General features: G+C 47.0%; 46 protein-coding genes, 3 rRNA genes and 4 pseudogenes (1 of these 53 running past the window's edge). 27 read left to right on the forward strand and 26 right to left on the reverse strand.

Annotation, left to right across the window (positions count from 1 at the left end; all coding sequences use genetic code 11):
- Positions 1-7: 7 nt before the first annotated feature.
- The 4 genes from rrf to ccoG all read right to left on the reverse strand — a co-directional run bounded on the left by rrf (position 8) and on the right by ccoG (position 6,943).
- Positions 8-123: ribosomal RNA gene (rrf, locus tag ACUZ8J_RS00005) — 5S ribosomal RNA — on the reverse strand.
- 131 nt (positions 124-254) lie between these two features.
- Positions 255-3,147, reverse strand: a 23S ribosomal RNA gene (locus ACUZ8J_RS00010).
- Between the two features lie 306 nt (positions 3,148-3,453).
- Positions 3,454-4,996, reverse strand: a 16S ribosomal RNA gene (locus tag ACUZ8J_RS00015).
- The 16S, 23S and 5S rRNA genes sit together here, the layout of an rRNA operon.
- A gap of 519 nt (positions 4,997-5,515) precedes the next feature.
- On the reverse strand, positions 5,516-6,943 hold the full coding sequence (gene ccoG, locus ACUZ8J_RS00020) for a cytochrome c oxidase accessory protein CcoG (RefSeq protein WP_086903501.1): 1,428 nt from the start codon (positions 6,941-6,943) through the stop codon (positions 5,516-5,518).
- Positions 6,944-7,034: 91 nt separating this feature from the next.
- Between ccoG and ACUZ8J_RS00025 the strand changes: the two genes are divergently transcribed.
- The 3 genes from ACUZ8J_RS00025 to ACUZ8J_RS00035 all read left to right on the forward strand — a co-directional run bounded on the left by ACUZ8J_RS00025 (position 7,035) and on the right by ACUZ8J_RS00035 (position 8,775).
- Positions 7,035-7,385 (forward strand): hypothetical protein, encoded by a 351-nt coding sequence (locus ACUZ8J_RS00025; RefSeq protein ID WP_446692752.1) that lies wholly within the window; start codon positions 7,035-7,037, stop codon positions 7,383-7,385.
- Positions 7,386-7,501: 116 nt separating this feature from the next.
- Positions 7,502-8,404: a 1,4-dihydroxy-2-naphthoyl-CoA synthase gene (locus ACUZ8J_RS00030; RefSeq protein WP_446692753.1), complete on the forward strand. Its 903-nt coding sequence runs from the start codon at positions 7,502-7,504 to the stop codon at positions 8,402-8,404.
- A gap of 167 nt (positions 8,405-8,571) precedes the next feature.
- Positions 8,572-8,775 carry a DUF2061 domain-containing protein gene (locus tag ACUZ8J_RS00035; protein WP_011627708.1) on the forward strand — a complete coding sequence of 68 codons (204 nt, stop codon included), beginning with the start codon at positions 8,572-8,574 and terminating at the stop codon, positions 8,773-8,775.
- Between the two features lie 79 nt (positions 8,776-8,854).
- On the opposite strand, the gene glmS is transcribed toward ACUZ8J_RS00035, so the two are convergent.
- The 18 genes and pseudogenes from glmS to mioC all read right to left on the reverse strand — a co-directional run bounded on the left by glmS (position 8,855) and on the right by mioC (position 28,055).
- Positions 8,855-10,684, reverse strand: a complete 1,830-nt coding sequence (gene glmS, locus ACUZ8J_RS00040) for a glutamine--fructose-6-phosphate transaminase (isomerizing) (RefSeq protein ID WP_248968974.1) — start codon at positions 10,682-10,684, stop codon at positions 8,855-8,857.
- A 75-nt stretch (positions 10,685-10,759) separates the two neighbouring features.
- Positions 10,760-11,530, reverse strand: a complete 771-nt coding sequence (locus tag ACUZ8J_RS00045) for a DeoR/GlpR family DNA-binding transcription regulator (protein ID WP_011627710.1) — start codon at positions 11,528-11,530, stop codon at positions 10,760-10,762.
- 203 nt (positions 11,531-11,733) lie between these two features.
- Complete coding sequence (locus ACUZ8J_RS00050) at positions 11,734-13,845, reverse strand: TonB-dependent receptor (protein WP_446692754.1); 2,112 nt, start codon at positions 13,843-13,845, stop codon at positions 11,734-11,736.
- A gap of 261 nt (positions 13,846-14,106) precedes the next feature.
- Complete coding sequence (gene glmU, locus ACUZ8J_RS00055; RefSeq protein ID WP_446692755.1) at positions 14,107-15,471, reverse strand: bifunctional UDP-N-acetylglucosamine diphosphorylase/glucosamine-1-phosphate N-acetyltransferase GlmU; 1,365 nt, start codon at positions 15,469-15,471, stop codon at positions 14,107-14,109.
- A 170-nt stretch (positions 15,472-15,641) separates the two neighbouring features.
- Complete coding sequence (locus ACUZ8J_RS00060; protein WP_011624645.1) at positions 15,642-16,070, reverse strand: F0F1 ATP synthase subunit epsilon; 429 nt, start codon at positions 16,068-16,070, stop codon at positions 15,642-15,644.
- A gap of 36 nt (positions 16,071-16,106) precedes the next feature.
- Positions 16,107-17,497: pseudogene (gene atpD, locus ACUZ8J_RS00065) on the reverse strand (F0F1 ATP synthase subunit beta).
- Positions 17,498-17,532: 35 nt separating this feature from the next.
- Positions 17,533-18,392 (reverse strand): annotated as a pseudogene (gene atpG / locus ACUZ8J_RS00070) (F0F1 ATP synthase subunit gamma).
- 50 nt (positions 18,393-18,442) lie between these two features.
- Entirely contained in the window at positions 18,443-19,984 is a 1,542-nt protein-coding gene (gene atpA, locus ACUZ8J_RS00075; RefSeq protein WP_086903507.1) for a F0F1 ATP synthase subunit alpha, read from the reverse strand.
- Between the two features lie 14 nt (positions 19,985-19,998).
- Positions 19,999-20,532: a F0F1 ATP synthase subunit delta gene (gene atpH / locus ACUZ8J_RS00080; RefSeq protein WP_086903508.1), complete on the reverse strand. Its 534-nt coding sequence runs from the start codon at positions 20,530-20,532 to the stop codon at positions 19,999-20,001.
- Positions 20,533-20,548: 16 nt separating this feature from the next.
- A complete protein-coding gene (gene atpF / locus ACUZ8J_RS00085) occupies positions 20,549-21,019 on the reverse strand; it encodes a F0F1 ATP synthase subunit B (RefSeq protein WP_011624650.1) in 471 nt (156 codons plus the stop codon).
- A gap of 38 nt (positions 21,020-21,057) precedes the next feature.
- Positions 21,058-21,309, reverse strand: a complete 252-nt coding sequence (atpE, locus tag ACUZ8J_RS00090; protein WP_006083840.1) for a F0F1 ATP synthase subunit C — start codon at positions 21,307-21,309, stop codon at positions 21,058-21,060.
- A 70-nt stretch (positions 21,310-21,379) separates the two neighbouring features.
- On the reverse strand, positions 21,380-22,174 hold the full coding sequence (gene atpB / locus ACUZ8J_RS00095; protein ID WP_011718837.1) for a F0F1 ATP synthase subunit A: 795 nt from the start codon (positions 22,172-22,174) through the stop codon (positions 21,380-21,382).
- Positions 22,175-22,186: 12 nt separating this feature from the next.
- Entirely contained in the window at positions 22,187-22,570 is a 384-nt protein-coding gene (locus tag ACUZ8J_RS00100) for an ATP synthase subunit I (protein ID WP_011624652.1), read from the reverse strand.
- A gap of 225 nt (positions 22,571-22,795) precedes the next feature.
- Complete coding sequence (locus tag ACUZ8J_RS00105) at positions 22,796-23,674, reverse strand: ParB/RepB/Spo0J family partition protein (protein ID WP_011718839.1); 879 nt, start codon at positions 23,672-23,674, stop codon at positions 22,796-22,798.
- A 9-nt stretch (positions 23,675-23,683) separates the two neighbouring features.
- Entirely contained in the window at positions 23,684-24,472 is a 789-nt protein-coding gene (locus tag ACUZ8J_RS00110) for a ParA family protein (protein ID WP_011718840.1), read from the reverse strand.
- Positions 24,473-24,546: 74 nt separating this feature from the next.
- Complete coding sequence (rsmG, locus tag ACUZ8J_RS00115) at positions 24,547-25,167, reverse strand: 16S rRNA (guanine(527)-N(7))-methyltransferase RsmG (RefSeq protein WP_374920220.1); 621 nt, start codon at positions 25,165-25,167, stop codon at positions 24,547-24,549.
- 117 nt (positions 25,168-25,284) lie between these two features.
- Entirely contained in the window at positions 25,285-27,174 is a 1,890-nt protein-coding gene (gene mnmG / locus ACUZ8J_RS00120) for a tRNA uridine-5-carboxymethylaminomethyl(34) synthesis enzyme MnmG (protein ID WP_086903509.1), read from the reverse strand.
- Positions 27,175-27,614: 440 nt separating this feature from the next.
- Entirely contained in the window at positions 27,615-28,055 is a 441-nt protein-coding gene (mioC, locus tag ACUZ8J_RS00125) for an FMN-binding protein MioC (RefSeq protein WP_446692756.1), read from the reverse strand.
- A gap of 177 nt (positions 28,056-28,232) precedes the next feature.
- Here mioC and ACUZ8J_RS00130 point away from each other — a divergent pair, with 177 nt between their 5' ends.
- On the forward strand, positions 28,233-29,780 hold the full coding sequence (locus ACUZ8J_RS00130; protein WP_446692757.1) for a POT family MFS transporter: 1,548 nt from the start codon (positions 28,233-28,235) through the stop codon (positions 29,778-29,780).
- A 287-nt stretch (positions 29,781-30,067) separates the two neighbouring features.
- On the opposite strand, the pseudogene ACUZ8J_RS00135 reads toward ACUZ8J_RS00130, so the two are convergent.
- A pseudogene (locus tag ACUZ8J_RS00135) lies at positions 30,068-30,891 on the reverse strand (ISL3 family transposase); the annotation flags it as partial.
- Between the two features lie 249 nt (positions 30,892-31,140).
- Here ACUZ8J_RS00135 and ACUZ8J_RS00140 point away from each other — a divergent pair.
- The 19 genes and pseudogenes from ACUZ8J_RS00140 to ACUZ8J_RS00230 all read left to right on the forward strand — a co-directional run bounded on the left by ACUZ8J_RS00140 (position 31,141) and on the right by ACUZ8J_RS00230 (position 51,607).
- The gene (locus tag ACUZ8J_RS00140; protein WP_446692758.1) at positions 31,141-32,058 is read left to right on the forward strand and encodes an IS5 family transposase; all 918 of its coding nucleotides are present in this window, start codon (positions 31,141-31,143) and stop codon (positions 32,056-32,058) included.
- Positions 32,059-32,206: 148 nt separating this feature from the next.
- Positions 32,207-33,280 carry an efflux RND transporter periplasmic adaptor subunit gene (locus tag ACUZ8J_RS00145; RefSeq protein ID WP_446692759.1) on the forward strand — a complete coding sequence of 358 codons (1,074 nt, stop codon included), beginning with the start codon at positions 32,207-32,209 and terminating at the stop codon, positions 33,278-33,280.
- Complete coding sequence (locus ACUZ8J_RS00150) at positions 33,280-33,882, forward strand: efflux RND transporter permease subunit (RefSeq protein ID WP_446692760.1); 603 nt, start codon at positions 33,280-33,282, stop codon at positions 33,880-33,882. Before ACUZ8J_RS00145 ends, ACUZ8J_RS00150 begins: the two co-directional genes overlap by 1 nt.
- Positions 33,879-36,323 (forward strand): efflux RND transporter permease subunit, encoded by a 2,445-nt coding sequence (locus ACUZ8J_RS00155; protein ID WP_446692761.1) that lies wholly within the window; start codon positions 33,879-33,881, stop codon positions 36,321-36,323. The genes ACUZ8J_RS00150 and ACUZ8J_RS00155 overlap by 4 nt, the downstream gene beginning before the upstream one ends.
- An 86-nt stretch (positions 36,324-36,409) precedes the next feature.
- A complete protein-coding gene (locus ACUZ8J_RS00160) occupies positions 36,410-37,060 on the forward strand; it encodes a MarC family NAAT transporter (protein ID WP_446692762.1) in 651 nt (216 codons plus the stop codon).
- Positions 37,061-37,160: 100 nt separating this feature from the next.
- On the forward strand, positions 37,161-37,328 hold the full coding sequence (locus tag ACUZ8J_RS00165) for a hypothetical protein (RefSeq protein ID WP_446692763.1): 168 nt from the start codon (positions 37,161-37,163) through the stop codon (positions 37,326-37,328).
- A gap of 55 nt (positions 37,329-37,383) precedes the next feature.
- Positions 37,384-38,301: an IS5 family transposase gene (locus ACUZ8J_RS00170; RefSeq protein WP_446692764.1), complete on the forward strand. Its 918-nt coding sequence runs from the start codon at positions 37,384-37,386 to the stop codon at positions 38,299-38,301.
- 47 nt (positions 38,302-38,348) lie between these two features.
- Positions 38,349-38,786 (forward strand): annotated as a pseudogene (locus ACUZ8J_RS00175) (transposase); the annotation flags it as partial.
- 603 nt (positions 38,787-39,389) lie between these two features.
- The gene (locus ACUZ8J_RS00180; protein ID WP_446692765.1) at positions 39,390-40,232 is read left to right on the forward strand and encodes a hypothetical protein; all 843 of its coding nucleotides are present in this window, start codon (positions 39,390-39,392) and stop codon (positions 40,230-40,232) included.
- A complete protein-coding gene (locus tag ACUZ8J_RS00185; RefSeq protein ID WP_446692766.1) occupies positions 40,229-40,660 on the forward strand; it encodes a hypothetical protein in 432 nt (143 codons plus the stop codon). Before ACUZ8J_RS00180 ends, ACUZ8J_RS00185 begins: the two co-directional genes overlap by 4 nt.
- 125 nt (positions 40,661-40,785) lie before the next feature.
- Positions 40,786-41,169 (forward strand): hypothetical protein, encoded by a 384-nt coding sequence (locus ACUZ8J_RS00190; protein ID WP_446692767.1) that lies wholly within the window; start codon positions 40,786-40,788, stop codon positions 41,167-41,169.
- 133 nt (positions 41,170-41,302) lie between these two features.
- Complete coding sequence (locus ACUZ8J_RS00195; RefSeq protein WP_023205112.1) at positions 41,303-41,926, forward strand: recombinase family protein; 624 nt, start codon at positions 41,303-41,305, stop codon at positions 41,924-41,926.
- A gap of 149 nt (positions 41,927-42,075) precedes the next feature.
- A complete protein-coding gene (locus ACUZ8J_RS00200) occupies positions 42,076-42,573 on the forward strand; it encodes a type II toxin-antitoxin system RelB/DinJ family antitoxin (protein WP_023205113.1) in 498 nt (165 codons plus the stop codon).
- Positions 42,574-42,639: 66 nt separating this feature from the next.
- On the forward strand, positions 42,640-44,622 hold the full coding sequence (locus ACUZ8J_RS00205; RefSeq protein ID WP_006811354.1) for a type I restriction-modification system subunit M: 1,983 nt from the start codon (positions 42,640-42,642) through the stop codon (positions 44,620-44,622).
- Entirely contained in the window at positions 44,619-45,905 is a 1,287-nt protein-coding gene (locus ACUZ8J_RS00210) for a restriction endonuclease subunit S (RefSeq protein ID WP_023205114.1), read from the forward strand. Before ACUZ8J_RS00205 ends, ACUZ8J_RS00210 begins: the two co-directional genes overlap by 4 nt.
- Complete coding sequence (locus ACUZ8J_RS00215; protein ID WP_023205115.1) at positions 45,905-49,141, forward strand: type I restriction endonuclease subunit R; 3,237 nt, start codon at positions 45,905-45,907, stop codon at positions 49,139-49,141. Before ACUZ8J_RS00210 ends, ACUZ8J_RS00215 begins: the two co-directional genes overlap by 1 nt.
- Positions 49,141-49,695 (forward strand): hypothetical protein, encoded by a 555-nt coding sequence (locus ACUZ8J_RS00220; protein WP_023205116.1) that lies wholly within the window; start codon positions 49,141-49,143, stop codon positions 49,693-49,695. Before ACUZ8J_RS00215 ends, ACUZ8J_RS00220 begins: the two co-directional genes overlap by 1 nt.
- A 2-nt stretch (positions 49,696-49,697) precedes the next feature.
- Entirely contained in the window at positions 49,698-50,537 is an 840-nt protein-coding gene (locus ACUZ8J_RS00225) for a hypothetical protein (protein ID WP_024146389.1), read from the forward strand.
- Between the two features lie 35 nt (positions 50,538-50,572).
- Positions 50,573-51,607: a virulence RhuM family protein gene (locus ACUZ8J_RS00230; RefSeq protein WP_023205118.1), complete on the forward strand. Its 1,035-nt coding sequence runs from the start codon at positions 50,573-50,575 to the stop codon at positions 51,605-51,607.
- Between the two features lie 57 nt (positions 51,608-51,664).
- Here the strand turns inward: ACUZ8J_RS00230 and mobI are convergent, their stop codons facing one another.
- Positions 51,665-52,249, reverse strand: coding sequence for a conjugative transfer protein MobI(A/C) (mobI, locus tag ACUZ8J_RS00235; protein WP_023205119.1), 585 nt, complete (start codon positions 52,247-52,249; stop codon positions 51,665-51,667).
- 521 nt (positions 52,250-52,770) lie between these two features.
- Here mobI and ACUZ8J_RS00240 point away from each other — a divergent pair.
- The 4 genes from ACUZ8J_RS00240 to ACUZ8J_RS00255 all read left to right on the forward strand — a co-directional run bounded on the left by ACUZ8J_RS00240 (position 52,771) and on the right by ACUZ8J_RS00255 (position 55,377).
- The gene (locus ACUZ8J_RS00240) at positions 52,771-52,968 is read left to right on the forward strand and encodes a helix-turn-helix transcriptional regulator (RefSeq protein ID WP_024146390.1); all 198 of its coding nucleotides are present in this window, start codon (positions 52,771-52,773) and stop codon (positions 52,966-52,968) included.
- A gap of 8 nt (positions 52,969-52,976) precedes the next feature.
- Positions 52,977-54,647: a DUF927 domain-containing protein gene (locus tag ACUZ8J_RS00245; RefSeq protein WP_023205120.1), complete on the forward strand. Its 1,671-nt coding sequence runs from the start codon at positions 52,977-52,979 to the stop codon at positions 54,645-54,647.
- A gap of 57 nt (positions 54,648-54,704) precedes the next feature.
- A complete protein-coding gene (locus tag ACUZ8J_RS00250; protein ID WP_000136520.1) occupies positions 54,705-55,049 on the forward strand; it encodes a helix-turn-helix transcriptional regulator in 345 nt (114 codons plus the stop codon).
- 178 nt (positions 55,050-55,227) lie between these two features.
- A complete protein-coding gene (locus tag ACUZ8J_RS00255; protein ID WP_023205121.1) occupies positions 55,228-55,377 on the forward strand; it encodes a hypothetical protein in 150 nt (49 codons plus the stop codon).
- Positions 55,378-55,461: 84 nt separating this feature from the next.
- Here the strand turns inward: ACUZ8J_RS00255 and ACUZ8J_RS00260 are convergent, their stop codons facing one another.
- Positions 55,462-56,631, reverse strand: a complete 1,170-nt coding sequence (locus ACUZ8J_RS00260) for a site-specific integrase (RefSeq protein ID WP_052939453.1) — start codon at positions 56,629-56,631, stop codon at positions 55,462-55,464.
- A gap of 163 nt (positions 56,632-56,794) precedes the next feature.
- Positions 56,795-57,671, reverse strand: the 3' portion of a protein-coding gene (mnmE, locus tag ACUZ8J_RS00265; RefSeq protein WP_086903536.1) for a tRNA uridine-5-carboxymethylaminomethyl(34) synthesis GTPase MnmE. The gene runs 485 nt beyond the window's last position; the window shows 877 of its 1,362 coding nt (coding positions 486-1,362); its start codon lies off the right edge, out of view; the stop codon is at positions 56,795-56,797.

Genomic DNA, 57,671 nt, shown 5'->3' on the forward strand with positions numbered 1-57,671 from the left:
ATTAGGCGCTTGGCGATGACCTACTCTCACATGGGGAGACCCCACACTACCATCGGCGCGATTGCGTTTCACTTCTGAGTTCGGGATGGGATCAGGTGGGACCACAATGCTATTGTCACCAAGCAAATTTGGTATTTACTTACCCGTCTTATCTCATGCAGGCAGTAAATTAAATTCGGAAAGCTGGATTGAGTGCCACTTCTTAAGTGTTTGTATTCGTCTAAGGATTACTGAGTAAAACCCATCTGGGTTGTATGGTTAAGCCTCTCGAGTCATTAGTATCAGTTAGCTCAACGCCTCACAACGCTTACACACCTGACCTATCAACGTCCTAGTCTCGAACGGCTCTTTAGTGGACTTATAGTCCAAGGGATGACTCATCTTGGGGCTCGCTTCCCGCTTAGATGCTTTCAGCGGTTATCGATTCCGAACATAGCTACCGGGCAATGCCATTGGCATGACAACCCGAACACCAGCGGTTCGTTCACTCCGGTCCTCTCGTACTAGGAGCAACTCCCCTCAATCATCCAACGCCCACGGCAGATAGGGACCGAACTGTCTCACGACGTTCTGAACCCAGCTCGCGTACCACTTTAAATGGCGAACAGCCATACCCTTGGGACCGACTTCAGCCCCAGGATGTGATGAGCCGACATCGAGGTGCCAAACACCGCCGTCGATATGAACTCTTGGGCGGTATCAGCCTGTTATCCCCGGAGTACCTTTTATCCGTTGAGCGATGGCCCTTCCATTCAGAACCACCGGATCACTATGACCTACTTTCGTACCTGCTCGACGTGTCTGTCTCGCAGTTAAGCTGGCTTATGCCATTGCACTAACCGTACGATGTCCGACCGTACTTAGCCAACCTTCGTGCTCCTCCGTTACTCTTTGGGAGGAGACCGCCCCAGTCAAACTACCCACCAGGCACTGTCCTTAACCCCGATTAGGGGCCCAAGTTAGAACATCAACACTACAAGGGTGGTATTTCAAGGACGACTCCACGAGAACTAGCGTTCCCGCTTCAAAGTCTCCCACCTATCCTACACATGTAGGGTCAATGTTCAGTGCCAAGCTATAGTAAAGGTTCACGGGGTCTTTCCGTCTAGCCGCGGGTATACGGCATCTTCACCGCAATTTCAACTTCACTGAGTCTCGGCTGGAGACAGCGTGGCCATCATTACGCCATTCGTGCAGGTCGGAACTTACCCGACAAGGAATTTCGCTACCTTAGGACCGTTATAGTTACGGCCGCCGTTTACCGGGGCTTCGATCATGAGCTTCTCTTGCGATAACCCAATCAATTAACCTTCCGGCACCGGGCAGGCGTCACACCGTATACGTCATCTTGCGATTTTGCACAGTGCTGTGTTTTTGATAAACAGTTGCAGCCACCTGGTATCTGCGACTGCCGTCAGCTTAGGGAGCAAGTCCCATCACCAACAGCAGCGTACCTTCTCCCGAAGTTACGGTACCATTTTGCCTAGTTCCTTCAGCCGATTCTCTCAAGCGCCTTGGTATTCTCTACCCGACCACCTGTGTCGGTTTGGGGTACGATTCCCGCTAACCTGAAGCTTAGAAGATTTTCCTGGAAGCATGGCATCAACTACTTCATCCCCTTGGGGACTCGTCATCAGCTCTCAGTGTTAAGAACGCCCGGATTTGCCTAAGCATTCCACCTACCACCTTAAACGCGGACTACCAACGCCGCGCTAGCCTAGCCTTCTCCGTCTCTCCATCGCAGTTAGCGGAAGTACAGAAATATTAATCTGTTTCCCATCGACTACGCCTTTCGGCCTCGCCTTAGGGGTCGACTCACCCTGCCCCGATTAACGTTGGACAGGAACCCTTGGTCTTTCGGCGAGGGGGTTTTTCACCCCCTTTATCGTTACTCATGTCAGCATTCGCACTTCTGATACCTCCAGCGTGGGTTACCCCTTCACCTTCAACGGCTTACAGAACGCTCCTCTACCGCGCAACCCTAATGGATTGCACCCGTAGCTTCGGTGGTATGTTTAGCCCCGTTACATCTTCCGCGCAGGCCGACTCGACTAGTGAGCTATTACGCTTTCTTTAAATGATGGCTGCTTCTAAGCCAACATCCTAGCTGTCTAAGCCTTCCCACATCGTTTCCCACTTAACATACACTTTGGGACCTTAGCTGACGGTCTGGGTTGTTTCCCTTTTGACGACGGACGTTAGCACCCGCCGTCTGTCTCCCGGATAGCACTCTTTGGTATTCGGAGTTTGCAAAGGGTTGGTAAGTCGGGATGACCCCCTAGCCTTAACAGTGCTCTACCCCCAAAGGTGTTCGTCCGAGGCGCTACCTAAATAGCTTTCGAGGAGAACCAGATATCTCCCGGTTTGATTGGCCTTTCACCCCCAGCCACAAGTCATCCGCTAATTTTTCAACATTAGTCGGTTCGGTCCTCCAGTTGATGTTACTCAACCTTCAACCTGCCCATGGCTAGATCACCGGGTTTCGGGTCTACGCCTTGCAACTAAACGCGCAGTTAACACTCGGTTTCCCTACGGCTCCGCTATTCGCTTAACCTCGCTACAAAACGTAAGTCGCTGACCCATTATACAAAAGGTACGCAGTCACGGTCTCAAGAACCGCTCCCACTGCTTGTACGTATACGGTTTCAGGTTCTATTTCACTCCCCTCACAGGGGTTCTTTTCGCCTTTCCCTCACGGTACTGGTTCACTATCGGTCAGTCAGGAGTATTTAGCCTTGGAGGATGGTCCCCCCATATTCAAACAGGATATCACGTGTCCCGCCTTACTCGTTTTCATCAAAGGTTAGTTTTCGTGTACGGGGCTATCACCCTGTGCCGCTGGACTTTCCAGACCATTCCACTAACACCCCTCTGACTTAAGGGCTAATCCCCGTTCGCTCGCCGCTACTAGGGGAATCTCGGTTGATTTCTTTTCCTAAGGGTACTTAGATGTTTCAGTTCCCCTCGTTTGCCTCATGTAGCTATGTATTCACTACATGATGACCGCTTATGCGGCCGGGTTCCCCCATTCGGACATCGTTAGCTCAAATGCTTGTTACTAGCTCGCCAACGCTTTTCGCAAGTTACTACGTCCTTCATCGCCTCTGACTGCCAAGGCATCCACCGTATACGCTTAGTCGCTTAACCATACAACCCAAATGAGTTTCACTTGAATTGTTGCGACCAGCTGGTTTTACTTGTCTCATCTTCGACCAAGAAGATGGACTCGCCTTAGACTTGAATATTCAAGACACTTAAAAAGTGTTTTAAGAACTCAATTTTTTTCGTATTAACACAACGACAGACATCATTGTATTAATTACTATCAGCTTTCCAAATTGTTAAAGAACAATGCTTACCGGCATGCGGTGCATTTCGCTCTCCCTCCTCTTTCGAGAAGTTCAACAAGCCATCTGTGTGAACACTCAACAAACATCGAGTTAGTCGTATAGGTAAGGAGGTGATCCAGCCCCAGGTTCCCCTAGGGCTACCTTGTTACGACTTCACCCCAGTCATGAACCACAAAGTGGTGAGCGCCCTCCCGAAGGTTAAGCTACCCACTTCTTTTGCAGCCCACTCCCATGGTGTGACGGGCGGTGTGTACAAGGCCCGGGAACGTATTCACCGTGGCATTCTGATCCACGATTACTAGCGATTCCGACTTCATGGAGTCGAGTTGCAGACTCCAATCCGGACTACGACGAGCTTTGTGAGATTAGCTCCACCTCGCGGCTTTGCAACCCTCTGTACTCGCCATTGTAGCACGTGTGTAGCCCTACTCGTAAGGGCCATGATGACTTGACGTCGTCCCCACCTTCCTCCGGTTTATCACCGGCAGTCTCCCTAGAGTTCCCGCCATTACGCGCTGGCAAATAAGGATAGGGGTTGCGCTCGTTGCGGGACTTAACCCAACATTTCACAACACGAGCTGACGACAGCCATGCAGCACCTGTCTCAGAGTTCCCGAAGGCACTAAGCTATCTCTAGCGAATTCTCTGGATGTCAAGAGTAGGTAAGGTTCTTCGCGTTGCATCGAATTAAACCACATGCTCCACCGCTTGTGCGGGCCCCCGTCAATTCATTTGAGTTTTAACCTTGCGGCCGTACTCCCCAGGCGGTCTACTTAATGCGTTAGCTTGAGAGCCCAGTGTTCAAGACACCAAACTCCGAGTAGACATCGTTTACGGCGTGGACTACCAGGGTATCTAATCCTGTTTGCTCCCCACGCTTTCGTGCCTGAGCGTCAGTCTTTGTCCAGGGGGCCGCCTTCGCCACCGGTATTCCTCCAGATCTCTACGCATTTCACCGCTACACCTGGAATTCTACCCCCCTCTACAAGACTCTAGTTTGCCAGTTCTAAATGCAATTCCCAGGTTGAGCCCGGGGCTTTCACATCTCGCTTAACAAACCGCCTGCGCACGCTTTACGCCCAGTAATTCCGATTAACGCTTGGACCCTCCGTATTACCGCGGCTGCTGGCACGGAGTTAGCCGGTCCTTCTTCTGTAGGTAACGTCACAGCTGCAAGGTATTAACTTACAACCTTTCCTCCCTACTGAAAGTGCTTTACAACCCGAAGGCCTTCTTCACACACGCGGCATGGCTGCATCAGGGTTTCCCCCATTGTGCAATATTCCCCACTGCTGCCTCCCGTAGGAGTCTGGGCCGTGTCTCAGTCCCAGTGTGGCTGATCATCCTCTCAGAACAGCTAGGGATCGTCGCCTTGGTGAGCCATTACCTCACCAACTAGCTAATCCCACCTAGGTTCATCCAATCGCGAGAGGCCCGAAAGTCCCCCTCTTTCCCCCGTAGGGCGTATGCGGTATTAGCAGTCGTTTCCAACTGTTATCCCCCTCGACTGGGCAGATCCCTAGGCATTACTCACCCGTCCGCCGCTCGCCACCTCAGGAGTAAACTCCCTTGTGCTGCCGCTCGACTTGCATGTGTTAGGCCTGCCGCCAGCGTTCAATCTGAGCCATGATCAAACTCTTCAATTAAAAGTTTTGTGAATCCGAAGATTCGACTCAATGAATTCTGAATCGACTTAACTTAATAAGTCGTTGTACATATTGCTATGAACACTCATTCATTGATTTAAATTTTGATTACTCGCCAAACGGCAGAGTAATTTCGATTAACTCAACATCTGTGAGTGTCCACACAGATTTCTTGTTTAGATTGTTAAAGAGCATTTGACCACTCACTTCGCGTTACCGCTCAGCGGGTCAGGGCTGCGTATTCTACGCATTTCCCTTGTCGCGTCAAGGCGTTTTTGCAAACTTCTTGAGGCTTTCGAATCAACTGCACATTTTGCATTCGATTCGCACTGATACTGCGGTTGCTTTCGCTGTCTGCCGTGTCAGTGGATGCGCATTATAGGCAGCAGAACTTTTTACGCAAGGGCTTTTTGACAGAAAGTTTCGATTAATCATCTAGACGCCTAGATATCCAGCAACATGAATAAAAAAGGGGCTAAACAGCCCCTTTTTGAATGCATTTACTTAACAAAAAACTTACTACGGACTGAAGAAACGCGATTCTTGCTCGACTTCGACTTCTTCGCCATCGATATGGGTTTTCACTTTTATCTCGATGTTAGTGACTGAACGCGAAAGTTCGACCGGATCGACCCCGACACTGATAGGTAGAGTTAACACCTCTCCACCCGCAATCGTCACTGAGGTTGGTCCATACCATTTATAGTTGTTGAGGCCTTCAACACTCATGGTGTATTCATGGGCTTGTTCTGTCTTGTTGAGAATTTTTAGGGTGAAGGTGTTTTCAATCAGCCCTTGGTTGTTTTCTCTGTAGAGTTGGTTACGGTCGCGGATGATATCCATACGCACAGGTGCAATCGTCGCGCTCGCATAGATAAAGATCAGGATCATGGCGGCCAACACCACGCCATAGCCCACCAGCTTAGGACGTAATACCTTCTCTTTAATACCTTCGAGTTTATTCTCTGTGGTATAGCTAATCAGCCCCAGAGGATATCCCATCCGCTCCATGGTTTGATCACAAGCGTCGATACAGGCACCGCAGTTAATACATTCATATTGCAAGCCGTTACGAATGTCGATACCTGTTGGGCAAACCTGGACACAGAGGTCGCAGTCGATGCAGTCGCCTAATCCCATTTCTTTCGGGTCGGCTTTGCGTGAGCGCGGGCCGCGGGTCTCACCGCGTTTAGCATCGTAACCTACGATATAAGTGTTTTTATCAAACATCGCCGATTGGAAACGGGCATAGGGGCACATATGGATACACATAATTTCACGCATCCAACCCGCATTGCCGTATGTTGCGAAGGTAAAAAACACCACCCAGAAGTAGATTGCGCCTGATGCGTTAAGGGTAAAGACATCGACATACACTTCGCGGCTCGGCACAAAATAAGACACGAAGGTCATGGCAGTGAGCAGCGACAATAAAATCCACGCAGTGTGTTTTGCCGTCTTGCGCCAAAGTTTGTCAAAGTTCCATGGCATTTGATCTAGCTTGATGCGTTTATTACGTGCACCTTCGAGTTTTTCCTCGAACCAGATGAACATAAACGTCCACACGGTTTGCGGGCAGGTATAACCACACCAAACGCGGCCAAGATAGGTTGTGACGAAAAACAGCGCAAAGGCAGCTATCATAAAGAGAGCCGCGAGTAAGGTGAGATCCTGAGGCCAAATGGTGAGACCAAAGACGTGAAACTTCTGTTCGCCCAGATTGAACCAAACGGCTTGACGGTCTCCCCAAGGGATCCACGGCAGAATAAGGAAGAAGAGCATTGCGACCCAACCCATACGGCGGCGTACGCTACTCCATAATCCATCGATTGCCCGGACATAAATCCGGTTGCGGGGGTTAAAGCGATCAGCCTTATTTTCATCTGGCTGGTGAATCTTAATTCGATTGGTTTTCGAATAGTCCTTGTTATTAGATTCTGCGTTCATCGTGACAGCCTTTTACTGCTTTAATATTGGACGAAAACTGGCTTATTATACCCATATTATTAATGGTTATTCACTTATGTTGGACTAAAAGATGAAAGGTTGGATCATATTAGCGCTCCTGTGTGGTGCATTATATTACTTATACACCGAAACAGACAAATTAGATGCACCTATAGCTAAAACAGAGGAAATGGTTCAGAAGATAGAAAATAAAATGGGTTCGATGACAGGCACCCAAATTATTAAGATCGATCAGAAACGCACTAAGGCTCGAAAAGAGATTTTGGAGCGACTATCGGCTCCTGAAGTCGAAGAATTTAATAAAATCCCACTTACCGAAGACGGCATTGCCGATTTTAAAAACAGCTACTGCGGCACTAAAGCGCCCGAGCACCCCATTTTTAGCCGAGATAACCTGTTTTTTATCTGCGATAACCTCTAATCCCACTTACAGGCAAACGGAATTTTGCAGCCCATCACTAAGCATGACGCTTAGGCGATTGACCAAAGACATGATTCCGCCTAGCCTTTGAACTTCAATTACATAGGCCTTGTATCATGACTAAACCAGTATCAGATATTTTTGATCCCGCACTGTGGGATGACGTCAGCGGATTTAATTTCGACGATATCACTTACCATAGAGCCAAAGCCCACGGCACAGTGCGTATCGCCATCAACCGTCCAGATTGCCTCAATGCCTTCCGCCCAAAGACGGTCGACGAGTTGTATATCGCCCTTGATCACGCTCGCCAATGGTCCGATGTAGGTTGTGTGTTACTCACAGGCAATGGCCCCTCTGCCAAAGGACAATATTCGTTTTCCTCTGGTGGCGATCAACGTATTCGCGGCAAAGATGGTTATAAATATGAAGGCGCAGAAGAAGGCAAAGCCGATTTAGCCAGAATGGGGCGTTTACATATCCTCGAAGTCCAACGATTGATCCGCTTTATGCCTAAAGTGGTGATCGCCGTCGTGCCGGGTTGGGCGGTGGGTGGCGGCCATAGTTTACACGTTGTCTGCGACTTAACCTTAGCCTCGAAGGAACACGCCGTCTTCAAACAAACCGATCCCGATGTCGCGAGTTTCGATTCTGGCTATGGTAGTGCTTATCTTGCCAAGATGATTGGCCAAAAGCGCGCGCGAGAAATTTTCTTCTGCGGCTTTAACTACAGTGCCGATGAAGCCTTTGCCATGGGAATGGTCAATAAATCGGTTCCCCATGCAGAACTCGAAGTCGAAGCATTAAGATGGGCCAAAGAGATTAACTCCAAATCGCCAACAGCGATGCGTATGTTGAAGTACGGCTTTAACATGACAGACGATGGCATGGTCGGTCAGCAACTGTTTGCGGGTGAAGCGACACGCTTAGCCTATGCCAGCGCAGAAGCTCAAGAAGGGCGCGATGCTTTCCTCGAAAAACGTGATCAGGACTTTTCAGCGTTTCCTTGGCATTATTAATCGAAGCTGATTGTCATATAAAGCCCTCATTTGAGGGCTTTATATTTTTTAGCGCTTATAGATAGAAAAAACCGTTTAAACTAATCTCAAAATACGGGTTTAAATTTTAATGAGAATTGTTATCATCTAACCATTCCCAATTGGGGCTAACATTAGAGGATAAGATCATGACCAAAACATTTACTTTTGCCGTATTACATTTCAGCGTCGCCTTCACCGTTACCTATTTATTAACCGGTAGTGTTTTGGTCGGTGGTGCCGTAGCCTTAGTTGAACCCGCGATAAACACTGTAGTGTTTTATTTCCACGATAAAGTGTGGAAGCGTTTCGAAGAAAAAAAGCAAAACGCACTTAATGCAATAACGGCTTAACACACTCAACCACCAGCATATACTCTAATAAAGCCCCAATAAAAAACCGCCATTTAGGCGGTTTTTTATTGCTTCCGATTTATTCCACCGTCACCGATTTAGCGAGGTTTCGTGGTTGATCCACATCGGTGCCCTTAATTAAGGCAACGTGATACGACAACAACTGTAATGGGATAGTGTAAATCAGCGGTGCCATAAAGATATCGCAGTGTGGAACCGGGATAACCTTCATGGTCTCGTCAGATTCAAACTCAGCATCCACATCGGCAAAGACATACATTAAACCACCACGGGCACGCACTTCTTCAACGTTAGATTTCAGCTTTTCTAACAGTTCGTTGTTTGGCGCAACCACGATGACGGGCATGTCGGCATCAATCAACGCCAGTGGACCATGTTTCAGCTCACCAGAGGCATACGCCTCAGCATGGATATAAGAGATCTCTTTAAGTTTCAGCGCACCTTCCATCGCAATCGGGTACTGATCGCCACGGCCAAGGAATAAAGCATGGTGTTTGTCGGCAAAATCTTCCGCCAATTCAGCAATCGCATCATCTAAGCCCAATGCTTGTTCCACTTTGGCAGGCATAGACTGTAGGCTTTGAGTGATCTCCGCCTGCATTTGCTCCGACATGCCATTATGGCGACCGATCACCGCCGTCAACATTAACAAACCTGCCAGCTGCACAGTAAAGGCTTTGGTAGAGGCAACGCCAATCTCAGCACCCGCTTTCATCATGTATGCCATGTCAGACTCACGGACTAAAGAAGAGCCTGGGGCGTTACAGATAGTTAGCGTCGCCTTGTAACCCATCTCTTTGGCTAGGCGCATCGCTGCCAGCGTATCGGCGGTCTCGCCGGATTGAGAAATGGTCACCAACAAGCTGTTAGGAAACAAATGCGACTTGCGGTAGCGGAACTCAGAGGCGATTTCGACATTACATGAAACGCCAGCCCAATCCTCTAACCAATAACGCGCCGCCATACCTGCATGATAACTAGTACCACAGGCAATGATTTGCACGTGTTTAATATCTTTTAAAAACTCTGCGGCATTATCACCAAAAGCCGTGTCGAGCACTTGCTTGTTAGCGATGCGACCTTCGATAGTGCGCGTCAGTGCCAATGGCTGCTCATAAATCTCTTTGAGCATATAGTGGCGATATTCACCTTTGTCACCGGCATCGTGGGTGATTTCTGATTCTTTAACTTCGCGCTCAACTTTATTGCCATGCACATCGAAAATGCTCACGGTGCGACGAGTCACTTCAGCCACGTCACCTTCTTCTAAAAACGCGAAAGAACGGGTTACAGGCAACAGCGCCAATTGGTCAGATGCAACGAAGTTTTCACCTAAACCAAAACCAATCACTAATGGGCTGCCTGAGCGCGCGACGACCATACGCTCGCTATCACGGCGGTCAATCACCACAGTGCCATAAGCGCCTTCGAGTTGTTTAACTGTGGCTTGCACAGCGGCCAGTAAGGTGTCGTGCGTTTTTAATTCGTGATGAACTAAATGACAAATCACTTCGGTGTCGGTATCAGAACTGAAATGATAGCCCAGCTCTTTTAGCATTTCGCGCAGTTTATGATGGTTTTCGATAATGCCATTGTGCACCACGGCAATATCGCCTTCAGATAAATGTGGGTGAGCATTGCGCTCGCTTGGTTCACCATGGGTAGCCCAACGAGTATGTGCAATACCAGTGCCGCCCGCTAACGGGTCGGTTTCGAGTGCGGCAGAAAGCTCCTGCACTTTACCCACACGGCGAGTACGATTAAGTTCGCCATTGTGGATAACGGCAACACCAGCGGAGTCATATCCACGATATTCTAAACGACGTAAACCTTCGACCAGAATTTCGGCCACATCCCTTTGCGCCACGGCGCCAACGATTCCGCACATAGTTTTTACCTATAAAATGAAAAATAAAAATGAAGTTGTTTGAGACATTTGCTTTGGCTTATCACGGGCAAATGCCTAAGGCGAGTAGGGCGCTAAGATGACTTTCACGCCTTGCTCGGTAATTTGGTTAAGGGCGCTCTCTTCGATGCGAGCATCGGTAACTAGCACACTGATTTGCGACCAAGGTAGTTCTAAGTTAGGGATCCGCTTACCTATTTTGTCCGAATCCACCATAACGATCACTTCGCGGGAAACCTCTGCCATCACCTTACTTAAGCCCGTTAGCTCATTAAAGGTGGTGGTGCCGCGCGCTAAATCGATACCGTCGGCACCGATAAAGAGTTGGTCGAAGTTATAGGAGCGTAATACTTGCTCGGCCACTTGCCCCTGAAACGACTCGGAATGCGGATCCCAGGTTCCACCGGTCATCAATAGAGTGGGCTCATTTTCAAGCTCATGAATCGCATTGGCCAAATGCAGGGCATTGGTCATGACCACCAGCCCACGCTTGTGATTCAGCTCGGCGATCAGGCCTGAAGTGGTGGTGCCACTGTCGATGATGATGCGATTGTGATCTTTAATCAGCTGCGCCGCTGCTTTAGCAATGGATAACTTATTAGGGGCAATCTTGGCAGAAAACTGTTGCGTGACTTCATCGGGAATAGCCACAGCACCACCATAGCGGCGCAGCAATAGTCCGGTTTTTTCAAGTTCTGCCAAGTCTTTACGAATAGTCACTTCTGAGGTTTCGAAACGTAATGACAACTCATCGACACTCACTTCACCCTGTTCATTCAGAATGCTGATAATACTGTGACGTCGTTGCTGTGTGTTTCGTTTATTCATAAAACCTTTCAGTTAACTTTCGATTCGAAAGTTACATTATAGAGAAACGAAACATTTTTGCCAGTATTCGAAAGGTGTTTTTGGAATGAAAGTGATGAAATAGTGGAGTTTGTAAAATTAACCTAATGAAAAGAAATAAAAAAGCAGTTCACCTATCGATGAACTGCTTTAAGGGATCTAAAACTTAAGCGTGGAAAGTAAAGTTAGAACTTAGCTTCAAGTGCCACGCTGAAGTTACGGTCTTGGCCTAGAGTCACCATATTGTATTGGCCGCCATCAATATAATCGGTATCAAACAGGTTTCTCACGTTCGCGCGGAGGCTTACGTCTTTACCCATAATATCCATAGTGTAGGCAGCACCAATATCGAAGCGAACATAACCGTCTTTACTGATAGTGTTATCCACGTTTGCAAAACGCTCGCCAACATAGATAGCACCGAAGTTCATTGCAAAGTTATCGGTCACTTCATAACGAGTCCAGATATTGGCCGACCATTCAGGGGCGTCGATAGGGGTTTTACCTTCGCGCTCATCACCCGTTTGATACTCAGCATCGAGGTACATCATAGATGAAGTCACAAACCAGCTATCGCCTAGCTTACCTTGGGCACCCACTTCAAAGCCGCGGTGCTTTTGCTCTCCGCCTTGGGTGGTGATATCAGTGAAATCACCGATAGGTGTAGGCAATTTTTCTGAAATAGTAATGTTTTCAAGTGTGATATCAAATATCGCTGCCGTTAATAGCAAGCTGTCGTCAAACAGTTCCCACTTTGTACCCACTTCATATTGAATGCCGTATTCAGGCTTTAGGTTAAGTTTATTATTGATATCGTATTCGTTATTCACCGCACCTTGCGGGGTGAAGCTTTTTGAGTAGTTAACATAAACACTGCCGTTATCTGTAGGTGAGTAGATCACCCCAAATTTAGGCGATACGGCATAACTGTTTTCACCTTCGCCATCTTTTTTCTGTTCGTCATAACGAACCCCTGCGAGCAATTTCCATTGTTCATTGATGGTCATTAAATCTTGCAGATAGAAGCCGTAGTATTTGTATTCACTTTCAGATTTTGTGCTATCACGATGATAGTCTAAATCTGGTTTTGCTACGGGTTGACCAGGAATAACGGTAATCATCCCTTTGGTTGCTTGATTAACATATCTCTCAATATATTGACCATAATAGTAGTCTAAGTAGTTAGCACCTATAAGGAGTTGGTGCTCCATACCCGCCAATGCAAACTCACCCGTAAAATCGACATAAGCGGTTTTATGTTGCCAATCATCGTAACGATCGAATGGCCTAATACTGTATCCCGAGGTGAATGGATCTTCATTATATTGCGGTGCAGAATCGAAACGCTGGCGATTAAACTGTTGATCGTTATAACCCAGTTTAACTTTCCAATCGTCATTCATATGCCAAGTTAAATCGGCACCTAAATTTGAAACCGTGTTATCGGTAAAGGCCCAAGGCGCATCCCAGATGGTTTTACGCTGGCCGACAACATTGCCTTGCTTATCTAACCAACTGCCAGCATCGATAGCGGTTTTATCTTGGGTATGGTCGTATTTGAGTGACAATAACAAGTCATCACTGATATCAAATTCTAAGTTCAAATAACCTAACCAACGATCACGCTCTTGGTTTTCATCGGTCGTTGAATATTCACGCCAGTATTTAGTGTCTTGTTTGACTAACACACCGCGGTAACGAATGCTCTGCGCCTCGTTTAAGCTGCCACCAGCGTCTAACTGTGCGCGGGTAGAGCCGTAACCGTCGGTATCAAACCCTAAGTTGAGCATAGAATCGTAGGTGGGCTTCTTGGTGACCATATTCACCAAACCGCCAGGTCCAGATTGGCCATACAACATGCTCGAAGGACCTTTCAGTACTTCGACTTGTTGCAGAGTTTCGATAGGTTGAACGTAGTGAGACCATTGCTGGTGGCCGTTGATCAGATAACCGTTGCCTGAATCTAATTCAAAACCACGAATACTAAAGACTTGGCGGTTCCAGCGAGTGGTTCCCGCCGTTACGCTCGAGTCATTAGCTAAGACTTCCGCAAGGTTAGTCGCTAATTGCTCATCGGTCACAAAGTCGGGGATAACATTTACAGATTGTGGTGTATCCATTAAATCAATATCACCACGCATAGCACCGGATGCACTGCCGACTTTATAGTCGTTAAACGTACGGCCAGTCACATTAATGCGCTCAATGTTTTCATCATTTGGCGCTTCAGCCATAACAGGCATCGCCATTAATGCAGACCCTACGGCCAAACCAACCACTGAATATTTAAATACCATTGCCAACACCTCAAGTAGACCTTTCGTCTTAGAATTGCAGGCAATATAAATAAGAATTGTTTTTATTTAACCATCTTTACACGAATTTACAATCTAGCGTGACTTGGATCAACTTTGAATAAAAACAATGAATTAGCCATAACACTACAGCCTTAATTGAACATTAATTTAGCTGATTTTTACTTGGTGGGGATTTTTAGCTTTGACAAAAAAGTCATAAAGCGGCAATAAGCCGCTTTATGTTTACTGGGTACAGCGCCGTTATTTCTTAATCTTTACCGGACGTTGCCAGCCAGTCAGATGTTTTTGCTTAACACGGGTGATCACTAGCTCATCCTCACCCACGTCACGGGTAATGGTTGATCCCGCACCGAGCGTCGCGCCTTTACCAATGGTCACTGGCGCCACCAGCTGAGTATCACTCCCCACAAACACATTATCTTCAATCACGGTTAGGTGTTTATTGGCACCATCGTAATTACAGGTAATAGTACCAGCACCAATATTCACACCCGCACCGATTTGCGCATCACCTAAATAGGCTAAATGACCCGCCTTAGAACCCACACCTAAGACGGCTTTTTTCATTTCAACAAAGTTGCCGATATGGGCATCTTGCATTAACTCGGCACCAGGGCGTAAACGGGCAAAAGGCCCCGCACTGGCGGCAACGCCCAGCTTAGCGCCTTCGATAATAGAGTAAGGTTTGATCTCAGCGTTATCGGCAATTTCACAATCGATAAGAATCGCGCCAGCGCCAATGCTGACGTTATTACCAATCACCACTTTACCTTCGAAAATCACGTTAACGTCGACCATCACATCCATACCCACGGTCACTTCACCACGGATATCGATACGGCTTGGGTCACGTAGATTAGCCCCAGCAATCATCAGCTTATCCGCTTCACGGGCCTGATAAGCGCGCTCAAGTTGTGCAAGCTGCACGCGGTTATTGGCACCTTCCACCTCAATGGCTGATTGTGGCTGAGCGGTATTAATCTCAACACCATCGGCGTGAGCCATGGCGATAATATCAGTCAGGTAGTATTCGCCCTGAGCATTGTTATTCGATAGGCGGCCAAGCCAGGTTTTTAATGCCTTACCAGGCACCGCCATAATGCCGGTATTGATTTCATTGATGGCTAACTGCTCAGCATTGGCATCCTTTTGCTCGACGATACCGACAACCTTGCCCTGCTCGCGCACGATGCGGCCATAGCCAGTTGGATTGGTTAGATTGACGGTTAAAATCGCCACGCCCTGATCAGGACGCGCAGCAAGCAGAGCTTCGAGAGTTGAGGCTTGGATTAACGGCACATCACCGTAAAGGATCAACACAGTGTCATTATCATCAATATTGGGAATCGCCTGAGCGACCGCATGGCCTGTGCCCAACTGCTCGGCTTGCAACATCCAATTTAATTGCTGCTCACCCAGTGCGGATTTTAATTTGTCGGCGCCATAGCCGTACACTAGTTGAATGGCATCGCTGCCGATGCAGTGGGCGGTATCGATAACATGCTGCACCATGCTCTTGTGGGCGATAGGATGTAATACCTTGGGAAGATCCGAGCGCATGCGAGTTCCTTTTCCTGCCGCTAAGATCACTACATTTAATGCCATTGCCATATCCTTGATTAACATCCCAAAGGGATAAACTAAGCTCGATTTAATGGCGCAATTTTAACGGAAAGGCGCAGCAAAGCGAAAGGCTGAACTCAAAACGCAGCGGAAAAAACAACAAAAAAGGCGGGTATCTTTCGATAACCGCCTTTTATCACAAACAATAACCTTTATCTGGCAATGTTTTTCTTGATGGTTTCAACAACACGTAATTGAGCCATTGCTTTCGCTAACTCAACCATAGCGGCATCATAATTGAAGTCCGCACCCGCAGTCGCCATATGGGCTTCTGCACGACGCTTGGCTTCTAATGCTGCCTGCTCATCAATATCTTTGGCACGCATAACCACATCAGCCAACACAGAAACAGAAGAAGGTTGTACTTCCAGTAAACCACCAGAAAGATAAAACACTTCTTCGCTGCCGTCTTGTTTGACGATGCGCGCCATGCCAGGTTTGATATAGCTTAACAGTGGAGCGTGGCCATGCATGATGCCCAACTCACCTTCAGAACCGGTCACTTGTAGGCTAGCTACGCGACCTGAGAAGATGCTGCTCTCTGCGCTTACTATATCAAGCTGTACTGTCATGGCTGCCATCCCGTTCTCCTTAAAAAACTAAGTATGACTACTTAGTTATTTCTTTTTGTTAGCTTTCTCGACAGCTTCGTCGATAGAACCAACCATGTAGAACGCTTGTTCTGGAATGTGGTCGAACTCACCACTCAGAATTCCCTTGAAGCCACGGATAGTGTCTTTCAGAGATACGTACTTACCAGGAGAACCAGTAAAGACTTCTGCTACGTGGAAAGGCTGAGACAAGAAACGCTCAATCTTACGTGCACGGGAAACGGTCATCTTATCTTCGTCTGACAGTTCGTCCATACCGAGAATCGCAATGATGTCTTTCAGCTCTTTGTAGCGTTGCAGAACAGTTTGTACACCGTTAGCTACGTCATAATGCTCTTGACCAACTACTAATGGATCTAATTGACGAGAAGTAGAATCCAGTGGGTCAACCGCTGGGTAAATACCCAGAGAAGCGATTTGACGTGACAATACAACAGTCGCATCTAAGTGAGCGAAGGTTGTTGCTGGTGACGGGTCAGTCAAGTCGTCCGCAGGTACGTATACCGCTTGTACAGAGGTAATAGAACCAGTCTTAGTTGAAGTAATACGCTCTTGCAGAACGCCCATTTCTTCAGCCAGAGTTGGTTGGTAACCTACTGCAGAAGGCATACGACCTAACAGTGCTGATACTTCAGTACCGGCTAGGGTGTAACGGTAGATGTTGTCAACGAACAACAGAACGTCACGACCTTCGTCACGGAATTTTTCAGCCATAGTCAGACCGGTCAGTGCTACACGCAGACGGTTTCCTGGTGGCTCGTTCATTTGACCATAAACCATGGCTACTTTGTCGAGAACGCCAGAATCCTTCATCTCGTAGTAGAAGTCGTTACCCTCACGAGTACGCTCACCTACACCGGCGAATACAGAAAGACCTGAGTGAGCTTTAGCGATGTTGTTATCAGTTCCATCATGTTAACTGTCTTACCAACACCCGCACCACCGAACAGACCTACTTTACCACCCTTAGCGAATGGACATACAAGGTCGATAACCTTGATACCAGTCTCTAACAGTTCAGTCGTGTTTGATTGCTCTTCGTATGAAGGAGCGCTGCGGTGAATCACATAACGTTCTTCTTCGCCAATTGCGCCAGCTTCATCAATAGGGTCGCCTAATACGTTCATGATACGGCCAAGAGTGGCGGTACCAACAGGAACAGAAATAGGTGAACCTGAGTTTACTACCTCAAGACCACGACGCAGACCATCAGAAGTACCCATAGCGATGGTACGAACTACACCACCACCTAGTTGTTGCTGAACTTCCAGCACCAAACCATTACAGGAGCCTTCACCTGTGATCTTCAGAGCGTCATATACCTGAGGTACGGCATCTTGTGGAAACTCTACGTCCACAACCGCGCCAATCACTTGGACAACAGTACCTGTGCTCATGATTAATCCTCTAAAACTTGTATTCGTTACCTAACCTAAACCGCAGAGGCACCAGAAACAATTTCCGACAGTTCCTGCGTAATCGCAGCCTGACGAGCCTTGTTATAGACCAATTGCAAATCGTCAATCAGTGTACCCGCGTTGTCTGTTGCCGCCTTCATCGCCACCATACGGGCAGCCTGTTCAGAAGCAATGTTTTCAACAACACCTTGGTAAACCTGAGATTCTACATAACGAACCAATAAGGTATCCAAAAGGGCTTTTGGATCTGGCTCGTAGATATAGTCCCAACGATGAGCAACCTCATCTTCTTCCGATTTAGGCAAAGGTAGCAGCTGCTCGATCACAGGAGTCTGCGTCATAGTGTTTACAAACTTGTTGAACACTACGTACAGACGATCCAGTTTGCCTTCGTTGTAAGCATCTAGCATTACACGTACTGTCCCTATCAGGTCAGCGAGCTTTGGCGCATCGCCTAAACCTGAAGCATGGGCAGATACATGACCGCCAAAGCTTTTGAAAAACTGAACACTACGAGCACCAATTGGGCAAAATTCAAATTCTGCACCTTGCTCTTTCCAGCTTTTCACGTCTGCGACAACCTTTTTAAAGAGGTTGACGTTCAGACCACCACAAAGGCCACGGTCGGTTGCTACAACAATGTAACCAACCCGCTTAGCCTCTCTCACCTCTAAGTAGGGGTGTTTATACTGAGAGAACCTTGCGCTACGTGACCGATCACCTTACGCATGCTTTCCGCGTATGGACGGCTTGCAGCCATGCGGTCCTGCGCTCTGCGCATTTTGCTAGCTGCCACCATTTCCATGGCGGACGTGATCTTCTGAGTGTTTTTAACACTCGCGATCTTGGTTTTAATCTCTTTAGCGCCGGCCATCTCTACTCTCCAATCTGGACCTGAGGTGCCTTAAGACACCTCTATCATTGTTACCAGGTTTGGGTTGCTACGAACTTGTCGAGGCCAGCTTTTAATTCAGCTTCGATATCGGCGTTATAATCGCCAGTCTCGTTGATAAGCTTGATTAAAGCAGCATGCTCGCTGTTCATGTACGAGAGCAGAGCGGCTTCGAAATCACCGACTTTGTTCAGCTCAACGCCCTTCAGGTAACCTTTTTCAGCTGCGAAAATTGACACAGCTTGAGCGGCTACGCTCATAGGAGCATATTGTTTTTGCTTCATCAGTTCGGTAACACGCACACCATGCTCAAGTTGAGCACGAGTTGCATCGTCTAAGTCAGATGCAAACTGTGAGAACGCAGCAAGTTCACGATACTGTGCTAGAGCGGTACGGATACCACCAGACAGTTTCTTGATGATCTTAGTCTGAGCCGCACCACCAACACGAGAAACAGAAATACCTGGGTTAACCGCTGGACGTAAGCCAGAGTTAAACAGATCGGTCTCAAGGAAGATCTGACCGTCAGTAATAGAAATTACGTTGGTCGGTACGAATGCAGATACGTCACCCGCCTGAGTTTCAATAATAGGCAGCGCGGTTAAAGAACCGGTTTGACCTGTTACAGCACCCTTAGTGAACTTCTCAACATAATCTTCGTTTACGCGTGAAGCACGCTCTAATAAACGAGAGTGTAGATAGAATACGTCACCAGGATAAGCTTCACGGCCAGGTGGACGCTTCAGCAGTAACGAGATCTGACGGTAAGCAACTGCTTGCTTAGACAGGTCATCGTATACGATCAGAGCATCTTCACCGCGGTCGCGGAAGTATTCACCCATAGCACAACCAGAGTATGGTGCTAAGTATTGCAGTGCTGCAGCTTCAGAAGCTGTTGCAACTACAACGATAGTGTTAGCTAATGCACCGTGCTCTTCTAGCTTGCGTACTACGTTAGCGATGGTAGAAGCCTTTTGGCCTACCGCTACGTACACACACTTGATGCTAGAGTCGCGCTGGTTGATGATTGCGTCGATCGCCATAGCTGTTTTACCAGTTTGACGGTCGCCAATGATCAATTCACGTTGGCCACGACCGATTGGGATCATAGCGTCAACGGCTTTATAACCAGTTTGAACTGGTTGATCTACTGACTTACGGTCGATAACGCCAGGAGCGATAACTTCAACAGGAGAGAAACCATCGTTATCGATAGCGCCTTTTCCGTCAATTGGCTCACCCAGAGTGTTAACTACACGGCCTAACAGGCCACGACCGACTGGAACTTCCAGAATACGGCCAGTAGTTTTAACTTTTACGCCCTCTGCTAAATCAGCATAAGGACCCATTACTACGGCACCGACAGAATCACGTTCAAGGTTCAACGCGATTGCAAAACGGCTACCAGGCAGTTCGATCATTTCACCTTGCATCACATCGGCCAGGCCGTGGATGCGGATAATGCCGTCACTTACCGCAACGATAGTACCTTCGTTACGAGATTCGCTAACGACTTCGAACTGCTCGATCCGCTGCTTAATCAGATCGCTGATTTCAGTGGAATTCAGTTGCATGCTCAAACTCCCAATTACGACTGCAGCTTTTCAGACAGACGCGATAACTTACCGCGGACAGAGCCATCAATGACTAAGTCACCTGCCTTAATAATTACACCGGCGATGAGCGCGGCGTCAGTGCTGCAATTCAGCTTAACTTTGCGTGCGAGACGTTTCTCTAAAGAATTACTGATCTGCTGCTGTTGTTCAGAGCTGAGCTCAGCTGCAGAAACCACATCGGCTTCCACTTCTTTTGCCCACTCATTACGGTATTGAGCAAAAAGCTCAGATACAGCAGGTAGTACCTTTAAGCGACCGTTTTCAGCCATTACCTTTATCAAGTTCTGACCTTGCTCATTGATTTGCTCACCACAAACACTAATGAAGAGTGCGGCAAGTTTAGTACTGGCTAAAGAGCCAGTTAGCAGTGGCTGCATGGTTTCGTTTTCACTAACCAGTGCGGCAAACGTGAGCATTTCTGCCCAGGTATCCACTGCATTGTGTTCAACAGCAATGTCAAAAGCTGCCTTTGCGTAAGGGCGAGCGATGGTGGTTAATTCAGCCATAACTCAAACTCCCTTATCAAATTTCAGCGACTAGTTTATTAACTATGTCACTGTGGGCGGCTGGATCAATAGAACGCTCAAGGATCTTCTCAGCACCCATGATGGCAAGAGTAGCAACCTGCTTACGCAGATCCTCTTTCACGCGATTACGTTCAGCTTCAATTTCTGCTTTACCCTGAGCGATGATTTTTGCACGCTCAGCGTCTGCTTCGGCTTTAGCTTCTTCAACTATTTGAGCTTTACGCTTGTTAGCTTGCTCAATAATTTCGTTAGCAGTCACCTTGGCTTCTTTTAGTTGGTCAGTCGCTTTCGCTTGAGCCAACTCTAGGTCTTTTACCGCACGATCAGCATCAGCTAGACCGTCAGCAATCCTTTTTTGGCGCGCTTCGATGGCATTCATCAAAGGGGGCCATACAAACTTCATGCAGAACCACACGAAGATGATAAAGGCGACCGTCTGACCGATTAGGGTAGCGTTGAAATTCACAACAGCCTCCTATTTAGAGTTAAGACAGAAGCGTTTTCTTACAGCATTGCACCCAGTGGGTTGGTGAACAGCATGAATAATGCGATACCAACACCGATCATTGTTACGGCGTCTAACAGACCCGCTACGATGAACATTTTAACTTGCAGCATAGGAGCCATTTCTGGTTGACGCGCAGCGCCTTCCAGGAACTTGCCACCTAATAAGCCGAAACCGATTGCAGTACCAAGAGCACCCATACCAATCAGCAGAGCAACAGCGATAGCTGTCATGCCTAAAATCGTTTCCATCTGTATCTCCAGTATCTAAAATCTAAATCTAATTAGTTGATGATTTAGTTTAAAATTTCTTCAGCAATCCTTAATGATCTTCATGCGCCATGCTTAAGTAAACAATGGTCAACATCATGAAGATAAACGCCTGCAGCGTGATAACCAAAATGTGGAAAATTAACCAACCTAGTTGCAGAGTCACACCCAGGGAAGATAATAACAAGTTGGTACCATACATCAGCGCAATAAGGATGAAGATCAACTCACCTGCGTACAAGTTACCGAATAGACGCAATGCCAATGAAATTGGCTTAGCAACTAAAGTAACAGTCTCTAATAGGAGGTTGACGGGTATCATTGCCTTATGGTTAAAGGGCTGTAGCGTCAGTTCTTTAACAAAACCAGACACGCCTTTGACCTTAATGCTGTAGTAAATAATCAGCACAAACACACCGATAGCTAAGCTGAAGGTGATGTTTACGTCAGTTGTCGGAACCACTTTCAAGTATGGAACGCCCGCTAAACTTGCTAACCAAGGCAGCCAGTCAACAGGAAGCATATCCATGAAGTTCATCATGAATACCCATACAAAAATGGTCAGAGCTAAAGGCGCGATCAGGGCATTGCGGCCATGAAAACTTTCTTTCACGCTGTTATCAACGAACTCAACGATCATCTCGATAAAGCATTGCAGCTTACCGGGAACCCCTGAAGTCGCTTTTTTACCAACACTACGGAAAATCCACAGGAACAGAACACCAAGACCAACCGAAAAGAACAACGAATCAATGTGCCATGTCCAGAAACCTTCACCAACATGTAAGTTGGTAAGGTGATGCTGGATATAGCCCTGCGGTGTTAACGCTTCACCAGGTGCAGCCATGATTCATCCCACTTAACTTTGCTTGAAGTATAAAGGAGCTGTCCAATGCACTATTAACGTCAGCACATAACAAACAAAAAGCGGCATAAATGCCACCTCAAGCTTGCTAAACACCAATGAAAACATTGCGATGGTTAACAGCAACTTTACCGCTTCCCCCCAGTAAAAAGTTTTAATCACTTTTGCTGCTGAACTTGCTCCCGTATGAGAGAAAGCGAGGGTTGCGAATACAAAATTAGGGAGCACAGCAATTGAACCACCTGCTAACGCAGAATAGCCAAACTGAACTCCCCACACGACGAAAAAGAGAATTGAAGCACCCCCAGCCACCGCCGCCTGCATCATCACCAATTTATAGGCTGACCACCGGCCACGACGCGCTAAAACCTTACTCAACTCATCCTCTCCGCATTCATACTTTTTGTTTCGATGACCGGATGACAAATATCCGTATTTTTGTCGATGCACAAAAAGCTTGCGAAAGTATACCTTTTCACGCCTTCATTGCAACTTTGAGATAAGGAAAAACAGCACTTTTAACGTGATATAGCGCCAAAACAGTCAAAATCCAAAATTAACATATGTCACAAATTTACATTAAAAACTGTTAATCTACAGACATTAACGAATTTTGCTAAGAATTCCGTCTAATTCAGCCAGATTCTGATAGTTAATTACAATTTTACCCTTACCCTTACTGCTATGAGCGATCGAAACCTTAGCACCTAATCTTTCAATTAACTGCTGCTCTAAACGACAAACATCTTGATCTTTAGTCGTAGTTTCGACGGGTTTGGGCGGATTTAAGGTTTGATTAATCAATCGTTCAGTTTCGCGAACGGTTAATTCCTTGGCAGCCACTAATCTCGCCAGATTTGTTTGTTCTTCACCCTCAATTGCGAGCAAAGCGCGTGCATGGCCCATATCAATGTCGCCATACTCGAGTAAACGCTTAACCGGTTCATTTAACCCGTTTAACCGTAACAAGTTAGATACACTCGCGCGAGATTTTCCCACAACATCGGCAACCTGTTGGTGAGTCAGCTCAAATTCTTGCATCAAACGTTGTAATGCAATGGCTTCTTCCATGGCATTTAAGTCTTCACGTTGAATGTTTTCAATCAACGCAATAGCAACCGCCGCTTCATCGGGAACCGGTTTAACGATACAAGGGATTTTTTCGACACCCGCCAATTGGGACGCTCGCCAACGGCGCTCACCGGCGATGATTTCATACTGGCTATCGCTAACAGGACGCACCACAATCGGCTGAATAATGCCTTGATTGCGGATGGAATGGGCGAGTTCTTCTAACGCCTCGGGAGACATGTCCTTACGAGGTTGGTATTTACCCGGTTGTAGCAGGTCGAGATCCAGATGAATAAGTTCTTCTTTTTTATCGACAACAACCACTTCTTCCGTGTGCTTTTTACTCGCGGCGTGGCTGTTACTCAGTAAAGCATCTAAGCCCTTACCTAACCCTCTTTTCTTTAACGTCATGGTTATCCTTTACGCTCGCTTAGCCTGAGTTTTCTGTTCGGAACGGCGGATCATCTCACCCGCTAACGCCAAATACGCCTTAGCCCCTGCACTCGATTTGTCGTAGTACATGGCGGGTGCGCCAAAGCTCGGCGCCTCGGCCAAACGCACATTACGTGGGATCACAGTGCGATAAACCTTATCACCAAAATGCTGTTTTAGCTGATCGGACACATCATTTGACAGGCGATTACGCGGGTCATACATGGTCCGCAAAATCCCTTCAATCCCCAAACCAGGATTCACCACCGCCGCTAATTTGGTGATGGTATCAATCAAGGCGGTTAAACCTTCCAGTGCAAAATACTCACACTGCATTGGCACCAACACAGAATCCGCCGCCGACATGGCATTAACCGTCAACATGTTGAGCGAAGGCGGGCAATCGATAAAGATATAATCGTATTGATCTTTTATCGGTGCGAGCGCATTACGTAACCGCACTTCACGGGCAAAGAACTCCATGAGTTTAATTTCTGCCGCGGTCACATCGCCGTTACTGGCAATCAGATCGTATTTCCCCGTGGTGTCTTTGACCACGATCTCATCGAAGGGCTTTTCTTCAACCAGCAGTTCGTAAGCCGTGTTTTCGACTTCGTATTTATCGACACCGCTGCCCATGGTGGCATTGCCCTGGGGATCGAGATCGATCAGCAGCACTTTACGCTTAGTCGCGGCTAAAGAGGCGGCTAAGTTGACACAAGTTGTTGTTTTCCCTACGCCACCTTTCTGGTTGGCCACGGCAATTACTTTACCCACAATGTCACCCTGTATGTAAATTCTGGTTTATTGCCTACTTAAAAATCCATGCGAAATGAGGAGCTTTAAGCCTGTTATTCTTTGATTATTTTGAGTAAATGTCTTTGCTCATCGAGTCTAGGCACTTGGAGTTCGATGGTTTCGGTCACCACAAATCCAGCGGGGATCTGTTGCATCTCTTCATCACTCAGTTGTCCCTTGAGCGCATAAAATTGTCCATGCTCGGCAGGCAAGTGATGGCACCATGTCAACATATCATGGATTGAGGCAAAGGCGCGGCTGAGCACTCCATCGAACTTTTGCTCGGGTTGATAGGCCTCGACTCGGCTCTCTATCGAACTAATATTGTGGATCCCGAGTTCAAAGGCCACTTGCTTTTGAAAGCGGATACGCTTGCCTAAGCTATCGAGCAGCACAAAGGTTTTATCTGGATTAATAATCGCTAAGGGAATGCCGGGAAGCCCAGGACCAGTACCCACATCGATAAAGCGCTCGCCCTGCAAATGGGGCGACACCACTAAGCTGTCCATGATATGGCGGACAAGCATAGCCTCAGGATCCCTGACCGAGGTTAAGTTATAGGCTTTATTCCATTTGTTGAGCATGCCAACAAAATCAAGCAGTTGTTTTTTCTGCTCAGCCGTGGCGGGCAGATTAATTTCGGCTAAATAGGCCTCTAACTGGGCAGATAACACTGAACAACCTCAATAAAGATACGATTATAAACTCGCTGGCTATTATGAAGCCCTGAAACGTCGAAGGGAAGCCTGAATGCTTCCCTTCTGCGACCAAACTGGCGATTAAGCTAGCTTTTACGCGCTCTTGCGTAATAAACCGCGTTTTTTCAGATGCACCAGCAGAATTGAAATCGCTGCCGGAGTAATACCTGAGATACGCGATGCTTGGCCAATGGTTTCGGGCTTATGGCTATTTAACTTAGCAATAACCTCATTTGAAAGCCCCGGAACCTCTTTGTAATCAAGGTTCAATGGCAGACCAGTGTTCTCATTGCGTACCGCTTTGTTGATCTCTTCCTGCTGACGTTGGATATAGCCAGAGTACTTCACTTGGATCTGTACTTGCTCGGCAGCAAGTGGATCGGCAAGTCCAGGACCAAAACCTTCAATCTGCATCAACTTGCTGTAATCCATTTCTGGACGACGCAGCAACTCTTCAAACGACGCTTCACGGGAGATCGGCGTGTTTAAATGCGGATTTAACACTGGCACCAATGGAGAATTTGGATGGATCCATTGGCTACGTAGACGCTGCAGTTCTAACTCGATCGATTCCATTTTTTCGCTGAAAGAGGCCCAGCGCGCATCATCCACCAGACCCAGTTCACGACCTTTTGCCGTTAAACGCAGATCGGCGTTGTCTTCACGCAGCAAGAGGCGGTATTCGGCGCGGCTGGTAAACATACGGTAGGGTTCTTTAGTCCCTAAGGTTGATAAATCGTCAACCAATACACCGATGTAGGCTTCATCACGGCGAGGACACCAAGCCTCTTTGCCCTGAACCTGCAATGCAGCATTCATCCCCGCGAGTAAACCTTGGGCACCAGCTTCTTCGTAACCCGTGGTACCGTTGATTTGGCCAGCGAAGAACAAACCATTGATAGTTTTGGTTTCTAACGAGTTTTTAAGATCCCTTGGATCGAAATAGTCGTACTCAATCGCATAACCTGGGCGAACAATTTCAGCATTTTCCATACCTTGGATCGAACGAACCAAATTTAACTGCACATCGAAAGGCAAGCTAGTGGAAATACCGTTAGGGTAGATCTCGTTTGTGTTTAAGCCTTCGGGTTCGATAAAGATCTGGTGCGATGATTTATCTGAAAAACGATGGATCTTGTCTTCGATAGAAGGGCAGTAACGTGGACCAATTCCCTCGATCACGCCTGAATACATAGGGCTGCGATCTAAGCCTCCACGAATAATATCGTGTGTCTTTTCATTGGTATGGGTGATCCAACAAGAAATTTGTTTCGGGTGATGGCTCACATCGCCCATAAACGACATCACAGGTAATGGCGTATCGCCTTTCTGCTCTGTCATCTGGGTAAAATCGATGGTGTTTGCATCGATACGCGGTGGCGTACCGGTTTTTAAGCGGCCAACACGGATTGGTAACTCGCGTAAACGGTGGGCGAGTGCGATAGATGGTGGATCGCCAGCACGACCACCACTGTAGTTTTCTAAACCAATGTGAATTTTACCACTGAGGAAAGTACCCGCGGTTAAGACCACTGCAGGCGCTTCGAAAGCTAAGCCCATTTGGGTTACTACGCCGACTACACGATCGTTCTCAACAACCAGATCATCAACAGCTTGTTGGAAAATACGTAAGTTGGCTTGGTTTTGCAGAATATTTTGGATCTTCTGACGATACAAAGCGCGATCAGCCTGAGCACGAGTCGCTCTTACTGCTGGGCCTTTGCTCGAGTTTAGGGTTCTAAATTGGATCCCTGCATAGTCGGTTGCGATCGCCATTGCACCGCCTAACGCATCGATTTCTTTTACCAGATGACCTTTGCCAATACCGCCGATCGCAGGGTTGCATGACATTTGGCCTAAAGTATCAAGATTATGCGTCAGCAATAATGTCTTAGAGCCCATTCTTGCTGCAGCCAATGCGGCTTCAGTTCCGGCATGACCACCACCTACAACAATAACATCAAACCGTTCATGAAAATGCATGACCCTACCTTTAGTAACTTAAGAGACCCAACGTGAGCCGATCATTTTAGCATTTGCTTTGAATGAGGTGAATGATCATTTTTAGAAAATGGATCCATAGGATCGGGACTAATAGATCTTAAGATCTTTATATAGATCTTCTTACTATGTTTACTATTAGGATCGCACTTTCCTGTGGGTAATCTTATTTTCTTATTTATATCAAATAGTAACGAACTTTTATTCTTGTGATCTAGCCGAGATCTACTGCCAGAAAAGGTGGGGATAGATCGGCTATTTATCCACAAGGGGGATCTTTAAGCAGATCAGGTTGTGAATAGCACAGAGGTTGATCAGATCTAAATAATAGTTTATCCACAAAAATATACATCTGAGTAGCTTTTTGTGGATAAATAAGATCTAAACTGTGGGTGGTTTGGTATGTTTTCCAAGAGAGGATCTTAAATTTGATCTTGCCATTGTGCCAACCACGCTAAAGCTGGGTCTTCTGGCACTGGATCCTGTTGTACATCGATCTGGATCTTATCCACAATGACTTTTGCACCACTATATTCCAGCACTTCAACTAACTTTTCTGGACCTTGGCAAAAGGTGTCATAACTCGAATCGCCAATCGCGCATAAGGCGAACTGAACTTGGATCAGATCCTGTGTGTTTAGCAGCAGTTCTTTACAAAATGGTTGTAAATTGTCGGGCAGATCGCCGGCGCCATGGGTCGACGAAACGATGATCCAAAGGGGATATGATTGCAATTCATCCAAAGTTGGGCTCAAAAAGGTATCGACTTCATGGCCTAATGGAGTGAGCTGGGCCTGCATTTCATCCGCTATATATTCACTGCTGCCGAGGGTGGTTCCGACTAATATCGCGATCTTGGTCATTGTTACTGCTCTCTGTGGTCGTTAATTTCTATCATTTTTGGGGCTTACATCTACTTACAGTGTTTTGCTGTATAAATTTACTCACTATTGATTTGCAGTCTGCTAGTATCCTTGGCTGCAATCCTTGTTTTATACATAGGCCGTAAGGTTTTTATAACAATTATAATAGGATAACTGATGACTACTCCTGCTGATGCGCCAAAGTGGCCACGCCAAATACCCTATATTATTGCCAGTGAAGCGTGTGAGCGTTTCAGTTTTTATGGCATGCGTAACATTCTAACACCATTCTTGATGACGGCACTTTTGCTCTCTATTCCCGAAGATCTTCGTGGAGCTGTGGCTAAGGATGTGTTCCACTCGTTCGTGATTGGGGTGTATTTTTTCCCCTTACTCGGTGGTTGGATTGCAGATAGATTCTTTGGTAAGTACAACACTATTCTGTGGTTAAGCTTACTTTACTGTGTGGGCCATGCATTTTTGGCTATTTTTGAACACAGCGTGCAAGGTTTTTACACCGGCTTATTTTTAATTGCCTTAGGTTCGGGCGGGATTAAGCCTTTAGTTTCTTCGTTTATGGGCGATCAGTTTGATCAGAGCAACAAGTCTTTGGCACAAAAAGCCTTCGATATGTTCTATTTTACGATCAACTTTGGTTCCTTCTTCGCATCCTTATCTATGCCATTGTTACTCAAGAATTTTGGCGCTGCAGTGGCTTTCGGGATCCCCGGTGTGTTGATGTTTATCGCCACGGTATTTTTCTGGTTAGGCCGCAAACGTTATGTGCATATGCCACCAGAGCCAAAGGATCCCCATGGATTTTTACCCGTGATCCGCAGTGCCTTGCTTACTAAGGTCGAAGGCAAGGCCAATATCGGTTTAGTGTTAGCCTTAATTGGTGGTGTTTCAGCGGCTTATGCGCTGGTGAATATTCCGACGCTCGGGATTGTGGCAGGTTTATGTAGCGCTATGGTGCTGCTGATGGGATTTGTTGGCCTTGGAGCTTCATTACAGCTTGAGCGCGCGCGAGGGATTCATCCTGATGCGGCCGTGGATGGTGTACGTTCTGTGCTGCGTATTTTAGTGTTGTTCGCCTTAGTGACGCCATTTTGGTCTTTGTTCGATCAAAAGGCGTCGACCTGGATTTTGCAGGCTAACGATATGGTTAAACCTTCGTGGTTTGAACCTGCGATGATGCAGGCATTAAACCCGCTGTTAGTGATGCTGTTGATCCCATTCAATAACTTCGTTTTATATCCAGCGATTGAGCGTATGGGCGTGAAATTAACCGCGCTGCGTAAAATGGGGGCGGGGATCGCGATAACTGGCTTAAGCTGGATTGTGGTTGGGACGATTCAGTTGATGATGGACGGCGGCTCGGCGCTGTCTATCTTCTGGCAGATTTTACCCTATGCCTTACTGACATTTGGCGAAGTATTAGTTTCGGCGACTGGTTTAGAATTTGCCTACAGCCAAGCTCCTAAGGCAATGAAGGGCACTATTATGAGCTTTTGGACCTTATCGGTTACCGTCGGTAACCTTTGGGTATTACTGGCTAATGTGAGCGTAAAAAGCCCTGCAGTGACGGAACAAATTGTTCAAACTGGGATGAGTGTGACGGCATTCCAAATGTTCTTCTTTGCGGGATTTGCGATCTTGGCAGCTTTTATCTTCGCGCTCTATGCTAGGTCCTATCAAATGCAGGACCATTATCGCCAAGTCTAGGTTAACCATTTAAGACAAAGCGCCTTTAAATAAAAAATCAGCCCCTAAGCGAACTTAGTGGGCTGATTTTTTATGGTTAGTTTAGCTAACCGCTAAAGCGAAATTATTTGCCGATACAGAAACTAAAAATGTAAAACCACTCAAAGTGTTAGAAAGCTATTGGCGCACATATGGAGTGCAACCTTTTGTTAGGTTTTGCCATTGAATCGCTTACTCTAGAGGAGTTTTGGAATTTTTTAAAGTGGGATAATAGGGAAAGTGGGAAATATAAATTGAGCTCTTCGTTGTTATTGGTGGAACCCCATATCCAGCTTTCCTAAATGAAAGAGGATAGCACTTTGAAATCGCTCTGAATTTCGATACCCCATAGCCTTTACTCTGAGCAGTCTAACTTGGCTATTTATTGCTTCTGCCAAACCGTTTGATAGACCAAACGCATGGCATTAAGTATGCCCCAGAGTTTGTTCTCGATTGTATCTGCCATCGCCATTAAGGGTTTGAGACTGCTGGCTTTAGCTTAAAGCTATCCAATCTTTTCATCGCTGCTTTGTTCCTCGAACACTATTGCCATGCCAGATGTTCCGAGCCTGCTCTTTAAAATACTATGCAAGAGCGGTATTCATCATTGCAGGGATGAGCCTATCGACCCTCTCTCGGTCGGGGTCGCTGAGATTATCTCGTCGCTTTAACCAGTAAAAACGTGTTCGATGTGCCTCTTGCCGCATTGACGGTGCCAACCTGAAAAACTCGTCTTTGCGGATCCGGTTAACCGCCTCCGTTAGCATCTTGGCTACATGGAAGTGATCAAATGCGATTTTCCTCTATGCATTTGGCAGCGCTTTCTTTGCTGCTTTAATGTAAGCAGGGCTCATATCCATACAGATAGACAGAGTTTGGCGTAGTGAGTTTGCATGCTGTTGGTTAGACGGGTATCAAAACTTGCAGCTGAACATCCCTCTGAAACCGCTAAAACTTGTCCTTCATGATTAGAGAGCAGCGTGACATATTCATGCCCCTTTTTAAGTGCGGTTTCATCGACCAATAAATAGTCGGTATTAATCTGTTTGCGTTTTGCCAGTCCACGATAAACAGTGCGCGCCATGATCCTATGGCTCCAGTGTATTGGAAATCTCATCAATGTCATGGTCTTAATTTTGGGGAAAGGTCAGGCTGAACCCAAACAGCTAAGAGTCTGTATTCATTAAGTGCGAACAATGGAATTTGTTTTTATTTTTATAATCTTAATCTATACTGGGCTTAACTGCTTTCTGGTAAATAACGGCGTTGTTGACTAAATCCTTTTGAACCATTTCAGCCCGCGGTGATCAGATCTTTCAGCACAGACTGACAGAGCGACATCATGGGCAAAGCTAAGCACAAAATCATCAACTGGCCTGAGTACAACCAGAGTATACGCAATCGCGGCTCATTGACCTTTTGGATGGATGACGCAGCCATTAAAGGCTGGTTATATCATCAGCATCATGGTGGTCGGGGGCGCGGTTTTCAGTTTACTGACCAGGCGATTGAAGTCGCTCTGATGCTGAAAAGCGTCTTTGGCTTATCGTTGCGCGCCACGGAAGGATTCATTAATTCCTTGTTTAAGCTGATGGATGTTCCCTTAGCCTCACCGGACTATAGCTGTCTCAGCAAGCGGGCTAAAACCGTGGAAATTGCCTACCGAGCGCCGAGTCATGGCCCGATTGCCCATGTCGTTATCGATGCCACTGGCTTGAAAATCTTTGGCGAAGGCGAATGGAAAATCCGTAAGCATGGCAAAGAAAAGCGCCGCGTCTGGCGTAAGCTGCATTTGGCAGTCGATGCCCAAACTCATGCGATTATTGCGGCTGAGGTCAGTCTTGAAAGTGTCGGCGACAACGAAGTGATGGGCACCTTACTCAATCCGCTGCGTCGTCGCATCGAGCAAGTCTCTGCCGATGGCGCCTATGACACCAAAGCCTGCCATAAGCTGCTTAAAAATAAAGGGATAAAAGCAGTGATACCGCCGAGGTCGAATGCGGGTTACTGGTCCCAAGGGCATATACGCAATGAGGCTGTGGATGCGCTCAAAGCAGGCAGTCTATCAGACTGGAAGCAGCAACATGACTACGGTAAAAGGTCGCTAGCGGAAACCGCGATGTACCGATACAAACAACTGATAAGCCCGACCCTGACGCTGCGAGACTACAATGCTCAGGTTGGCGAAGCCTTAGCCGGAGTTAAGGCCATGAATAAAATGCTGAGCTTGGGCATGCCTTCAAGGGGCGCTGGTCGTTAAACCGAGCAAGACCTTGGGGCAGTTGCTATCCGCGCAATGATTTGATCAACAACGCCGTAAATAACGACAATGTATGCCACTGGCTATAGTAGTTGTATCCATTGCGCTTTGACCACAATCAATCGTCACTATATATGAGGAACATCGAATGATATTGCGACAAAGTTGTCAGTTTGCCATCTTTTTTAGCGCCATCATCTTAGCTCTATTTGGCTGCGAACAGGCGCCAGTTGAAGTCAAAGCAACCGGCGACATCTCGCGGCCAGCCATGATAGTGACATTGCAGCCGCAGGGCATATCGCAAACCCAGTTTACCGGCGTTGTCCGCAGCGCCGAGCGGGCGGAGCTGGCCTTTAAACAGTCGGGCAAGCTTGCCAGCATGACGGTGCAGGAAGGTGATAAGGTCAGCCGGGGGCAAACACTGGCCACTCTGGATGATGCGGAGCTGAAAACCGCGCTCAATTCTGCCAATGTTGAATTTAAGCAGGCGCAAACCGATTTTGAGCGTGGCAATAAAATTTTCTCGACCAGTCAGGCTATCTCGCGTAGCGATTTGGATCAGCTTAAGGTTAAGCGCGATCTAGCTGCCAATAAGGTTGCCAAGGCACAGCAGGATTTGGCCAACGCTAGTCTCAACGCCCCCTTTGATGGCACTGTGGCACAAAAGCTGGTGAATAACTTTGCCACGGTGCAGCCCAATCAGCCGGTTTACGTTGTGCACAATCCTGCCAATCTGGAAGTGATGATCAATGTGCCCGGGAAACTGTTTCTTGAGCCCAATGCCGGTCAGCGGGCGGTGGCAGAAATCGAAGGCCTGGCTGGGCAGCGTTTTGGCCTGACCTATCGCTACTACGCCGCCGATGCCGACCCGGTATCGCAAACCTATCAGGTGGTGCTGGGCTTTGATGACCCAAGTGCCGCCAATCTGTTGCCGGGCATGAATGCCAAGGTGTATCCGGTGATGGACAGCGCCGCGCAAAACCAGCATCTGTTGGTGCCTGTGGATGCGGTGGTGCCTTCCAATACCGGCAGCCAGTTTGTCTGGTTGGTGAATGCCGACAGCCGTGTTGCCAAGCGCAGCATCAGTGTTGGCAATATTTTGGGTAACCAAATTCAGGTGACCGAGGGTTTAAGCCCGGGCGATAAAATTGTGGTGGCAGGCGTTCACGCCCTGGCAGAAGGAATAAAGGTTCACCCAATGCAGTCGGGGGAGTCTAACTGATGGATATCGCCCGTTATTCGATTGCCAAACGCACCAGCGTTTGGGTGATCATCTGTTTGCTGCTGCTCGGGGGCTACCTTAGCTACCAACAACTGGGGCGCTTTGAAGACCCTGAATTTGTCATCCGTCAGGCGGTGGTGATCACCCCTTATCCCGGCGCCAACGCCAAAGAGGTGGCCGACGAAGTCACCGATGTGATTGAGTCGGCGGTGCAGGCGCTGCAGGAAGTGAAAGAAGTTAAGTCGGTCTCCAAGCAGGGCATGTCGGAAGTGACGGTTGAGATCGACCTGCAGTTTGCCCGCTCCAAGGGGGAGCTCGATCAGGTGTGGGATAAGCTTAGGCGAAAAATCGGCGATGCCCAACGGCAACTGCCCAAGGGGGCGGGGCCTGCGATAGTTAACGACGACTTTTCTGACGTTTACGCCCTGTTTTATGCCGTCACCGGCCCCGGCTACAGCGATAAGCAGCTGTATGACTATGTCGACTTTCTGAGTAAAGAGCTGGCTTTGGTGGACGGGGTGGCCAAAACCGCCATCATGGCCAACCGCCAGGAAGAAATTTATCTGAGTTCTCGGCTGAGCGCCTCGCCGCCCTTGGCATGAATGCCCAGCAAATCTTCTCGGTACTGCAAAAGCAGAATCTGGTGACGGTGGCGGGTGAGCTGCCTGCCGGCAATATGCGCTTGCCGGTGATCCCTCAGTCGGCGGTTAGCAGCCTGGATGCACTCAAAAACCTGCCCCTTGGTCTTGGCAATCAGGGCCAGGTTCTGCGCCTCAGTGATGTGGCCAATGTGGTGCGCGGCTATAAAGAGCCCATGAGCCTGATGATGACCTACAACGGCGAACGCGCCATCGGGCTGGGTATTTCCAACATCAGCGGCGGCAACGTGGTCAACATGGGCGATGCGGTCAAGGCACGGCTGGCCGAGCTTGAAAATCAACGCCCTATCGGCATGGAGCTGAATGTCGTCTCCATGCAATCCGATTCGGTCAAAGCCTCGGTGGCCAACTTTGTCGACAATCTCATCGCCGCCGTGGTGATAGTGTTTGTGGTACTGCTGCTGTTTATGGGGGTGCGCTCCGGGGTGATTATCGGCTTTGTGCTGCTGCTTACCGTGGCCGGCACGTTGATTATCATGCTGATGGACGACATTGCCATGCAGCGCATTTCCCTTGGCGCGCTCATCATCGCTCTGGGGATGCTGGTGGATAACGCCATCGTGGTGACCGACGGCGTGCTGGTAAAACTGCAGCAGGGTGAAGAGCGTGAAAAAGCCATCAGCGAGGTGGTTAATGCCACCGTATGGCCGCTGCTTGGCGGCACTTTGGTGGGCATTCTGGCGTTCAGCGCCATTGGCCTGTCGCCCAGCGACATGGGTGAATATGCCGGTTCGCTGTTTTGGGTCATCCTCTATTCGATGCTGCTGAGCTGGGTGTTTTCGGTCACCATTACTCCGCTGCTGTGCCATCAGTTTTTGCAGGTTAAACAACAAGCTGCCGGTCAGAGCGAGGGCAAGGTGCTCGGCGCCTATCGCGCCATGCTGATGTGGGTGCTTGGCAACCGTATCCTGACCGGACTGGGGTTGATTGGCCTGCTGGCGCTGGCACTGTTTGGCATGCGTCTGGTTCCGCCGGGCTTTATGCCCGAATCACAGCGGCCGCAGTTTGTGGTGGATGTGTATTTACCTCAGGGTACCGACATCAACTACACCCATACCGTGGTTGGCCGTATCAGCGATGAGGTGGCCAAAGAGGCGGCTGTTACCGGCATTACCAGCTTTACCGGCGGCGGCGGTCTTCGATTTATGCTGACTTACTCCCCCGAGTCGCGTAACCCGGCCTATGGCCAGCTGCTGATAGATGTGGATGATTATCAGAACATTGCGGCATTGGTGGTAAAGCTGCAGCAGCAACTCTCTGAAAACTATCCCGATGCCTCCATCAAGGTGTGGAAGTTTATGCTTGGCCGCGGCGGCGGTAAGAAAATCGAGGCGGGTTTCAGTGGCCCAGACCCAAGGGTACTGCGTGAACTGGCCGAGCAGGCCAAGGCGCTGATGTTGCAAAATCCTCAGCTGATTGCGGTGCAGGATGACTGGCGCCAGCAGGTGCCTGTGCTGGTGCCCAAATACGATCAGGCGGTGGTGCAGCAACTGGGGCTGACCAGTGTGGAGCTGAATCAGGCGCTGGCACAAATGCTCAGTGGTACTACGATTGGCTCCTACCGCGAAGGGGATGACCTCATTCCGCTGGTGGTGCGCGCGCCCGAGAGTGAACGCCGGTTTGAGCGTGCCATTGAAAGCCTGCAGGTTTACAGCCCGGTTGCCGGTCGTCAGGTACCGCTCAGTGAAATGACCAGCGACATCGCCGTAGAGTGGCAGGATGCCATTGTTCGCCGCATCGATCGCCAGCCCACCATTCTGGTGCAGGCCGATCCCGCGCCGGGCGTGCTCACTAACGAAGCGTTTAACAGAGTTCGCCCTGAGATTGAAGCCATTGCGCTGCCACCGGGTTATCGGCTTACCTGGTATGGTGAGTACAAGGCCTCCAACGATGCCAACGAAGGCTTGGCCTCGTCAGCACCGTTTGGCTTTGCCGCGATGATCTTGGCCGTGGTGTTTATGTTCAATGCGCTCAGGCAGCCGCTGGTTATCTGGCTCACTGTGCCCTTGGCGGTGATAGGCGTGGTGGTGGGGCTGGTGCTGTTTAACACCGCGTTTGAGTTTATGGCCATTCTCGGTTTTTTAAGCCTGATTGGCATGATGGTGAAAAACGCGATTGTGTTGGTGGATCAGGCCGACAGCGATATCCGTGCTGGCGCTGCGCCACTGGACGGGTTAGTGCAGGCCTCGGTCAGCCGCGCCCGCCCTGTGGTGCTCGGTGCCCTGACCACCATACTCGGGGTTGCGCCGCTGATTATGGATCCCTTCTTCAAGAGCATGGCAGTGACCATTATGTTTGGTCTGCTGTTTGCCACAGCCCTGACATTGATTGTGATCCCGCTGCTGTATGCTGCCCTACTGCGGGTGCCGGCGCCCACGCGCTGAAGCAAGCCAGCCGTGTGCTGGCTATCGCTGTATGACAAAGAGGGTGATTAAGCCCTCTTTTTTGTCTTAACTTGGAGCTTTTTGCAATGTTTTTACAAGTCACAATACTAGCATTTACTGCATTGCTGCCAATGGTTAATCCTCCAACAACGGCCACTTTACTGCTTGGCTTAACCAATGGTCGGGATCCGGCCTATGTTAGGCAACAGGTCAATATGGCGTCTATTTGGCTATTTGTAACGCTATGCGTCACCTTTTTTATTGGATCATCAATTTTGGACACCTTTGGGATTTCTATCCCGGGCCTGAGGTTAGCAGGTGGACTAATTATCGGGGTGATAGGGTTTCGTATGCTATTTCCATCGCCAACGGCCGATACTGGCCAGCAAGCACATGACAATATTGCATTTGTTCCGTTAACCATACCCAGCATGTGTGGGCCTGGTACCATGGCATTGGTCATTAGTGGTGCCGCGCAGATTTCTGATATTCCAAATGATTACGACAGAACACCGATTTATGCCGGTATGGTGGCGGCCTTTGCTTTGGTAAGCATTACTAGCTGGGTTGTGTTACGAATGGCACAACCTGTTTGCCGGTTTATGGGGAAAGCAGGGATAGATGCTCTCACACGCATAATGGGCTTTTTGCTTATCAGTATGGGAATGCAATTTATGATTAATGGCGTGAAAGAGTTGCTGACAGATCCTGCATTCCTGACGTTATGCGCGCAGTGATGATAGCGAGCTGTCGTAATATTCTTTATTGTGCACATTTTGCTCAGTGCTATGCTTAAATCCGGGTTAAATCGGACCTTTAGAAAGAGATGGAGCTGGTATGGCGCAAAGAATGATAAAAGCAGCAACTTTGGTAATGGCGATGTTTCTGCCGCTTACATATGCCGAAGAAACCGCTGTCGATCCGCTACAAGCGGAAGCTGAAGTTGACGATGGACTGAAGAAATTCGGCTATATGACAGGGGCGTTGTTGACTAAATCCTTTTGAACCATTTCAGCCCGCGGTGATCAGATCTTTCAGCACAGACTGACAGAGCGACATCATGGGCAAAGCTAAGCACAAAATCATCAACTGGCCTGAGTACAACCAGAGTATACGCAATCGCGGCTCATTGACCTTTTGGATGGATGACGCAGCCATTAAAGGCTGGTTATATCATCAGCATCATGGTGGTCGGGGGCGCGGTTTTCAGTTTACTGACCAGGCGATTGAAGTCGCTCTGATGCTGAAAAGCGTCTTTGGCTTATCGTTGCGCGCCACGGAAGGATTCATTAATTCCTTGTTTAAGCTGATGGATGTTCCCTTAGCCTCACCGGACTATAGCTGTCTCAGCAAGCGGGCTAAAACCGTGGAAATTGCCTACCGAGCGCCGAGTCATGGCCCGATTGCCCATGTCGTTATCGATGCCACTAGCTTGAAAATCTTTGGCGAAGGCGAATGGAAAATCCGTAAGCATGGCAAAGAAAAGCGCCGCGTCTGGCGTAAGCTGCATTTGGCAGTCGATGCCCAAACTCATGCGATTATTGCGGCTGAGGTCAGTCTTGAAAGTGTCGGCGACAACGAAGTGATGGGCACCTTACTCAATCCGCTGCGTCGTCGCATCGAGCAAGTCTCTGCCGATGGCGCCTATGACACCAAAGCCTGCCATAAGCTGCTTAAAAATAAAGGGATAAAAGCAGTGATACCGCCGAGGTCGAATGCGGGTTACTGGTCCCAAGGGCATATTCGCAATGAGGCTGTGGATGCGCTCAAAGCAGGCAGTCTATCAGACTGGAAGCAGCTACATGACTACGGAAAAAGGTCGCTAGCGGAAACCGCGATGTACCGATACAAACAACTGATAAGCCCGACCCTGACGCTGCGAGACTACAATGCTCAGGTTGGCGAAGCCTTAGCCGGAGTTAAGGCCATGAATAAAATGCTGAGCTTGGGCATGCCTTCAAGGGGCGCTGGTCGTTAAACCGAGCAAGACCTTGGGGCAGTTGCTATCCGCGCAATGATTTGATCAACAACGCCGATGGTAAACGCCAAGTGTGGCGTAAACTACTCATTGCCGTTGATACACATACTCACGAGATTATTGGTGCAGAACTCGCATATCTCTGGTGATGGTGCTTACGACACGAGGGCCTGTCATGATGCCGTTCGTCGAAAACGCGCTTTTGTGCTCATCCTACCTCGGGAAGGGGCAGTGCTCTGGGAACAAAGACATCCACGTAACTTAGCGGTCTGTTGGCAACAACTTTATGGTTCAAATAAACAGTGGAAGAAGCGCTATGGGTATCATCATCGTCCGTCAATCTCAGAAACGGCCATGTACAGGGTGAAGCAATTACTAGGTGGCAGATTAAGCCTGCGAAATTATAACGGTCAGGTAGGCGATGATAAGGGCGTTGAACAAGCTCACAGAGCTAGCTAATGCCTGAAACTCATTATGTATTTTAATAATGGAACAATCTTAGGGCGCTTCGTTCGCTGAGTCGATATAGAAAACAAAGCTGTAAGGATAATCAATAACTAACAGAGGAAGGTGTATGGATCACTTTCGGAATATTTGGTTAGGTATGAGAAAATTAGATGTACTAGCTCAGACCTGATCTGACACTTGGCCATTGTTAGTGTGGCCTCCTTCTGGGAGTAGCCTTGGTCAACCACCAGTTGAGCCGTTTCCAGACGGAATTCAGGGCTAAAATTCGGTCCTTTTTTCTTTGCCATTTCGTCACCTACTGCTGCAATGGGGGCAATCATAACAGCTCTAATCAGGTGGCCAAATTCACTATGCCACTACAGTTAGCATTTATTTTGGCATGCTATTGGAATATTCTTTTACTTCAAGTGATGCAAATTATGACGCTTTAGCATACAGCTTAAAAACTAGTCTCGAAGGATCAACTGCCCCAAAGAGAGTGGGACAAAATTATTATCTGTATTGTTACTCATTTTGAAATTTGCTTTATCAGTACAAACTATTGATTTTAAATAATAAATTAACTAATTATCTTGCATTTTTCTGCCTCCATGCGAATCTTTATAAAGCAGGAGGTAATCATGAAAAAATACCCATCTTTATCATTAATCGCTTTATGTGTGTCCTTGTCTGGTTGCGTAACCGGACCCCGTCATTATGCTCAAGATGAATCTCGGGCTTTAAATCTAGCGCGAGCCGGGGGCATCTACGATTTGGATTTGAGAGATTCCCACGATGGTACCCACTCTTATAGTAAGGGGATGTTGGTTCCATTGCTTGATCTCGCCAGGCTAACGACTTCATTTGATTATCCGCTTCGGCGTCTTTCTGGTACGCAGACGTTCGCGTTTAACGCTACCGATATAATGATGACACCAGACAATCCCTCGGCTAGACCAAGTCTAATGGGATGGATGCCCGCATCTGCTGCTACCTCAGAATCTCAGGCTTATGAGAAATATGTGCATCTTGTCGAGCAGGCTATCCAGCATGTGGCCGATGATATGGCATTGAATGTCACTAAACTGAGTAATGTAGAAACGCCAGAAATTGATGGTCATCCCATGATTCTTTGGTCTGTTGAAAGCGCTGAGCATGGATGCGGTATTGGTCAATGTGTGGTTGCTTACAACATTACGACTCCTTATCTCTGGAAGAGCCCGCTCTACATTAAAGATGGTGAGTCAGAAAGCTATAACATCGCTGCTAATCACCTGAAGAACTATTCTCGCTTTGTTTTCCGCCAGTCAGGCCCAAAAGACTTTCCAATTGATGAGTTTTATAGAGCCGTCAGTGCTGCATTGCCATCGTGGATGGTGATCTATTACCCACCAAACCATGTTGTTCAGGATGGCAAATCTCTCCCATATCCAGTGCTGTATGAGCAAGGGAAGCAACTGCTGTTTAAGGAGCCAGCCTTATGAAGAGTGAATATCAGGAGCTAGACAATATTGTTTTGGCGATGGATGAAGTCCAAACGGACCCCGTAATTCTTACTTACCTGATCAGTCATCTATTGAAGAGAAATTCGGTGTTTCATCAGCCTAGAGTGGGATGTGTCAAATGCAAGAGCACGGGAGAACTAGTCTATCCCCATAGCTGGATTGAGCTTCCAGGCGGTTGGACTGTTGATCTTAGACTTAATCAGGCTTTCAACACGTTCGACCGCTACCCGCAAGGCATTTTCGAGCCATCATCCTACCGGAACCTTCAGTATTTCGGTATGCCTCTTACTGTGCCTGAATTCGAACCATCTGAACTCGATGAAATGACTGATTTTATGTTTTCCAAGTTATTCAGTGTGCAAGGACTGGATATTCGAGTGAGCGGAGGTTGCTATGACTGCATTTGAGTGGGGAATGCTTGGGCTATTCCTATTTTTTAGTTTGGTCACCTTCTGGTGTCTTTACAGCTATAGAGCCAACCAGAAATTGTCAGGCCAAGGCAAACCTCAAGCCGAAAAGTGGGAGGGAAAACATGATTCAAAATCTCAAAAATGATTTAGTAAATATAATGTTGCTTGGTGTTCTGCTACTCGGATTGATGCTGGCTCAAGACTCTGGATGGGGATTCTTGCTCGCTGCTTTGCCATTGTCCATTTGGTGCTTTAAAGCTTTCAGATTTATCCAACGCAGATGGTGGTTAGCCGTACCATTTTGGTGTGCACTTACTTATTTGTGTTGGCAAATGTCCTTGGCACTTTGGGCTGGCTATCTATTCGTTGCGTTTGTCAGAAATATGATGGAGTTGAATAGAACTTACCCTATGCCAAGTCGTCATAAGCGAATGAAACCTGATCTTTCCGTTTTCCCGGATAGCTTTGATTACGACTACCGAAACCATATTGGGTTTGGTGACTGATTTTTGGCCCTTAGCTGGTTCCTTTTGAGTACACATCAACGGAACTAGCCATCAGACTGGTTTTACTACCAACAGAACCACCTAAACCAGACCAGAGATAAAGCACCACCTATAACAGACTGTGGAGACCTAGATGTTCATTCGAGCTTACCTTCGCGCATCAACCAAAGAACAAAATGCTGAACGGGCTCGAGAGTCCTTGATTCAGTTTGCTACTCAGCATGGCCAGCGAATCGCTGCCTTTTATATAGAGAATGTTTCTGGCGCCACTTTGCACCGACCTGAGTTGATGCGTTTGATTGCTGAGTCAGGCGAGGGTGACATTGTGCTGGTTGAACAAATCGACCGTCTGGCGCGGCTCAAACAAAGTGATTGGGATACGTTGAAACAAAAGCTGGCCAGCAAACGTCTAGCCATTGTTTCACCAGAACTTCCTACCAGTTGGCTGGCTTTACAACAACATAGCGAAACTGACTTTACCGGTGCGATTTTACAAGCGGTTAATGCCATGATGTTGGACATGCTCGCTGCCGTTGCTCGCAAAGATTATGATGACCGGCGACGTCGTCAATCACAGGGAATCGCAAAGGCTAAATCCGATGGTAAATACAATGGGCGTCAGCCTGACCTTAAACGGCATCAGCACATAGCCAGCCTATTGAAGACTGGCCATAGCTATAGTGACATTCAGGACATGTTGGGGTGTTCGCGGCACCTGATTGCATCAATATCGAAAGTGATAAGATCCTCTCACTAGCAGGGCATGACAAGTGTAACTGCTGATTTGTTAGCCTGTTTTAAGTCTTTTAAGATCAATTATTTCTCATTTTTTGACTTTATTGCTAGCCGTGAAAATGCAAAGCCTATAGGATACAAAAATTACAATTTGTAGGTTTTGTGAGTCATATGAAGGCAACCAATATAGACCCTCAACTGCTTGAAAAAGCCACGAGTATCTTTGCTGAGTTGGGCTTACCTATTGAGCAGGCTATTAACGTCTTTTTAGCTAAATCCGTTCAAGCCAAAGGTTTTCCGTTTTCTGTTGCTCTTGAAAATGAAGTAGAGACACGGGAAGTTGCACAAACGCAACACAATATCAGAAATGCAGAGATAACCGAAGCTATCCAAGACTTGGTTGAACATGCTCTACCACTGAGTGAAATAGAAAACCTCACGCAGCTAACCTATTGTCGCAACATTTTTGGGTTGTCATTCCCCGTGCTCAAACTGGCTAAATCATCACGGCCAGAAGACATTCGCAGTGCAGCCAAAGATGCCAAAGAGCGAAACCGCTACTCCACCACTAAAGTGGCCCAGCGAGATGAAAAAACCTATGTTATTTGCACCCAATGGACCGACAGACATCGTTCTGCATTTTGCCGTTGGCAAGCCATCTTTAGCTAGAACGCAAAATAATAACCAAACAATACACTGATTTTTTAACGATTTAACTTCATTTAGGTAGTATCAATGAACTTACAAGACAAAGAACAAAGCGCCAAACTCTCCAGTGCTATTTGGCGTATGGCAGATGATTTATGGGGTGATTTCAAACACACCGATTTTGCGCGGATTATCCTGCCATTTTTGCTACTGCGTCGTATTGAATGCGTGTTAGAACCCACCCGTGAGGAAGTTCGTAAGTTCTATCTGGCCGAAAAACAATCCGGCATAGACCTTGGTTTAGTGTTGCCAGAAATTGCGGGATTCGCCTTTTACAACACCAGTGAATATAGCCTAGAAACCTTAGGCGCGTCAGACACCGGCGACAACCTAGAACACTACATCAGCCAGTTCAGCAAAAACGTTCGTACCATCTTTGATGAGTTTAAATTTGGTCAAACCATAGAAGATCTGGAAAAAGCCAAGTTGCTGTATCGCATGGTAAACCATTTTGCCAACCTCGACTTGCATCCTGATGTAGTGTCTGACCGCGTATTATCAGATGCTTATGAAGAGCTGATTCTAAAGTTCGCCAGTTCGGTTAATGAAAAGGCCGGGGAATTTATGACCCCGCGTGATGCCGTGCGTCTTGCCACCAAACTGGTGCTGGCGGCGGATGAAGATATCTTTAGTGAAAAGGGTGTGATCCGCACCATCTATGACCCAACCTGTGGCACGGGCGGTTTCCTTTCCGATGCCATTAGCCAAATTGAAGAAATGGGCAGCAGCGCTAAAGTCGTGCCTTTTGGTCAAGAGCTCGACCCCGCGACCCATGCCATGGCGCTGACCAATATGATGATCCGCGGTTTTGATGCCAATAACATCAAGCAAGGCAACACCTTATCAGACGATCAGTTACGTGCCGACAAGTTTCACTACGGCCTTGCCAACCCGCCATTTGGCATTAAGTGGGAAAAAGCCAAGAAAGAAGTAGAACGTGAGCACAAACAGCTCAAATACGCCGGGCGCTTTGGGCCAGGCCTGCCGAGTATTTCTGATGGTTCAATGCTGTTTTTACTGCACTTGGTATCAAAAATGGAAACGCCGGAAAATGGTGGTGGCCGAGTGGGTATAGTCCTTTCTGGCTCGCCACTGTTTAATGGCGATGCAGGCTCAGGCCCATCAGAAATCCGCCGTTGGCTGCTAGAACAAGACTTAGTCGAAGCGATTGTTGCCCTGCCAACCGATATGTTCTTCAACACCGGCATTGGCACCTACATCTGGATTTTGACTAACCATAAAGAGCCAAGACGCAAGAATCAGGTGCAACTGATTAACTTGGCAGATATTTGGACTCCCATGCGTAAATCGCAAGGCGATAAGCGTAAGTACCTGAGTGATGAACAGATTGACGATATTGTCCGTGCGTACGATGGCTTTGAAGCCAGTGACAACTGTAAGATCTTCCAGACTACTGATTTTGCCTACCGTAAAGTCACCATTCAGCGTCCACTGCGTGCCAAACTAGATATTACCGCTGCGGGCATTGCTGCATTTGTGCAGCAAGATACGTTTAAAAAACTCAAACCAGAGCAACAAGCGGCATGGGTACAATACCTCACCGATAACCTTGGCCTTCAGCCTTATGAATGGGCACGTTTGGCGGTTAAGAAGAATAACAATAAGGGTGACTTTGGTAAGTGCTCAAAAGCACTGGCTACGGCCTTAACTGCGCACTTTGTAAAAATTGATCCGCAATTTGAGCCTGCACTGGATGAAAAAGGCCAAGTGATCGCCGACCCTAAACTCAAAGACACCGAAAGCATTCCTTTTGACCGCGACGTTGAAGATTACTTCGCACAAGAGGTGCTGCCACATGTACCGGATGCCTTTATTGATCACTCAGTGCGTGATGAAAAAGACGGCGAAGTGGGCATTGTCGGTTATGAAATTAACTTTAACCGCTATTTCTACCAATACGTGCCACCACGCGAGTTGAGTGTGATTGATCGTGAGCTAAAAGCATGTGAAGCGCGCATTCAGGCTCTGCTGAATGAGGTGGCGGAATGAATGCTGGCAACATAGTAGATGCTTTCGTATCTGACTCGAAATGGAACTCAGTACCAGCTAAACGTTTATTTACGAGTAGCAAAGAAATCAATCAAGGAATGAAAGAATCTAATCGTCTTGCACTAACAATGAAAGGTGTCATAAACCGCTCGTTAGACGATTTACAAGGACTTCAATCTTCTGATTACTCTGTTTATCAGATTTTTGAAAAAGATGACTTAGTTTTTAAGCTCATAGATCTTGAAAATATAAAGACTAGCCGAGTGGGGATTGTGCATGAACGAGGAATAATGAGCCCTGCATACATCCGTGTTTCAGCGAGTTCAAATAGCATCTACCCAAGGTTCTATTACTGGTACTTTTTTGCTCTATACCTAACCAATATTTATAACAAACTGGGTGGAGGAGTTCGTCAGAACCTAACAGCTGGTGATCTTTTAGAAATACCTGTTCCACTGATTGATATTTCATTACAGAAGCAGGTTAGCACATTCCTTGATCGCGAAACCCAGCGCATCGACAGTCTGATCGAGGAAAAGCAGACCTTTATTAAGCTGCTCAAAGAAAAACGCCAAGCACTGATCAGCCATGTGGTCACAAAGGGGCTCAATCCCAATGTGGAGATGCAGGACTCTGGCATCGAGTGGATTGGGCAAGTGCCGAAGCATTGGGAAGTCAAAAAGATAAAGCATATTTGCTCCAACTTTATGTATGGAACCTCTCAAGACTGTAACCAGTCTGATGTTGGCTATCCTGTTCTCAGGATACCAAACATCAAGAGTACCAATGTTGATTTTGAAGATCTCAAATATGCAAATATCAGTGATGTTGATGCTTTAACTTATCTTTTATCAAGAGGCGACATTTTAGTCATCAGAACTAACGGTAACCCTAATCTGGTCGGCCAAAGCGCGCTTTTTGATTCAAATGGGCAGTATTTATTTGCGTCGTACCTAATAAAGTTAACACCAAAGCGAGGAGTGGATACTAGCTTCTTAGTAGAAGCGATGAACTCACTATCTGTTCGTCAAGCATTAACATTTCAGTCAAGAACATCGGTAGGTAACTACAACCTGAGCATTCCTTCACTAGCTAATACAAGTATTGCTATCCCACCAATTGATGAGCAAAAGACAATAACGAATTACTTGAGTGCAGCAACGATAAACATTGATTTACTGATTCAAGAGACTGATAAATCGATTGATCTTCTAAAAGAACACCGCACATCGCTGATCAACGCGGCTGTCACAGGAAAAATAGACGTCAGGGAGGCGGTGTAATGGCTGCACATCATGAAGTGCATTTTGAACAATATATTACCGAGCAGTTGGTGAACAATGGCTGGAAAGAAGGCCATTCCTGCCACTATGACCAGCAACGCGCCCTTTACCCGCAAGATGTCATGGATTGGGTAAAGGCCACCCAGCCAGATGCCTGGCACAAACTGAATAAACTGCATGGTGTGAATGCCGAGCAGGTGCTGTTGGAGCGTTTGGAAAAAGCCCTCTCTTCCCACAAAGCTGGCAGTAAAACAGGTGGCACCATTAATGTGCTGCGTAAAGGCTTTACCATTGCAGGTTGCGGCACGATTGCCATGGGCCAACGCAAACCCGAAGATGCGCGCAATGAAGAGCGTATAGCCCGTTATGAGCACAACATTTTGCGCGTGGTGCGCCAACTGAAATATTGCCCGACTCGCGAGTGGGAAATTGACTTGGTGTTCTTTATCAACGGTCTACCCGTTGCCACCGCCGAGCTAAAAACCGATTTTACCCAGTCGCTAGAATCGGCGATTGCGCAGTACAAAGAGGATCGTCTGCCCGTTGACCCAAAAACCAAGCGTAAAGAGCCGCTGTTAACCTTTAAACGCGGTGCAGTGGTACATTTTGCCATGTCTGATACAGAAATCGCCATGGCGACCAAACTGGCGGGAGAAAATACCTATTTTCTGCCCTTCAATAAAGGCCATGATGGTTCTACCTCTGATTTGCCCGTACACATCAACTTGCCGGGTGAAGATGGAGAGTATCCGGTCAGCTATTTTTGGCAAGAAATTGCCCAAAAAGATAATTGGCTACGCATTTTCTACAGCTTTGTGTATGTCGAAACCAAAGAGGTTGCCGATAGCAATGGCAAGGTTGAGCGTAAAGAGACGCAGATTTTCCCCCGTTACCATCAGCTTGATGCGGTAAACAAGATGATTGACGATGCCCGCCAAAACGGTGCAGGCATGCAGTATCTTTGCGAGCACAGCGCAGGCTCAGGCAAAACCTCGACTATAGCCTGGACGGCCCATGATTTGATTCGCTTGCGTAGCACCGATGGTAAAGCGGTCTTTAAATCCGTAATCATTGTGACCGACCGCACCGTGCTGGATTCGCAGTTGCAAGATGCGGTGCAGCAGCTGGATCATCAATATGGGGTGATTAAGGCGATTGACCGCGAAAAGAGTAGCGAGTCGAAATCAAAACAGCTGACAGAAGCACTGCTAACAGGCACGCCGATCATTGTTGTTACCATCCAAACCTTCCCGTATGCGTTAGAAGCAATTCTGACCAATCAATCTTTGGCACAAAGTAACTTTGCAGTGATCATTGATGAGGCTCATACCTCACAAACTGGCTCTACAGCCAAAGGTTTACGCGCAGCGCTCACGCTAAACCTGAGCCCTCAAGAGTTGGAGCAAATGAGTATTGAGGACATTCTTACTAAGGTGCAAGAAGCGCGTGCCATGCCCAAGAACGTCTCGCACTTTGCTTTTACAGCAACACCCAAGCACAGCACCAAGATGTTGTTTGGCCGCCCGAAAGACCCTAACCAACCAGTGTCAGATGACAATCTTCCTGAATCGTTCCACCTCTACACCCAACGTCAGGCCATTGATGAGGGTTTTATTCTTGATGTGCTGGAGAATTACACCCACTACGATACAGCCTACAAAATTGGTGAGAACAATCTGGATGAGAAGCGCGTAGACAGCAAACAAGCTCGCCGCGCGTTGGCGCGCTGGATGTCACTGCACCCAACCACGGTCAGCCAAAAAGTCGAATTTATTATTAAGCACTTCAAGGCCAATATCGCTCACCTACTGGAAGGTGAAGCCAAAGCCATGGTGGTCACATCGGGCAGGCCACAGGCGGTGAAATACAAGCTTGCTTTTGATAAATACATTAAAAAGCATGGTATTGAAGGTATCCAAGCCTTGGTTGCCTTCTCGGGCAAAGTCCCCGGCAAAGATTTGGGTGATGAAGACAGCCAAGACCCGCTAGAAATTGATTTCGATAAAGAGTACACCGAGTACAACTTAAACCCAGACACGCACGGGGCTGACCTGCGCCATGAGTTTGAGAAAACCGAATATCGCGTCATGTTAGTCGCCAACAAGTTCCAAACGGGCTTTAATCAACCAAAACTGGTTGCCATGTATTTGGATAAGAAAATATCCGATGTAGAAGCGGTGCAAACGCTGTCTCGCCTAAACCGCACCTATCCAGGCAAAGACACAACCTTCGTGATTGATTTTGTTAACGATCCACAAACCATTCTCAATGCGTTCAAAAAGTACGACAAAGGCGCGCAGCTTAATGAAGTGCAAGATGTGAACGTCATCTATGACATCAAAGATATTTTGGATGAACAGAACATATACAACCATCAAGATTTAGAGTTGTTTAAGCAAGCGCGTGGTAAATCGATTCTCGGCCAATCACCTGACAAAAAGTCACACGCGCACAAGAAACTGCTAGCTGCCACACAACGCCCTACCGATGTGTTCAACGTTAAGCTCAAAGAGCTGGTTGATGCTGCAAACCATTGGGATCAGCAATACAACAAAGCGCACCTTGCGGGTGATGAAAAAGCGGCGAACTACGCAGAATCTCAGCGCAGTGATTTCACCAAGCAGCGCGAAGCACTAATGCGTTTTAAGTCAGATTTAGCTCGATTTGTGAAGCACTATAGCTATATGGCGCAATTGATTGAGTTTGGTGATCCTGAACTGGAAAACTTTGCCGCGTTTGCTCATTTGCTATCACGTCGATTGAAAGGGGTAACACCAGAAAACATCGATCTCAGTGCACTGGTACTAGAAAAATTCAAAATCAAATACGACAAAGAGCCGCTTCCAGAAGCGTTTAATCAGGTACTTGAACCTATCCGCCCCAACTATAACGACCCTGCGGATCGTGAACAGGCATTTCTTGCCGATATCATTCGCCGCCTAAACGAACTGTTTGGCGATGTCGGCGACGAACCCGGTCGCCGAAACTTTGCCAACGGTACTATTACGCGTGTCACCCAAAATCCAATTGTGGTTGAGCAGATAGAAAAGCACGACAAGTCGATTGCCCTCAAAGGCGACTTGCCGCAAGCGGTGAAGCAAGCCGTTGTGCAGGCTCTGCTGAAAGAAGGTGATATAGCCCGAACGCTACTCAAAGACCCACAAGTTATGGCAAGTTATGTTGAGTTGATTTTTGACATGATGAAGCAAGGTGCAGAACAGGCGGCGGTGAAATAATGAATACTGCGTTTCGGGTTTTACTTACGTTCAATGCAACATCACTACTAGTGATTATCTTTGCGGTACAAAAAGGGTACTCACTCGGATATTTCTTTGGTGGTTTCGCTTACTTCGATTGGATAGCAGCACTTCCGAACGCAGTATCATATTTACTCTATTTTCTTATCCCTGTTTTATCGACTGGATTGAGTATTTGGCTGAGTAAGTATTTGGGTAAAGACGATTTTAAGGCGGGTGAAGTAGCGAGTATTGAGCATGCCAATAACAGCTTCCTACCAAGTTATTTGGGTTACTTTTTCGTGGCGTTGAGCATTGGTAACTGGGAGACATTGTGGTTTGTTTATGGCGTTTTGTTTGTTTTTACTCTCTTATCGCAAGCACTCTACTTTAACCCATTGTTTTTACTGTTTGGTTATGAGTTTTATAACATTACAACCAAAAACGGAACTGCCATTTTCCTTATTAGCCGAGAGCGCTACAAGAAGCCAGATGACATCGAAATACCATTGGCTTATCGAATCAATAATTACACATTTATCGAGCGAGGATAATGATGGACCATGTACTGGCACATATAAAAACTAGAGCAAAAAAACGCATTTTCAAATTGGTTTCTGATCAATCTCTTTTTGATACCGTCACAATCGACTTAAATGCCTGTATTCCATACAATCCAGACCATAACCTTGACGAAGACTCATGGTTTAAAATTGAAGGCTTTAGTCAAAAAGAGTTTTGTATTGAACTGCTAAAAAAAGACTATGATTCAAAAGACTACGATGACTTAACCAAAGATAACTTCGCCAAGATCGCCTACTTATTTGCAATTCAAGGTAATGATTTTTACTTTCAAAAAATCACTCCAAGCCTATTCGTAAAACGCAAAACGCTTGTTTTTGGTGAAGCCGCAGAAATTGAGAAGAGCCAAACACGTTTAGTAATAAACGCCTTACCTGATGCAGTGTACTTCAAAGTGGCCGATACCTTGATATTCAAAAATCTGGCAACGATCTCGAGCATTTTTAAAGGTATCGATGAGTTGTACAAGGAAGCAACAAAAGAAGAAGTTGAGCAGTTTTTAGATGCACAGTTTATAGAGTTGGGTAATGACTACAACGTAGATAGCGTCTCAAAACCTAATAGAAAACGTATTGGCCTTGCTATGGCAACACTTGATGCGATGTCTGCTGACGATAAAGCTAACATGCTTGATTATATCGACGGTTACTGCGGTGAACAGAAGCTGAAATTCGATAAAGAAAATCAGAAGTTTGAAATATCTAATGACGATGAGTTGAAGTTACTGCTTTATGGCATTGAACAACGCTTCTATACGACCCCGTTTGGCAAAGAAAAAAGGCTCGCTAACTCTGTAACCGCTATGGATAAATAATAGCCCATTATCAGTAACATATGAAGGTTGATTCAATGGCCGATAACATCCCACAAGCTCCTCAAGGTGAGTTTGTTCTTTTCACCAGTGCTGATGGTCAAACCCGCGTTGAGTGTCGTTTTGAGTCTGACACGTTGTGGCTTTCTCAGGCTGCAATGGCTGAGCTTTATGATAAGGACGTTCGCACAATCAATGAGCATCTAATCAATATCTACAACGAAGGTGAGCTTGTACAAAACGCAACCATCCGGAAATTCCGGATAGTTCGATTGGAAGGAACTCGCCAAGTATCTCGTGAGATCGACCACTACAATCTCGATGCAATTTTGTCTGTAGGCTACAGAGTTCGTTCGCAACGTGGAACACAGTTCCGCCAATGGGCAACGCAAATTCTGAAAGAATATCTGATCAAGGGATTTGCCATGGATGACGAGCGGTTAAAAAATCCGCCCGTTGGTCACTCTGCGGTGCCTGACTATTTTGACGAGATGCTGGAACGCATTCGCGATATCCGAGCTAGTGAGCGTCGCGTTTATCTGCGGGTGAAAGAAATCTTTACCATGGCTGCTGATTACGAGCCATCTAACCAAGAGACCAACCGCTTCTTCCAAACCATTCAGAACAAACTGCATTATGCTTGTACGCATATGACGGCTGCTGAGCTTATCGCCAGCCGTGTGGATGCCAGTAAGCCGGATATGGGCTTAACCAGCTATAAAGGCGATGAAGTGCGTAAGACAGACGTTACTGTTGCCAAGAACTATTTGCGTGAAGACGAAATTAAAGAGCTTAATCGCATCGTCAATATGTGGCTCGACTTTGCCGAAGACCAAGCACTGCGTCGCAAGCAGGTATTTTTACAGGACTGGGCCGATAAGCTTGACCAGTTCTTGAGTTTTAACGATAGAGATGTATTAAACGGTGCAGGAAAAATCTCCAAGAAAGACGCTGATGACAAAGCGAAATTGGAGTTTGACCGCTTTGCCCAGCAGCGCCGCCGTTTAAAAGAATCCGAAGGCGCACTTGCTAATATTGCAGCCCTCAAGGCAATACTCAAAAAAGATAAATAGGCGCTATACCACAGCCCTGCTCTCGAATGAGTTGAGGGCTGTGTTGTAAGATCATAATTATAAAGGATTATCCATCTTAAAATCATCGATATCGCCTGCCATTTTGAATAGATTGGTGTCATTCCAACGGCACAGTTGTCTAACCCGCATTAGATTTGAGTTGGCTCTGCGGATGATGGCAAAAGCGTCCTCAACTGCCTCAATTACAGGTTTTTCCCAGTCTTGAGCTAGCGAAAAGGTTGATCGTAGATAGCGATATTGATCGCCACGAGACAAATAATGGCTGATGATGTTATAGCCCTCAGTTCCCTTTTTGCGCGTGAATTCGTTATAGAACCAATACATTTCAAATTTTCGATCGCGAAGTCGCACTCTACAGCCGTAATGTCCGGGGTAGCCGGGAGTATTTTTGCCGCGGTGAGCCTTGTTGTGCTGCCAATACAACTCAGCAACCCGTTGTGCAATGTAGTAATAGCGCAATTGTTCTAGCTCAACAGACTTATGTATGTAATTCAGATATTGCTGCGATGTTGAACGGGTGAAAAGCATTGCCTCGTCGTGATCTATCTTCTTGTCATCGCTTGAGACAAAAGTATTCCAAGCAGCAATTTGTTTATTCAAAACTGTAAATGGGTCTGTCATTGGATGATCCTCTGTGTTGTTGATACAGAGTCAGTCTATTGTCGTGTGACCTAATCCATCGCCTGCCTTCATGCCCTTTTTGGGCACCTAGGTCTTTTGTTATGGCGACTTAGCCAGAAGACCTAGCCAATTCCTATCCAGATAATTATCTAATGGGGGACCTGGACAGGTTTATTCCATACAACTGCTATCTTCCTCAAAAGACCTAATCCAAACGATTCCACTTTTTATGGGGGACCTAGCTTTGTTTAGTGTAAATCGTCAGGTCTCTAAGCTTTCACATGTGAAAGTTTTTTCACTGGCGCACAAATTGATACGGTAATGTCGAGCAACTCATTGGTGGCTTAGCTTTTTGCTGCTCAGAGGCTGTTTTTTATCTATATATTGAATAAATGTCATTAAATATCAGCGTGTTGAAATTTATTATTGAAGTTCCCAAAAAGGGCAGTTCCAGCGGTCTGCTTAGTAACTGATTTTTAGGATGATGCTGCATGAAGGTTCAATAATTTTCAGGAGGCATTATGAATCAAGTTATACCCACCACTGACGAAAGACTACTCACATATCGAGAGGTGTGTTCTCTCACTCAAATATCACCAGCAACACTGCGACGTTATGTTCAAAGTGGAAAATTTCCTTCACCAATCAAACTCAATGATCATGGCCGATCAGTCCGTTTCCGACACAGCGAGGTATTGGCTTGGATGCAATGTTTGTAGGAGGAAAAATGCAGCTTGAACTACGTAATAATGGTTTATTCCGCATACAGGATGGTGAAGAACGGAAAATTTCCGATCCAATTTGCGTTCTTTTTAGAGTGCGTAGTGATGACCGAATTCGGAGTAGTGGCGTGTTGTGCGAGTGGCTCAATCTGGATGGCTGTTCTGTCCAGGAGGTATTTTTGATGAAGATATTGAATGGTAGCCAGTCTATGTTAATTCGAGAGCGGTTATTAGACAGCGGTTTTTGGATAGAAACTGGCATCGATACGTGGAAACTGATTCAACAATATTTAGTTCAAGAATCGCGCAAAGCGAGTACTGCAACCATAGTGGAAAGGACTGGTTGGCATCGTGAGGTATTTGTTACGCCCAGTTGGATTTCTGGTAGGAGTGATGAACCGTATCTATATCTATCTCCGCGTGTTGCCCCAAATTTTCAGCAAAAAGGATCTTTGGACGATTGGCGACAAGAAGTCGGGCGTTTTTGTCGTGGTAACCCATATTTAATTTTCGCTATTGGCTGTGCCCTTACAGGACCACTGTTAAAACCCGCCGGTTTGGAGAATGGCGGTATTCATATTGTTTCCAATTCTGCTGATGGTAAAACCGCACTTCTCCAAGTGTGTGCAAGTGTCTGTGGTGGTTCTGACTTCATGAAAAGTTGGAGTGGCACTGCCAATGGTATTGCTGCTGTCGCAAGTGAACATCACGACCTAGTTTTACCGCTTGATGAAATTGGCATGGCCAAAGCGGAAGATATCGATACCTGTTTGTATCAAATTTTTAATGGTGCTGGGAAATTGCGGGCAGATAAAACCGGCAAGCTTGCTGAATCTGAGCATTGGCGTGTGCTGGTATTAAGTTCAGGTGAAAAGTGGCTCTCAGAGATATTTGAAAGTTTGGGTCGTAGCCCGATGGCCGGGCAAGAAGTTCGTTTGATTGAACTTCCGGTAATTGGTCAGCATGGGGTGCTGAATGATCTTCACAGCTTTTCCACACCTCAAAAGGCCATTGATCATCTGAAGTCTGCAAGTGCGAGAACGTACGGATCATTGCTGAGATCATTCATCGAATTGATCACGACTGATGTAGTGGATCTTAATCAATACGTGCCAAAGGAATTACAGCGCATTGTTGATAGCTGGCTACTGCCGGATTCATCCTCACAGGTGCAGCGAGTCACCCGGCGTTTTGCGCTGATTTTAGTGGCCTTGCAGCTTGCCTCTCGTAACTTTCTGGTTAATTGGAGTGAGGACGAATCAGAGCAAGCAGTGCACAGCTTATATCGGGTTTGGTTGGGAAGTCGCGGTCATTTAATGAATCTTGAGGAATATAGCTTACTACAAAAGATTGGCGGTGTTCTCGCTAAGTGGGACAAACGACTTGCTAAAGAAGGCGATGTATATAGGCCAACAAGCATAGGATATCGACGGTTTATCGATGGTGAGGAGCTTTGGCTCATCCACAAAGATGAATTTTTGAAAGGCTTAAATTTGCCAACTCATTATATGCGTGATGTTGAGCTGCTCTTCCGCCGTCAATGTCTTGAAAGTAATGAACGCAGCCGTGGTACCTATAAGCTAAAGATGAGCGGTCGCTACTATCGTTTTTTTGCCCTTTGGCCTGACAGGGTGAGGCAAGCAATGCTGAAGATGGAGCAAGTCGATGATGAATAATTCAAATATCCCACTTTCCCACTTTTCCCTGTTTGATTCTGAGGTAGGAGTATCAACATGACTGAAAAAGAGATGCTTCAGCGCATGCTGATGGATATGTCATTGCTTAAAAAACTGATTACCGATCATATCAAAAACGAGCAACGTCCTGACACAACAAAGGAAATCCTCACAGTTGAGGAATGTGCTGAGCTGACGGGGTTAAAGAAAAGCACTTTGTACCGGCTGACCCATGAACGCAAGATCCCATTCTTCAAACCTAATGGTAATCGGGTGTTCTTCAGGCGAGCAGATATCTTGGCTTGGTTGCAGAGTAATCGTGTGGCGTCTTCTGATGAGATTGATAAAGCCGCTGCTGATCATCTAGTTGCTAACCGAAAATTGTATGGCCGGAGATATTAGGTTGATGCTTAACTTTTTGAAAATAAATAGGAATGGTTATATACGTTACATGTCACGTTCTTTAACTGTGACATGTAACGGTTACTCGTCGAATTGACAGCTCAGGCTTTAATGACTAGGTCTTAATGTGCGTGCGAATGCGCTTTTAAAAACACATCATTAGCTAGGGACGGTCAATATGTCTGTTAAACATACCCCAACCGGTGTAGTACACAGCGGTGCTAAAGGCGGCACCACTGGCGGCGGCACTGATACGAAGAAAAATGCCGATCACTGGGTTAATTCCCACGAGAAAATCACATGTGATAAGAACGGCTGTAAAAACTAACGATCTTATTTGGTTGATTTGGAGGGCACTGTCGAGGTGCCCTTTTGTTTATAAAGATGTCGTCGTTTGGTCGTAATAATGCTCTTAGTCTGATGACTCATCGAAGATATCTGGAAAGGTCCGCATGGCCTCTGTGCGCCGGGTTTCCAGAATATCTGCGTAGATTTCTGTCGTTCTGAGTTCGCTGTGGCCAAGCAATCTGGAAAGGGAATAGATGTCTAGCCCTCGGGCAAGTTGGTTTACTGCAAAGGTGTGGCGGCCTGCATGAAAGGTCACGTGTTTGGTGATCCCGGCACGTACAGCCCACTGCACTAGCGCGACGTTGCTATAGCTGTCGTAACGTAAGCCCTTAAAAACCCGTTCTGTCGGTTTTCCCCTGTTTTCCAAGTTGAGCAAACGTACTGCTGAATCCGGTAAGTCGAGATATTGCAGGCCATTGCCTGAGTTTTTGAGCTTTATCTGGGAAAAGATTATTCGGTAGTGCCCTTGAGCAAATAGTTCAATTTCACTCCACACCAGTTTATGAATGTCTGACCAGCGTAGACCCGTAGTGCAGGAGAACAGAAATGCTCTCCGTAGTACATCGTAACGGCATTCTGCCTTGGTAAGGGCCTTTACCTCATCCAGAGTGAGATAAGTGCGCTGTGTCCTCTCTGCTTTGATGGATTTGACTTGTTCAACAGGGTTATCTCTGATGATTCGGTCTCGTTGCGCTTGGTTGAGTGCTGCCCGAATTTTATTGAAGTAGCTACAGGCGGTATTCCTGGAGAGGCCGGTATCTGATTTTGTCATTGCCTCATGCTGTAGGTAATGGCGGAACCCTTCCAAGAAGTATTTATCTACCTGTTCAAAAGTGAGTTCTGCGTGGCGGTGATAACGGTGGAGATGGATGCCCGCAGAAACCCAAATTGAGTAGTTGGATTTGCTACCGGATGCTTTACTCGCTGTAATTTGGTCGAAGTAGTCAAAGAAGCTGGCATTGAGTTTTGTGCGGTCATCTAAGCCGTGTTTGGCTGATTCCATTTCCAGTAGACGCTTGGCTCGAATGGCCTCAGCTTTTTGCAATGTGGTTTTATTGTGCTCGCGCTCAACTGCGTTTTTTGGCTTGTTGTAGAGGAACAGATTCAGCGGCTCGTAAGAGCGCTTTTGAGCCCTTGAACCGTCTTCCGAGGTCTTTGAGCCGTAATAGTACACAAGCCTGATGGGGCGCAGGCCATTCTTATCTGGTTCTCGCTTTTGTATATTGATTTTCATAGGTTTTTCTCATCTTGTGCTCCGCATGTGCTCCAGAATTTATCTTCGGAGCACATGCGGAGCAAGAATCGACAAAACCCTTCAAATCACTTCCCACCAAGTAAAACAAAATTATTTTAAAATCATAATGTTGTTTTGATTTGGTTTGATACGTTTTACTATTTTACTTCCCGATACAGAATGAGCTGAAAATTTTGCCCAGTAGATCGTCAGAGGTGAAGCGGCCAGTGATTTCGGACAGGGCTAATTGCGCCATTCTCAGTTCTTCCGCTAACAGTTCACCTGCGAGGTAAATCTCTAATTGTTCTTTACCGAGTTGCAGATGGCTTGCGGCAACATCTAATGCTTCGAGGTGACGACGACGGGCGATAAAGCCACCTTCGAGATTACTCTGATAACCCATCAAGGATTTAAGGTGTTGCTTTAATTCCTCAACACCGAGACCGGTTTTGGCCGAGATCCGATACACGCTGTAACCTTTTTCTTCGGTCATAGCGAGGTTCTCACCGGTGAGGTCGGCCTTATTGCGGACAACGGTTACGCCTAAATTGGCAGGGAGGCGATTGATAAAATCGGGCCAAATATCGTGGGGATCGACCGCATCCGTGGTGGTACCATCGACCATAAATAACACCCGATCGGCGCTGTTGATTTCGTTCCAAGCCCGCTCAATACCGATTTGTTCTACCGTATCAGTGGTGTCACGCAGGCCTGCGGTGTCGATAATATGCAGTGGCATACCATCTAAATGGATATGCTCGCGTAATACGTCACGGGTGGTACCAGCAATTTCGGTGACAATCGCCGATTCTTTACCGGCGAGCGCATTAAGTAGACTGGATTTTCCGGCATTGGGACGACCGGCAATCACTACTTTCATCCCTTCACGGATAATCGAGCCTTGTTTGGCGCTGGCTTGAACGGCACTGAGTTTGTCGATAATTTTGTAGAGTGCGTTGGCAATTTTGCCATCACTTAAAAAGTCGACTTCTTCATCGGGGAAATCAATCGCGGCTTCGACGTATAAACGCAGATGGGTG

Source organism: Shewanella sp. Koi 1 (genome assembly GCF_052907445.1).

Excerpts from the sequence above, each read along its gene's own strand:
- ACUZ8J_RS00230 (WP_023205118.1), top strand. The coding sequence starts at position 50,573 with ATGGCCGATAACATCCCACAAGCTCCTCAAGGTGAGTTTGTTCTTTTC.
- glmU (WP_446692755.1), bottom strand. The coding sequence starts at position 15,471 with ATGGCATTAAATGTAGTGATCTTAGCGGCAGGAAAAGGAACTCGCATG.
- ACUZ8J_RS00260 (WP_052939453.1), bottom strand. The coding sequence starts at position 56,631 with ATGAAAATCAATATACAAAAGCGAGAACCAGATAAGAATGGCCTGCGC.
- ACUZ8J_RS00245 (WP_023205120.1), top strand. The coding sequence starts at position 52,977 with ATGCAGCTTGAACTACGTAATAATGGTTTATTCCGCATACAGGATGGT.
- ACUZ8J_RS00215 (WP_023205115.1), top strand. The coding sequence starts at position 45,905 with ATGGCTGCACATCATGAAGTGCATTTTGAACAATATATTACCGAGCAG.
- ACUZ8J_RS00210 (WP_023205114.1), top strand. The coding sequence starts at position 44,619 with ATGAATGCTGGCAACATAGTAGATGCTTTCGTATCTGACTCGAAATGG.
- ACUZ8J_RS00195 (WP_023205112.1), top strand. The coding sequence starts at position 41,303 with ATGTTCATTCGAGCTTACCTTCGCGCATCAACCAAAGAACAAAATGCT.
- ACUZ8J_RS00155 (WP_446692761.1), top strand. The coding sequence starts at position 33,879 with ATGAATGCCCAGCAAATCTTCTCGGTACTGCAAAAGCAGAATCTGGTG.
- ACUZ8J_RS00205 (WP_006811354.1), top strand. The coding sequence starts at position 42,640 with ATGAACTTACAAGACAAAGAACAAAGCGCCAAACTCTCCAGTGCTATT.
- atpA (WP_086903507.1), bottom strand. The coding sequence starts at position 19,984 with ATGCAACTGAATTCCACTGAAATCAGCGATCTGATTAAGCAGCGGATC.
- ACUZ8J_RS00140 (WP_446692758.1), top strand. The coding sequence starts at position 31,141 with ATGGGCAAAGCTAAGCACAAAATCATCAACTGGCCTGAGTACAACCAG.
- ACUZ8J_RS00170 (WP_446692764.1), top strand. The coding sequence starts at position 37,384 with ATGGGCAAAGCTAAGCACAAAATCATCAACTGGCCTGAGTACAACCAG.
- ACUZ8J_RS00130 (WP_446692757.1), top strand. The coding sequence starts at position 28,233 with ATGACTACTCCTGCTGATGCGCCAAAGTGGCCACGCCAAATACCCTAT.
- ACUZ8J_RS00030 (WP_446692753.1), top strand. The coding sequence starts at position 7,502 with ATGACTAAACCAGTATCAGATATTTTTGATCCCGCACTGTGGGATGAC.
- ACUZ8J_RS00045 (WP_011627710.1), bottom strand. The coding sequence starts at position 11,530 with ATGAATAAACGAAACACACAGCAACGACGTCACAGTATTATCAGCATT.
- mioC (WP_446692756.1), bottom strand. The coding sequence starts at position 28,055 with ATGACCAAGATCGCGATATTAGTCGGAACCACCCTCGGCAGCAGTGAA.
- ACUZ8J_RS00050 (WP_446692754.1), bottom strand. The coding sequence starts at position 13,845 with ATGGTATTTAAATATTCAGTGGTTGGTTTGGCCGTAGGGTCTGCATTA.
- ACUZ8J_RS00250 (WP_000136520.1), top strand. The coding sequence starts at position 54,705 with ATGACTGAAAAAGAGATGCTTCAGCGCATGCTGATGGATATGTCATTG.
- ACUZ8J_RS00145 (WP_446692759.1), top strand. The coding sequence starts at position 32,207 with ATGATATTGCGACAAAGTTGTCAGTTTGCCATCTTTTTTAGCGCCATC.
- ACUZ8J_RS00105 (WP_011718839.1), bottom strand. The coding sequence starts at position 23,674 with ATGACGTTAAAGAAAAGAGGGTTAGGTAAGGGCTTAGATGCTTTACTG.
- ACUZ8J_RS00200 (WP_023205113.1), top strand. The coding sequence starts at position 42,076 with ATGAAGGCAACCAATATAGACCCTCAACTGCTTGAAAAAGCCACGAGT.
- ACUZ8J_RS00220 (WP_023205116.1), top strand. The coding sequence starts at position 49,141 with ATGAATACTGCGTTTCGGGTTTTACTTACGTTCAATGCAACATCACTA.
- ACUZ8J_RS00225 (WP_024146389.1), top strand. The coding sequence starts at position 49,698 with ATGGACCATGTACTGGCACATATAAAAACTAGAGCAAAAAAACGCATT.
- ACUZ8J_RS00160 (WP_446692762.1), top strand. The coding sequence starts at position 36,410 with ATGTTTTTACAAGTCACAATACTAGCATTTACTGCATTGCTGCCAATG.
- atpH (WP_086903508.1), bottom strand. The coding sequence starts at position 20,532 with ATGGCTGAATTAACCACCATCGCTCGCCCTTACGCAAAGGCAGCTTTT.
- atpE (WP_006083840.1), bottom strand. The coding sequence starts at position 21,309 with ATGGAAACGATTTTAGGCATGACAGCTATCGCTGTTGCTCTGCTGATT.
- mnmG (WP_086903509.1), bottom strand. The coding sequence starts at position 27,174 with ATGCATTTTCATGAACGGTTTGATGTTATTGTTGTAGGTGGTGGTCAT.
- ACUZ8J_RS00150 (WP_446692760.1), top strand. The coding sequence starts at position 33,280 with ATGGATATCGCCCGTTATTCGATTGCCAAACGCACCAGCGTTTGGGTG.
- ACUZ8J_RS00060 (WP_011624645.1), bottom strand. The coding sequence starts at position 16,070 with ATGGCAGCCATGACAGTACAGCTTGATATAGTAAGCGCAGAGAGCAGC.
- atpB (WP_011718837.1), bottom strand. The coding sequence starts at position 22,174 with ATGGCTGCACCTGGTGAAGCGTTAACACCGCAGGGCTATATCCAGCAT.
- ACUZ8J_RS00190 (WP_446692767.1), top strand. The coding sequence starts at position 40,786 with ATGATTCAAAATCTCAAAAATGATTTAGTAAATATAATGTTGCTTGGT.
- glmS (WP_248968974.1), bottom strand. The coding sequence starts at position 10,684 with ATGTGCGGAATCGTTGGCGCCGTGGCGCAAAGGGATGTGGCCGAAATT.
- ACUZ8J_RS00035 (WP_011627708.1), top strand. The coding sequence starts at position 8,572 with ATGACCAAAACATTTACTTTTGCCGTATTACATTTCAGCGTCGCCTTC.
- ACUZ8J_RS00255 (WP_023205121.1), top strand. The coding sequence starts at position 55,228 with ATGTCTGTTAAACATACCCCAACCGGTGTAGTACACAGCGGTGCTAAA.
- ccoG (WP_086903501.1), bottom strand. The coding sequence starts at position 6,943 with ATGAACGCAGAATCTAATAACAAGGACTATTCGAAAACCAATCGAATT.
- mobI (WP_023205119.1), bottom strand. The coding sequence starts at position 52,249 with ATGACAGACCCATTTACAGTTTTGAATAAACAAATTGCTGCTTGGAAT.
- ACUZ8J_RS00165 (WP_446692763.1), top strand. The coding sequence starts at position 37,161 with ATGGCGCAAAGAATGATAAAAGCAGCAACTTTGGTAATGGCGATGTTT.
- ACUZ8J_RS00185 (WP_446692766.1), top strand. The coding sequence starts at position 40,229 with ATGAAGAGTGAATATCAGGAGCTAGACAATATTGTTTTGGCGATGGAT.
- ACUZ8J_RS00025 (WP_446692752.1), top strand. The coding sequence starts at position 7,035 with ATGAAAGGTTGGATCATATTAGCGCTCCTGTGTGGTGCATTATATTAC.
- ACUZ8J_RS00240 (WP_024146390.1), top strand. The coding sequence starts at position 52,771 with ATGAATCAAGTTATACCCACCACTGACGAAAGACTACTCACATATCGA.
- ACUZ8J_RS00180 (WP_446692765.1), top strand. The coding sequence starts at position 39,390 with ATGAAAAAATACCCATCTTTATCATTAATCGCTTTATGTGTGTCCTTG.